Here is a 46,139-nt window from a genome sequence, read left to right on the forward strand (position 1 = left end):
CCGCCGCGTCGCCTCCGGCTCGCTCTGTCGCTTAACTGGGTTAGTCGCTTAGTGGCCTAGTCTCTCTTTTTTGTCTAGCATTCACTTTACAACTAGACTTTTTTCTTTTTTTATGCTAGATATTATTTTTCTAGCAATTGTATAGCAATTACTTTACACTAGGATTTGTATAGCAATCCACTTTACTTATTTACTTAACCCCAATACTTCTTTCTTTTTCCTTTCTTTTATCTTTTACTCTTTTATTTTTATGCCCACTCCTAAAGCCCAAGTCAACTTCAGAATTGATCCTAAATTACTGGAAGATATTCAAACTGCTGCCGCAAAACAAGACATCTCCTACACCCAGTGGATTCTCAACCAATGCAAAGTCGCCCTCGGTCTTAAAACTGATGTCTCACAGGCTGATTTGGTTAATTAATTTAGAAATCTTTTATTAAAATTACTTTCTAAACTGTAAAATTACACATTTCTAAAAATTCTTGCCTTATTTCCTCTGGCATCTGAGACATTATTAACCCCAAAACTTTAGCTTTAATCACAGGAGAGCATTGCTGCAAGATGGGTATAAAACGCTCTGCGCCATTAACAAGCAGCCTCGCTACTCCCCCAATTTCCGTCAAAGCCTCTTGTACAGGAAGTTTAACTAACTCTGGAAGATAGGTTTGTGCCAACATACCCTCCTCCTCGCTCAATTCTAAATTATTAGTCTTCCTTGTATATATGTTTATAAGGGAGGCTAATATTTTAAGAAACTGTCGGCCCCCTCCAAACTGCCCTGCGATTTGACTAATCCTTGACTGATTGCGTCCCGCGGCCTTGGCTAATTCTGCCTGCGTTAACTTTGCAATATCCTGCCCTGCCTCTGCCAATTTTCGGGCTGCTTCAAGAACGACGAAGCGCGACTGCTGGGTTTGGTTGCCTGCCTCCGGTGTTAATTCAAAGGCGTCCATTTTCTCAAAGATTGCGCCAGGGAATGCTTTTTTGATTAAGTCTAGTGGGTGACACGAGCAGTGGTAATAATAGAGTTTTTCCTCTGCCCTACGCGTAGCCCGGAGCCTGCCGACTTTCTGAATAATGTTTGACTCGACCTCATCATCAACCCAATTTTGAAAGTTGGCATCTGTAATGTCCTTGTTTTTTGGATCTATCTCTACTAAGCTTCCCATTAGACATTGATAAGTATCTTGCATTCCAGAAAGTGAGGGATATGGTGTTCCAAATGATGCAACTGCTTCTAATTGAGAATATTCATTGCTTCCCCGATCCCCAGAGAAATGGCAAATCTTGCCTGGATTTTTTTTCTTGTCAGATTTGACTTTCCAATCAATCGATGCATAACTATTGTTATGTTTTTCTGCAAGATATTTTTCAATTGCTTCAATGCGTTTATCACAGAAGTCAGAACGCGATTTATTCCCCAGTCCTAGCCCAGTTATATGAGTTATTGTTAAGTTTTTGTAGTTTGGGGGTTCCTCTTCAATTTCTAAAATCGATGCCGCACTTATATTTCTAATAATTGCTAATTTCTGGCGAGTGAGCGTGGCATCAAGATAAACACGGAACGCTGCATTTTCAAGTATTTTCTGTTCCCTCTCATTTCTAACCGTTAAAGCTATTTGGCCCTTGGTTATGCGAATACTCCCTGGAACGACACCAGCCCAAATTTGCAAAAATTGAAGAAGCCAGTTTTTACTAATTGAATCTTGAATATCTTCAACTGGTACTATCCCCTGATAGATAACACTTGCAGAATAAGACCTTTCTTCAATTGTTAGTTTTTCAACTTCCTGAAGTATGTCAAAAATATCTGAAGTCGGTTCGCCTAAAAATTCCCTAGTTTTAGCTAAGTCCCAGCCAAAATCAGGAGCCTCTATAATTCCTTGAAGTCGGTCTCCAATTTTTGTTTTAATAGATTCTAGCTGTTCATAAAGCTGTAAATTTTTGACACGTATTACTTTAAAAATATAAGCAAATTCTTGAGTATCAACTAATATTTTAGAAACGCCTTTAAGATTTACGCCAGCTTCATCGATAAATACTCCATATCGAGCATTTAAATCTTCTGGAAATGCTGTAAGTGTACTTCTAATTCTATTTTTTTCTAAGGCAGCCTTCCGTAGTGACTTAAATCCAAACTCGTCCCCAACGGAATTTTGACAACCATTTTCATCTTTGTTCTTAGCTCGAAATTCGCAGCGACAACAGATAGGATTACTGTCGAACTCTCCTTCGGATGAACTTGCTGTCAAACCTAAATTTTTATCTGCTAAAGCACGATGCTCTTTTGCGAAAGCACAATTGCCTGTAGGGCTATCTTGTTGCTTTTCTTTGCTCCAAATTCTAAACGGATTGCCTAAAGGAGTTTGTCTATTAAAATTAAATTGTATTTCTCCTGTGCTAAAGCGTACTGGCAATTCTGCAAAATTTTTCTCAATAGTTGCAGTAGTAATATTGCGACTTGAATCACTAAAATAAACTAACTTATCCTGATTTTTATTTTGACTTCCATCTTGACTTTCGTCTTGAATACTATCTATATCTAGAAATAGATTGTCAGGTTGTAACTCGCCTACATTATGACTTTTACCAGTTCCAGGATGCGATTTATCAAGTACGTCATCCCAACCTTTTAAAACTAATGCTTCCTGCCAAATTGATTTCTGTTGACCTTTTTTAAAGCGGATTCTTGGGCATCCCATTTCTAGCCATTCTTCAGGTGTAGGAAGTTTGCCAGGAATATATTGAATAAATTCTGGTTGAACATCAATTCGATTTCTAATTCTATGAATTAAAGCATTGTTGTTTTTAGGCTTTTTGAACGCCTTTTTAATTGATCCAACTAACTTTTCTATTTTTCTGAGTATCGAATCCTCGTTGTAATTTGATAAAATGCTTTCAAATTTTTCAGGAGATACTACTTCAATGTTTTGAATGTTTCCTTCAACCAAAAATTCATCAATATCACATTCTGCCTTTGTAATTTGCTCCCACCAGGCAACAGTAGTTTTATAATTTAGTTTTTGGGATAGAGCGATCGTATCCTTGACCCGTTGCAATGCCTGCTTGTTGATTACGTCACCGGCATCGGGGCAAACAATTATCTGTTTAGGTGATATCTGCTGAAGATAATCTTGAAAAGTCTGGGAAGAAGAGCAAAATCCCATTCCCGCCGCTCCAATTACAGCAACGTTAATGTTGCCTAAACGCCAGATTAACGATGCAGTAATGAATGAAGTCAAAGCCCCATCAACTAAAAACAAATATTCACAAGATTTTGCTTCAGGATGCGACCAAACAAATAAAGGCGATTCTCCATTAGGCAGATGCTGTCCTGCTCCTCCTTGCTTAGATGACGACAACCAGAGATGCTTCCCAAAGCTGCGATCGTCATTGGCGATTTGTCCCCCAGTGATTTGGCCTTGTGGGTCGATCGCCCAGACCACAAATCCTAAATGATGTTTTAATTCAGGTATGCCCCTGCTAGAGTCTGTTCCAGCTAAATTAGGACTTAGCCCTCTGATTAACTGGCCTGAGTTCCAAGTCCGGAGCCAACCCCTCTCAAGAGCAAAATTGATTTCACTCTCGTTTAAGCCCCGGCGCTCCAATTCCTCCCGATGCCGAGGAATAAATCTGAGATTTTCGTTGACCAACCTATATTGGCGATCGCGTTCTTCAATTGACAGCAATGGCAATTTGTGAATAATTCGCTTGGATTCTAATTTCCTTTGATAATTTTCTGGGCGCTCTTGCTGCTCTCCATCTGGAGCAAGAAGGCCGCCCATGCCATTTTTTAGAGGCTGAACGAATCTATAGCCAGGAGCAACATCATTTTGACTAAAAGCTCGTAAGCAGTTAAGCCAATGAGATTCGAGTTCTCCACAACCATGACTATGCCCGCAATTTTTGCAAGGCTCTCTCTTGGAAACATAAGTAATTTTCTGGCGGTTCATGCTGCCACCTCCCCGCCGTAAAAAATTCCCGTTTTGGGAATTTCCCCTAATTCCGTCCCTGGCGATCGCAATTTCTTTGAATTTTTGGGGAGATTGTCAAAAATGATAAACCTTACTAAACCTCCCTCCCAGAAAGGAATCTGAGGCTTTGAAAACCTCAAAAAACCTAATTTAAAATTAAAAATATTGCCAAAATTTACCCAGGTTTTTAGTGATCGCTCTAATTTAAATTCTGAGGATGTCGAAAAGATAAAATAAGACTTGAGCAAAACTCTTATCAGGCAAAGGTTCTGAGGGTTTAAGAGTTTGAGAAAATAAATAACAAATTTGTTTAAATGTTCACCTGTGAACCAGCAGTTCACGGAAGACTGATTCAGGGGTGAACTTTTTAGGATAAATATTTTTTTGCAATTTATCCCAGGAAGAGTGCCATGCAAAATAGCTGAAACGTTTACTGTGTAGTTGTTTGGTGTCATAGCGTTTATTGGAGGTTTCCGCTTGACCCTTTTTTTACGCTTTCAGACAAGTTACACTAGCAGTTAAGAAATAAAACGGGGCTTCTGCCCACATTTATTTTTTAAGGATGCCATTGTTACTCCGCTGCATCAAAGTATCGGGGAGCCTCCAATAAATTGGGACTCCAGAACTAAAACTCGCGCGAGCGAATTAAATTGCAGTGTTCTCGACATTGGACTCTGAAAGAAATAAAACGGGTCGTTAGTCCTTTTCCTAATTTTTTGAAGCCGCGCTCATGCAAAGATGGGCGTGGTTTTTTCATTTTGGAAAAGGTTTCAAATCTTACATTCAACGCAAGTAATGAATTGAATAATTCCTACCTAGTGCGCTATTTGCAAGTTTTGATCTATTACTAGGAAAGCATAAAAATAGGGTGCTTGAAAAAGATGTCTATAAAGCCTACAGCCCTTGCAGTGTAAGGGTTTCAAAATACCTATTTTTTAGCTTTATATTTTTGTTTTCTTTTATACTTTCTTCCTGAATAGTTTTTACTGAGTTAGAGACAGATAAATTATACTGTCCTTCAATACTTATGCTTCTAATATGCTTTTTATCACTAAGTAAGAAATGGTTCTTTAGCTCTCCTAAGCAAATATCTGGTTGATTCCCTTTTTTGTAGCCCTGTATGTAAATCTTTCCATCTTTAACTCTCATTGTGCGCCAAGAAGGTTTTGTCATTTCCTGAATCCATTGCCCATATTTTTTAAGGAATGGATGCCAATAGTTTTGGGAGAAGCGATCGCCAGAGTTATCAATGTCGGAAAGAATGAAGCAGCAAGCAAATAATCTGCATAGCTCTTGTGCAAATTTAGGTAGGTCGGGACAGTAGGGGTTAGTAGCGAAAGGGCCTTCTTTTCTTTTGAGAGCAGCTATTTTCCTACGCTCAATTTCTATAAAATTTCTTTTACTTTTGCCCTCCCAGTATTTATCTTTGTCTGAAATATCTTCAATGATGGTTACATGGATTAGTTCTCTATAAATTTCGGCAAACCAGTGTGCTGCACTAGGGTAAGGATTTGCTTCTTCCGTTATTAATCTAGTAATCCCTTGAAGAGTATGGCAGCGTTCACATAGCCTAAGATATGAAACTAATAGCTCTCCTTGCGGTTTGAGCGCTGCGGCTGTATTCCTGGGAAGGTTAATTTTATGTTTGCTATCCCACTCTAAATTAATTAGCCAATCGTAAGCATTGAGCCAAGTTAAGGCACGTCCTTGAACTATAAGCGCTAACGCTTCTTGTGGTATATCTAATGGTAATGTCATCCTGCATCCAGTCTCCCAAAAAAAATGGTTTACTGTTTTATATACGTAATTCTGAGTTAACATCGTAGCAGCGAAAAAAGACTAAATGTATTCTACCTCCACAAAACGTGGGGGTATTTATTTAGCTTACTTTCATTACCAGTTTTAATTTTCTTTGAACCTCTAATTCAGAATTTTAACAACGTAGAACTAATATTTTATCTGGAATTAGGCTCTTAATTATCTAGGATTAATATCTTCTTGAAAGTTGACTGACTCATCGCCCAGACTCCAGCATTTTAGCCAGAGATTCATAATCGAAGCATTTGAGAAAGCTGATTAACTCATGCATCTGTTGATATTTCTCCTCTGCATAATCGCTAGGCTCTAGCCCCAGCACTTCGCAAAATTTAAGATAATCGCTTCGCCAGTGGAAATTAGTCAAACCCGTAGCAAATGCTTCGACTGTTTGTAATGCCTCTGGCGAAATTTCTGGCTTTTCTGTTTTATAACTGCCTGGAGTTTCACTCATGTTATGCCTTTTCCTTTGACTTCCTTAATGAAACTTTTTTACCTTCAACCTCTTGAGATAGAAGCAGCCTTATAGCTTCTTCTAAAGCATCACTCTTGGTAATACGTCGAGCCGCGCAAAAAACCCCGAATTCTGTTGCTAGTTCGGTTGGGACGTGACCAGTCACTTGAGAGTAGTTAGGGTCGTCGCGTTTTGTGACCAACTTCTTTACATATAAACATCTTGAATTCATTTTCTCACGCAGTCTTCTAAAACGTGTGTTATATGAATTCGTGAAGTTTATAGTTATAGATTTCGCGAATTTGTGATATTGTAGCACTAAAGCGGAAAAACGTTCACAGCTTTAGTGGGGGAATGATGGGGCGGAAGACGAGCCTTGAGCGATATCGCAAGGGGATGACGATAAATATCCCTTGTGGGGGGGAATTTGGTGACGGAGAATTGTTGGGGATATTAGAGGTTCGACGCTTGTTATGCGTCTCTACCAGGGAAACGATAAATACTGATTTAAAAGCGATTGGGCTTTTTGGCCGGGATTTTCTCAATTGGGGAGAAGTGCGTCAAATTTTGAAAATGCGTTTATTTCTTAGCTTGCGCCCTGGCTACAACAGTCGAGAAATGTACTTATCACTTAATGATGAAGAACTCAACCAGATATTTGAGCATTTTGGAATAAATTTGAATGCTCATTTTGAAAGGATTCAGCAACTTCATCGCCGTACCAAACAGCAGAAAATTGCTTAGTCAAACCTTGAAATCAGGAGTTAAAAATGGTTGCCAGTAAAGGATTACAGCGCAATGGAAGAAGTGCAAAGACCACGCCAGGGAAGGCAGAGGCTGAAGAAATGCAGAATCTTACTACAGACATTGAAGCTCCCCACTCTGAAGTAAAGCCTCATCCTCACCCTGGAGTAGAACCTGAACCAGCTATGCCAACAGCTGAGGAATTGTTGAAGCAAGCTAAAGCTCAAACCAATGCCCATAAACAGGAATCTGTCGAGGAGCCTGATCAAGGTGAAGGATCAGAGTTTCCACCATCAGCGATCGCTCAGTCTGCGAAATCAGAAATAGAGACTGCGGTTGCAGAGCAAGCAGAAGCACTAGTAGAGGCAGAGAAGCAAGCAAGGCAGACCTATACAGAAGCTGGGATTACTAAAGGGTTGAAAGCGGCTGGAGTAATTCGCCAGGGGTTTCAAATTGGGTTGCTGACGGGACTAACAGAAGCGACGAAAACTGATGCCAAGGAACTGGTAGAGCAGTTGGAACTCCTTGATGTCCATATTGATGCAGAATCAACAGATTCAACAAAAAATCTGCTTGAGCAATTGGGGGTTTCCAAACCTAAACCAAAGGAGGCCGATGAAGAAATCCCTTTTCGGTCGGAAGCAATTGCCAAAAATGTAATACAGTCCCAAGGCAAATTCAACATTTTGAACAAGGGAGCAAAAAAATGACAGTTGCAGAGCAGGTGGGAATTTATCTAGGAGTCAGCAGTATTTCATTTTTAGCTAGTGGGTGCTTAGTACTAGCAGGTTTTACCAATCCAATTTCAGCAGTTCTAATCACAGCAGGGTTAGGAATAGGCTTATGGTCAGTGATCACAAAAGAGTAAATGAGGGCCGCCGTCAATTAGAAGGAATTTACTGGCGGCAGTTTGAATCCCCCCAAATCGTTAAAAATGCAATTCTGATTTTCTCACTAATTTCGGTTTTTTTAGGGGCAGTGGTAGCAGGAAGTTTAGTTATGGGGATTAGTAATGCAGCAGGAAACAACCAACCAAAAACTGATTGGCTATTCCCCGGTCTACGCTCAATCAGGGGATGATGCTCCGCCAGCGAGAATTAATTCAAGCCCCAAAACAGCAATTGGATTAACGCTGGGATTAATGCTTGGGCTAGCAGGGGTAGGCAGTTTATTGCTTACTTCATTTCAACAGAAAACAAATATGCAAGCGGAAATTGATCGGGCAGTAAGGGAGGCGATCGCTCAAAAGGAAAATCAAGTAGCATCCTGTGTCAACAAGGCTTTTGAGAGTAAATAAATTCAATTTAAATCCAGCAGGGAAAGTCCCAACTGGATGTGTCCCGCCGCAATACAGGACAAATTAATTATCCAATAATTAAAAGGAGAAAAGTAATGGCTCAGTTACCAACATTAAATAAATTTAGGAAACTAAATCGGACTCCAGAGGATTATACGCCAAGCAAGGTTCGGGAACTCGGAGTTCCAACAATTAAAATTTCTGAACAAGGAATGTGCGATCGCGAGGCTGAAGAATATCTGCGGCTGCGGCAGAATCAAGCGAATGAACTACGTTGTATCCAGGCAGATTTCAAGCTATTGAGTGAGTTTGATACAACTTATAAGACGGCTTACGGAACAGTTCAAACAGCTATAGATACAGCAACTCAAATTAAAAATACAGAAACGGCTTCTTATTTATTAGATGGTGCAGAAGCGAGGGCAACAATTGAGGGAGGTAAGGCTGCGCTGGAAAGAGCTAAAGTTCCTGTGGCTCAATTTCAACAGCAACTAGATTGGAGCAATTTACTAAATCAAATATCATCTTTAAATTTGCAATCTATCAAGGTCAAAGAAGATGTTGATCATCAAGAGAGAATGCATACTCTGAATGGATATTCCCTTCCGCAGTCAATACCACAGTTTGAGATGCCCCGATTTAAAGTCCCAGAATTCCTGAGTGTAAATGATGAGAGCTTTCAGGCAACTGAATAAACAAAGAATTGTTCATAGAGTCTGCGTTTTGGCAGGGCTGTTTAATCTTGGGCAATTGGTTGGGTTCTTAACTGCAAAACTTTTACAGGCATTGCTAGTAGCACAGGTAATAAACAGTTTAATGGCTGTTGTCATAATCCTGGTAATTATGAGTGCCCAGGCAGCTTACTGGTATTGGTGGTTAGTTTTGGAGTTTGAAATTAATTTTCAAAATCAAAATCTCAGAACTTACGGTTATGCTTTGCCAACAATGACCTCTGTGAGTTTTTTAATTAGTGTTTTGTTTTCTTAAGGAGAGTTTCCGATATCGGAAAGTTTTAATTGGGATTTTAGGATGGCAGCAGAATTTCTCAAACCTCAAATATTGGCAATTGCTTCTAGCCTGATGTTAGTGGGAGGGCTGTGTTCGCTTCGCTCTCCTCTCATGCCTGTGTTTGGGGTGATGGGGACTGCTGCGTCATCTTTTTATTTAGCTGCAAATCCAACCCCAAATAGGCGACTTATCTCAAAGCCCTGGAACGGTTGCTGGGGAGGGGTTAGAGGCTGATATTAGTGGATTAAATAACTCAACTGTTATTGAACTGGGCGGAAATGGCAGTTCAATAACAGATAATCCAACTGATATAGAACAGTTCAAACTCATGCTGGAGAGCAGTTATGACAGTTTAGGCGCTGAAAATTCAACTAGCCAAACATCGTTAAAAAGGCAGTGGAACAAGGATATAACAGCCAAGGAATTGGTATCGGATTGGCGAGACGAAATTATTAATTTATTTAGTAAAGGAATTAAAGAGCCATCATTAATAATTTACAAAATATGGAATAAGAAGCCTGCTAAAGGACTGTATATAAAAATAAGAAATGAGTTAAGATTACTATTAAAAGATTTAAGCTAATTAATTAACTATAATATTATTTATGGCTTATAGAGGTGATTATAAATCTTTAAGTAAATCTGAGGTTGATTCTCTTAATCAGGGGATTAGAGATTATTATCGTCGTTGTAGCGTAGACCAAAAGCGAGTAATTCGGGATACCTTAAAACAGACATTCACTGTAAGCGATCGCACAGTTAACTATTGGCTATCTCCTAATGGTAGATTAAAGCTTGTTAGCAATTCTAAGAGTATGTCTGATGAAAGAGCTAGATTTGCTCATTCATTAGTTAATCAGCCAACTCATCGAAAAGGAGTGCCGACTAAAAAACAAGAGTTTACAGATAGTATGGGTAAAAATTTAGAGGTTAAAAGGTTTCGGGAATATTTGAGTAATAAAAACATTTGGACTAATTTGAGTGGGAAGTTAGGCTTAGAACCTTTTGGATTGTATCTTCAATATTTGGCAGATAGTGATACAGAAGAGGAGGAACTATTTTAATGAGTAAATTTCATAAAAATGAAATTAGAATAGGTGGTTATGCTGATGCCTTGAGAATGATGGAAGAAAAAGGGGGAATGGTATTTCCCCCAAGAGCAGATGCTAAGAATGTTCAGCATACTACTCTCCAGATTGGCAATCGCTCAATTACTTTTTGGCCAGAAGGAAGCGAATCACGCTTAGAAGAGTTAAGACAGCTTGGTGAAGTTTTGGGCTTAGAGGAACATGATCCACTAAGCTATACTCCAGGGCGATTGGCTAGAAGATTTTTGGAAGAAGTGATTAGGGCTAATGACTTTAGTGTTGATCCCCATCCAAGAAAATATGCTCGGTATTGGGGCGATAAATACTTAAAAATGGCTCAAGATGGTAGCCATTGGCATTATATATATTATCAGCCAATATCTGAGCCTGTGTATGCCATTGAGCTAGATTTAAAGTCTGCCTACTTCACTAGTTTATTAAGTTTCGATAGTTTATTTTATCATCAAGATAAAGGCTTTCGTCCCGATGGCGGGGCGCTAGAGAGGTTTCGGCAACTTGCCCCAATCCTTAGTCAGTATAAAGATTTTCGGTTGCAGTTGTTGGGAATACTAGCCCAATATGAGAAGAGGTTTGAAAAGTTTGATGAAAATTTGCAGTTAGTTAGAAAAACTCAGCCAGATATTGCATGGGGTAGCGCCTTCAATGCTACACATAAAGCAATAAAAAATGTTTTTGACTCAATGCAACACTGTCATCAAATGTTAGGTAAGTATCTGTTGCGTTCACATACTGATTGTTTATTAATTCGTGCAGATACTCCAGAAGAAGTTGAGAATAGAGTAGTCAGTTATTTAAATCGGAAGAGTTTTACTTTAGCTTGCAAGAAACAGAAAGGCAAGCATAAGTTTGGATTAAGCAAGTTTTGGGATATAAACACTGGCATAATTGGCAGGCATCCAGTCGGTGGCAAAATAACTGTTGAGGAATTTCTGGAACGGGATGGCATTAGTGTGGAATTGTTTAGACAACCTGTTCCTGAAGAAATAGTCAAGCGCTGGAGTAAGTGGCTGGATAACTCAAGTGATTGAATTTACCTAAGTCACTTTGAAGCCACCCGTCATGAGCAAAGAACATGATTTTTCCCAGTACTGGAAATGGGAATTTTGCCTACTGCGATCGCAAGCGATCGCGGACTCTTCCTACAGCGCAACATTACCGCTAGCGAACTCGTGCTAGACGCAATTAAGTTCGCGTTGGGCAAATCAACAACCACCACACCCACGGACACACCCTCCCTGGAGTCTATAAAAGCAGAGATAGACATATAGATAGATAGCAAACTAGACGAACGCCTGGTGAATTATTCTTGGAGTCGCTACACCTAACAATAAACTCTCATGCCCCGCCAACCTCGCCAAATCAAACCGGATTACTGCTACCACATTACTACCCGTTGCAATAACCGTGAATTTAAATTGAGCCTGAGTGAATGCCGGGAAGTATTTCTCTACGCTATTAAAAAGCTTTCAACGATTACTGGATGAGTAGTGAGCGATCGCTTGGTATCGGGCGGGATGATCCAATGGAAAATTAGTTATTAAAAGGGGCGATCGCAAGATGACAATAATTCATCCCATTAGATACCGAATCAATTGCGTTGCACTATTGTCTGCAACTGTTGAACTCTGCGCTGGACTCTTCGCCAAAATCTACTTGACAACATATTTGTTTACCAAATTAATTGTCAGCAGATTTTGCAGAACTACAAGTAACTGATGACTGCTGCCAGCTTTTGTGGGGAGTGCCCGTAGATGCGTTGGCTGTAAGTACTATCTCACCTTTAGTATTAGTTCCCCACCCAGTAGCCTCAACAATTGGTGCTGCTGGTGTGGGGATAGGGGGATTCTCTTTAATAGTTTGCTGAGAGTTAATATCATTGCTTGGGCCCAGAGTTGCCCACTCTGGTCGAACTATATTGCTACTAAAAGCTTCTCTGGGGTTAGGAGGTAAGCCACCGCGTCCAGTAATGATAAAGCTGTTTTGAGCATAACCTGGACTGTAACAGCCCTGCCCTATCTGAGTGTCTACGGCTACCGTGGGCAGCTCAACTAAGCCACTGTTGGGGTCGATGCCAGGTGTGTTCAGTTCTACAGTCCCTTGTGTACCAAATTCTGAACTAGCGGTGATGTCACTCAAGGGAGTTGGACTTTCACGGAATTGAATACCATAAATGCCATTCGCTTTGATATCCACTCTCCCACCAATGCCAGTAAAAGCATTAGCAGTGATATCGCTGTTTTCACCAGGCACGGCAACGATGAAACCATTAGGAGCATTGATACTGATGTTACCTCCGTTTCCACCCTTCTGGTCTGTGCCTGCGGTGGTGGATATTTCACTCCCGCCACGCAATAGTAAAAGATCATCGACAGTTAAATTGATATTTCCACCATCACCAGAATTGCTTGCTGCTACAATAAATCCTTGGTTATCAAGTGTTGTGGAACCAGAACTAATATTAATATCTCCGGCTTTCCCTTGTCCCTCACTGCTGGTACTTACTCGTCCACCATTTGTTAAAGAGAAATCATTTGTGATCAGCTTAATATTACCACCATAGCCTATTGAACCTTTTTCGGTGTTAGCAAATAATCCGGTATCTGTTCCAGATAAGCTGATCTGGTCACGGATTTCTAAGTTAATATTTCCGGCTGGGGCATTCCCGGAGGTTGCAGTTAATAATTGTGCGCCATTATTAGCTATTAAGTTATTAGCATTGACCTGAATATTACCCCCTTTCCCAGTGTTATTATTAGAAGCTGATATTTTCACGCCATCATTAATGTTTAAGTTTTGAGTAAGAATTTGAATATTACCTGCGTCACCTGTACCTGTACTTTCTACTGTCAATTTGCCTTGACCCGCAACGTTAATAGTTTCTGGTGCTGCGAGAATTAAATCGCCACCTTTACCACTGGCAGAAGTGGAAGCGGAAATAGTGGAATTAGGGAAGAGGGTAATGTCTAAATCGGGCTGGTTTTGGTAAGGATTAAGTTTTAATGTGCCTGCGGGTGCTTCTCCTTGAGTTTCAGCAAAAACACCAACAATACCCGCTAGGTCTATTTTAGAGGCGTTTAAGGTGATACTGCCACCACCTTGGGTATTAGTGGCTGTTTTAGTCGCAGTTGCGGTGATGCGGGCAGTGTCAGATACGGTGAGGCTAGGAGTATTAACAATGATATCTCCGGCTTTACCTGCACCACTGGTTTCTACAGAAAGGATGGGGGAAAAGTCTTGCACACCAATACCAAGATTAACTTTACTGGGCGCGTTGATGGTGATTGTCCCACCATCACCGATGCCTGTGGTTGTAGCGAAGATTTTCCCACCATTGGCTACTGTTAAGGTAGGAGTATTGAGGGTAATGTCTCCGGCTTTTCCATCTGCTGTCGTGGAAGCTGAGATTTCTGAAGCATCTGTAAGGACTAAGTTATTGGCATTAATTTCAATATTGCCTGCTTTTCCTTGACTGCTAGTGTTACTTGTAATTTTACTAATATTATTGTTATTGAAGGTGACAGTACCAGGACTGGTGATAGTTATGTTTCCTGCGGGGTCGCTGCCTCTGGTGTCACTTTCAATGCGACTATTGTTGAAGGTGAGATTACCTGTACTGATAACAGTTACATTCCCTGATTGACTCACTCCTTCGACATCCAGGATAAAATCTCCTGCTAGATTTTGATTCCTGATAGTTATTTGTTTACTGGTAATAATGTCAGTATTTGTCAGCGATAAGTCCCCAAAACCCTTAATTTGAACATCTCCAGATTTGGAGTCAGAAGACAGAGTTAAAATTTTTAAATCTGTAATTTGATTTTTAGCCACTAAAGTAACGTTACCACCTTGTCCTGAAACTCTGGTTTTAGAAACAGAAAATGAAGAAAAAACTGGGAACTTATTAGTATATTCATCTCTGATGCCCTTGATATCGCCCTGTGCAGTCAGAGTAATGTCCCCACCATTTCCTGCTGTGCTTAAATATGAAAATGAGGAGGAGTCAAGGTCTTGAGTAGAGATATTGCCCTGTGCAGCCAGAGTAATATCCCCGCCATTTCCTCCTGTGTTTAAATATGAAAATAAAGATGAGTAGGAGAGGATGTCGCCAGTCGAGATATTGCCCTGTGCTGTCAGTGTTATCTCCCCACCATTTCCTGCTGTGCCAAGAGTTGAAACTATGTAGGAGGCAAGGCCGCCAGTCGAGATATTGCCCTGTGCAGTCAGAGTAATGTCCCCACCATTTCCTGCTGTGCCAACAGGTGAAACTAAAGATGAGCTGTTAAGGGATTGAGTAGAGATATTGCCCTGTGCAGTCAGAGTAATGTCCCCACCATTTGCGTCTGGATTTAAATTTGAAATTGAAAATGAGGAGGAGGAGGAGTCAAGGGATTGAGTAGAGATATTGCCCTGTGCAGTTAGAGTAATGTCCCCACCATTTCCTGCTATGCCATCAGGTGAAAATGAGGAGGAGTCAAGGGATTGAGTAGAGATATTGCCCTGTGCAGTTAGAGTAATATCCCCACCATTTCCTGCTATGCCATCAGGTGAAAATGAGGAGGAGCGGATGTCTTGAGTAGAGATATTGCCCTGTGCTGTCAGTGTTATCTCCCCACCATTTCCTGCTGTGCCAAGAGTTGAAAGTGAGTAGGATTCGAGGTTGCCAGTAGAGATATTGCCCTGTGCATTCAGTGTTATCTCCCCTCCATTTCCTATTATGCCATCGTATGAACTTAAGTAAGATTCAAAGTTGCCAGTCGAAATATTGCCCTCTAAGACATTCACTATTATTTCCCAGAAACTTCTTCCTAATGTGCCATCGTATGAACGTGAGTAAGATTGGAGGTTGCCAGTCGAGATATTGCCCTCTGTAGCAGTTAAATTTATATCTCCACCCCCTAGTATAAGGCTAGTATCAATATTACCTAACGTCAAACTCACTCCAAAAATGCCAATATCTCTACCATTGGTTTTGATGGCGTCGGAGGTTTGCATTTGAAAATTACCAATTCCATCTCCATCAACATCAGCATTAAAAGTAACTTTACCACTACCATTAGCTAAATTTAAACTATTACCACTTAAAGTCTTAATGGTAATATCATTTGTTGCCTGGAGAATAATATTAGTATTTCCAGACAGCCCTTCTAACGTGGATTTATAAATTGTCACCTGACTATTATCTGGTGTACTTTCAGCAATATTCAGATTTTTAGTATCTAGCAATAATGTATTTGCTTCTAAATTCCCTCTAACTATTAAATTTTCTGCACCTGTTAAATTAATTGTCCCATTCTGTGCTGTTAATATACCTGTATTGGAGACATTCGCTCCAAATAGAGTTATATTCTTCCCCTCCCCAACAGTTAAATTAGCTTGATTATTTATTTGGGCTTGCTGATTTTTTAAAGCATTAACGAATAACGCATTTGGTTGTATAGTTAGTAAATTACTTTTTGCTGGTTCAGTAGCACTAAATAACCCTTTCTCTCCCAACTTTATCTCATTCGCAGTTGTGGCAGTAAATGCCCCCCGAATATCTAACGAGGCATTCTTACCAAAAACAATCCCCGACGGATTAATCAGAAATAAATTAGCCGTACCGTTAGCGCGAATTAACCCATCAATGTTGGAGACTGACCCACCTGTAACTCTACTAATAATATTTTGAATATCTAAAGGATTATTAAAAGAAGCAATGCCACCAGTATTCACAGAAAACTCACCAAAGCTGTGAAACAAATTACCACCAGCTTGAGTTCCTCCAGTAATGTTAAAGGTGTTGCCCTCTCTTGTGACGCTAGTGTTATTAGGTAAAGTAGTATCTGGAGTAATTTGAGCGTTCGCATAATCAACGGTACAAAAGCTGACACCGAAGGCGATAGCTGCTAAACCACCCCAATGAGTAAAACCCAAACCTGACATTGCTTGCCTCCACTAATAGCAGCAGCCAACTTTAGTTAAGCATAAATCAAGTTACTAACTACTAAATAGCTAGTAATTAGGCTACTAAGTTTTCACCATCCCACTCTATATTCTTTGTGATTAGATACGTTGATCAATAAAAACTAAACGCCCTCGGACTACACCGTTTCAGTGGTGAGATATAAGGCGAAATAGCTAAATCTTTTTTCTTAACCGTAGTTTGCACGGGTCTATGAACTTGCGCCAGCCTCAGATACAGCAGCACCAACAAGCGCTTTGACTTCCTTGGGCTTTTTCTCGAATACCTGAATTCCCGCATCGATAATTTCAAAACCGTTAGAAGTTCGTTGACCAAGCTTGCCGGATACAGCCCCAGCCCAGTCTGCAAACTCAGCCATGTTGCTTTCAGCTTTCCGCCAGCTTTTGGCGTTAAGTTGAGCAGTGAAGACTATGCCGTTCTGATCAGTCAACTCGATTTGAACTTTTTTGTTTTCTGCTGGTGTGGCTGTTGGTAGTGAACCACTAAATTTAATTGTGACTTCGCTCTTGACTTCCATAGTTAACCTCCTGCTCCTGCTTGCCCACTAACTCTACCAGATGCACTGCTCCCGATCGGCATCGCCTCTAATCCGTTGTCCAATTTATCATTTTCTCAATGTTGGGAAAATCTGTAGTGAGAAATAAGCTCAAGTTTTCTCACTTGTATTAATCCTTAATGTCATGAACCCAAACCAATGGCAGTTTTTTAGTCTATGTGTGATCAGCCTTGGCAATTGGATTTTTGTATCAAGTCTTCCAGAGTAGCAACTCGTTCCCATAATCTTTGGTTTTGCAGCACAAGTTCCTCAAACCTTCTTAACAAAGCTGCAAACTGCTCTTGTGAATCACTTGGACTGAGGGTGGTATCGCTGTCTATACCGATATGTATTTCATTCGCCTCGGATAAGGGCGAATTATTCATGAAGTAGATATGTTTTTTGGCTTCAAGTTCATTCAATCGTTGCGTTAACTCTTCTATACGTTGTGCTAGATCAGGTATACTACCCGATATACGCGAAACGTCTGGTTCTGAATTACTCAGAAAAGAGTTTAGCGCTTGAATAACTAAATCTGTAGACGTAGTGCGTTCTGCTGCGGCTCTTTCTTGGAGTGCTGTAATTAGGTCTTCGGGGAGCTTGAAGTTGCTTTGCCTACGCATAGATATATAGCTGTGTATATATCAACTATACCATTTTATGTGGAAGGATGTAATTTAATTATGAGTCAACGTACCTACGAACTTAGAGAAGATTTCTGGTGTTATGCAAAAATTCATAGAGAATTAGGCCCCGGTGCAAGACTTTATGATTCGCTGGACACAATTACTATTACGAGTGGGAATCGAGTAATTTGGTGGTGGCGACCCGAAAAGCAGCACCAACAAATAAAACAGGAAACCGAAAGACTGTCGGAATTATTTGCCGAACTCACCAAAAAGCCTGAAGAATTCAGTTCGCAAAAAATGAGTCCAGAACGGTTGATGAAAGCCTTTGTCAAGCATTATCTGAAGTTAATTATTGATGACAAAACCAAATGGTATAGTGATCGTTTCTACTACCTTGTAAAGGTTCGTCAACAGCTGTTAGATATGGACGAATTAACCGAAGTCCAAAAACTAGACCAACAACACGGCTTTAATTACGATCTACTAGGCAACAATTCCCACAGGCATTTTTTATACTTAGCCGCCCAGCCGCAAGGTTACGCGATTGAATTAGATATCGAGTCTGCATATTTTACTGCCTTTCTAAAGCAGCGAACAATGTTCTTGAAAGAGCCTAAAACTGATGCTAAACCCGATGCTAAACCCTATTTCATCGACGATGGAGGTGCGATGGGTCGTCTACGAGAAATTAATCAGAAACTCCCCAAGTGGTTCAGATTTCGGATGTTAGAAATACTCGGCAGTCATGAAATAGAATACTACCAGCATGAGGCTGGCATATCTACATATTTTTGTGAAAAAAAGGTAGATCCTCGTGTGATTAACTACGGGATGGCATTTAATGCTGTCCACAAAGCCATATATACCGTTTACGAAACAATGGCAGAGGTAGCGAATTTGGTGCGGGATGACTTGTTGCGATCGCACACGGATAGTTTTCTCCTGAAAGCCACGATGTCTCGTACTGCTGAAACCCAAATGTTGACGACACTTGCCGAACGTGGTTTTGAGGTTTCCTGCAAAGGCATCGGCTGGGCGCATTTTTGGAATATTGACCAAGGCATTTTGGGCTTTGGTAAACCCAAAGGACATATCCAGGATTTAGAAGAGTTACGCAAACGCGATGGAGTCTGGATTAAACCAATGCCAAGAGAAATGTACGAGCGCTGGCAGCATTGGCTACCGGAAATCCCGGATGATATTCGCACCTCTGCAAAACATTATGAGTTCATTCCCAAAAAGTCTATCCCCAAGGTTTCTCCACAAAAACTCGCAGGCTATTGGCGAAATGAATGGTGAGTGTCATCAAGAGACACCTAGACGCAAACTGGCATTGGAGGAAGATATCACAGTCCAAGCACTGGTGTCTGAATCTCTGAATGATTTGTTTGCAAAGTATGGTAAAAAACCGCGCGTTGCTGAATCATGGGATGATTTTGCTCAATTTGGAACAAGTTTTCAATGGTTTCAACTGCCAATTCATCCCGCATCTATGCAACGCCCGATTCGTACTACTTTTCCGGATTGCCACGGTGAGGCAATTGCAGATAACCTATTGCAGACATCCCATTCCCAAAACGGGAATGACTTCCTAACGTAAGAACAAGCGTTTGAGCGATTGATGTGTTGTAAAAACGCTAAAAAAAGAATGTCTCCGTATCAGGCTTCTGGCGATCGCCCTCCCGGAAAGTGACAGGAGAGGGATAATCCAATTTTGCATTGAGAGCATTTTCTAATTTTTGGACTACAACTAACTCGACTGATTCTGGATCTTTTTTCATGTCCCCACCCAGGCTGCGGTATTTGAAATTGCAAATTATCATGAGCGGCGGTTGCAGCATCCTAAATCCTGGACACACCCTGCAAGAAGCGACTACATGGACGTGATCGCAATTCTGGGACTCTCAAGATTTAGACGATTTCCGACGTGGAGTCCGGCAACGAGGCGAGGCAGTTTTCGAGTTCACCTGGCGGAGCTTCGAGCCAACAGACCCCACCAGAACTAATGATCTAAACTTCACAACTCGTTACAGACTTTTTGATGGCGGCGATGGGCAAATGTATCAAATTTGCGAGAATCTCGGAATGGAAAAAATCTTAAACCGTTGACAACCGTTCAACCCATTATTAGTAAGGTTTTTCTAATAATGGTATACATTAAAAACAGGTAAGCATGATTGACAATTACAAAGAGTTGTATTCACAAACAGACTCTAGATTTTACACACAAAAAAACCACCAAGCGCTTGCAGCATCTACAGGTGAAGGGTTTTGAAGGTAAGAATTAATAGTTTTAGCAAGGAAAAATCTGACTATTTTTTTAGTTTCTTAATCCAGTAATTACCAAAATTAAGATTCGACAAATCTGAAAATTTGATCTACAGTATCGTTATGTAAATTTAACGGATATGACCAAACAAGTAACCAAGCAATTAGAAAAACCGCCTCGCTTTGTTAGGATGAGCAGATTACTTTGGGGTGAGGCTAAGGTGAGTTTTAGCTCGTTAATAACTCCATCAGGACACAAGATGCTCAAAGAAAAGGCAGCCGATCTGCAACTATCTAAAAGTGACCTAATTGAGTATCTGTCCCGCTCCTTGGATGATCCAGAAGTTGAGGGTGCGATCAGAAGGCAGATTACTTCGATGCGGCCAAAGTAAAACCGCCATTTAGTCAGTTTCTCACGCTGTCACCTGGCGGCATTGTTTTTTTGTAATTTATTGCGAGTTCTCACTCGCCACTTAACAATGATAAATGATAAGCCTTTCAGCGACTACCGTTGCAGTGGTATCGCTCGTGAATTAATTATTGCAAATTTCTCGCCTGTTAGCAATTCCCGTTTTGGGAAAAAATTGAGATTGGTTGTGGGAGGTGCAGCATGGTAACAGCAGTTGCACTCCAAAGCCAAACTCAGCCTAAAAAACAATTCTTCATGGCTACTCCAGAAGGATTGAAGCAGGATTATAAGAAGAAAATCTTAACCACAGAAGGTTACGTCTACTACCTGATCAAAGCTAAAAAAGCAACAGGCTGGAGATGGCGCGTCAACGTCAAGGAGTTTTGTGCTGAGTGGGAAATACCAGAACGTTCTTTCTACCGGGCTTTATCAAAGCTGAGAGTTAAGAATTTAATTTTCTGGCGACCTGGTGACAACACCATAATTCTTTGGTGGGATAAAGAAGTTACCAAAATCGCTAATGTTTATTCCAACGATTCAGCCAACCGCCCAAACCCAGACACAGTAATGGCTCCGCCAGATGTGGCAGAGCCTTTGCAAGATGTGGCAGAGCCTCTGCAAGATGTGGCAGAACCTCTGCAAGATATGGCAGAGCAAAACGCCCAAACCCTTACTGTGGCTAAATCCTGCAACGCCTCATATTCATTACATATTGATCCAGAGAAACATACAGATTTAAAAGAGGAAGTGTGTGTGTTTTCTGAAAAACTTTTGGATCAAGATCCGGAATGTGGCCAGCAAACTATTCATCATCATGACGATGAAATAAATCAAGATCCCATTCCTGGATCTCGCACTACGTTGTTAGATGACGCAAAGACCTTGCAACCAACGGACACCACTATTCCTCAGACTCTAGGTTCTGCCCCATCGATCCGCAAAGAGGATGAACCCAATCAAGAGGCCACTCCTAAGCTTCGCACTACTTTGTCAAGTGAAGCAGAGTCTTTGCAAGTAGCCAACACAACCAGTCCTGAAGGTCGAAGTTCCGCCGCGCCGATTCGCAAAACTTCACAAAAACAGGAATGGATTTGCCCTGGCTCCAAAGAGGAGAAAAACGAGTTTCTGATATTTAAGGGTGGATTACTCGTAGCTGCAAAGCAATGCCAGCTGGTGGAGGCCAGAACCGCAGCCTTAAGCTGGGCGAATCATAACCTGGAGGCTGCGAATCTGCTCTGGGAAGATTGGCAGAAGCTCAAAGTACAGGATGCTAATCAGAATACTGCGATTGAGACTGTCCCCGAATTTAAGAAGATGGACAAGCAGGAACACGTTGCAGTGCTTGACAAATTTATCAATCTTACCGCAGAGGAATTTCTGAAACTTTGCTGGTGGCACGAGCATTGGCTGATATTCGCGTCCCGTCGAGTGGGGCAAGAACTCATTCCTGGACTAACACCCGAAATAATCAAACAAATTAAACAGGCGCTCAAATGACACAACAATTAGATTTCGCGGGTATTAATAACCAGTTGCCCCCACAAAATATTGAGGCAGAAGAAGCGATTTTGGGTGGCATCCTCTTAGACCCTGACGCGACACAAATGTTAGCGGATACTTTAGTTACAGAGGCATTTTATATTCAAGCCCACCGGGATATCTACCACGCTGCATTGCAACTTAGCTTACAGCATAAGCATATAGATTTGCTCACTGTTACAAGTTGGTTGAGTGACCATAATTTATTAGAAAGAGTTGGTGGCAGAAACAAGTTAGCAATCTTAGTTGACCGCACTGTATCGGCAGTCAATATTGATGGTTTGGCTGAAATGGTTATGGACAAATACCATGCCCGAAGTTTAATATCTGCTGCCAATCAAATCTTGAAACTAGCCTACGACGAATCAGTGCCAATAGCTGAACGTTTGGATCTAGCTGAACAGAAAATATTTTCTATTCGCAATCATTCCCAAGCTGATAAGTCAGTGCGGATGAATCGGGATATTAGCGTCATCAATTTTGAAGAGATACGGCGTAAATCTGAAGGAGAGGAAGAGCCAGCGATCGCTACTGGATTTTATGATCTGGATGCACTTATTGGTGGGGGATTCCAGCCAGGACAATTGATTGTTCTTGGAGGTCGCCCAAGTATGGGTAAGAGCAGTTTAGCGAGTCAGTTAGCACTTAGCATTGCTGCGGATCAGAATGCTCCAACTATGATTTTTTGTTTGGAAATGTCGGGCGAAGAAATAAATAAAAGGTTTTTATCATCGGAATCAAGGATTGAAATGGTTTACTTGACAACGGGAAGACTGTCAAATACTCAATGGGAACCATTAGCACGAGCAGTTGCGGATATACATGACCCAATACTGATGATCGATGATTCAACTGGCTCAACTCCACTTCAAATCCGCTCTAAACTTCGTAAAGCCATAGCACAATATGGGCAGGTAAAGCTAGTTGTTATTGACTATTTACAGCTGATGGTTGATAGCAGCAGTAATAGATTAACCCAGATGATAGGCGCTGTTACGAGGGAGCTTAAGCTGCTAGCGCGAGAGTGTAATGTGCCAATTATGTTACTTTCCCAACTAAATCGGGGGGTGGAAGAGAGGAATAACAAACGACCCATGCTTTCTGATCTTCGGGATAGTGGCCGGATAGAAGAAGACGCTGACATGGTTTTGGGAGTTTACCGGGATGAGTACTACAATCCAGATACTCCCGATCGCGGCATTGCTGAACTGGTTGTTATGAAGAATCGCAACGGAGCTACTGGCACAATCAAGCTGTTGTTTGAGCCACATTTTACGAGGTTCAAGAATTTAAAACGTTAGTAGTCTAAATTCCAATTTTGCAACTTACAGCATGGCGATCGCGAGAATCTTAACTCCAGACTTTGGATCACAATTCCTCCTCGTCCTCATACCAATAGTTACCCCAGCGTTTCCAAAATAACTAACACATACCAGAGGTATTTTTATGTCAGATATTTTAGATTTTGGAGGCAACTTGCCTCCCCAAGATATTGAAGCTGAAGAAGCAGTCTTGGGTGGCATTTTGTTAATCCCTGAAGTGATGGAGACGGTCGCAAAAATCTTAGACCCAGAGGCATTTTATCTCGATGCACACAAATATATTTATACCGCAGCGATACGGCTCCACTCGGCACACAAGCCAACAAACTTACTTAATATTACAGAATCACTTAGTAAGAATGGGATGCTGGCAAGGATTGGTGGTAATGCTAAATTAGCAAAGCTTATAGACCGCACAATATCAGCAGCCAGCATTCATGACTTTGCTGAAGTAGTTCAGCAAAAATATCTCAGCAGAAGATTAATATCTAGCGGCAATGAAATTGTCCAGTTAGGCTATGACGAGTCAAAGCCTTTAGTCGAGCGGTTAAATGCAGCGGAGGAGAAAATATTTTCTATTCGCCACCAAAATCAAATTGTTCCTGAACCAGAGTTCGCTGGCAATCTAAGCTCTAAATCTCTTGAAAAAATAAAACAATTTAATCAAGGAATTGATATGCCAGCTTACCCTACTGGATTTTATGAGTTAGATTCAATGATTCATGGTGGGCTTAAACGTGGTAGTTTAATCGTTGTTGGAAGTCGTCCGAGCATAGGAAAATCGGCTTTCGCCCGTCAGATAGCATTCGTTATTTCTGCGTGTTATAAATTGCCAACTATAGTTTTTAGTTTGGGAATGTCCAAGGAAGATATAAATATGCGCTTGTTGGCATTTGAATCTTGCATTCAAGCGGGCTTATTGAATACAGGTAGGGTTTCACAAACTCAATGGGTGCCATTAGAGCGCTCAATACGAATTATTAGTGAGTTACCACTACTCATTGATGATTCGCCTTGTCTAACTCCACTAGAAATCCGCTCTAAGATTCGCAAGGTGATTGCAAAGCATGGCTCACTAGGGTTAGTTGTTATTGACGATTTACAATTGATGGTTGATGGCAGTGATAATCGACTTCCACAACCGATCGGACAAATCATAAAACAATTGAAGTCATTGGCGAAAGAGTATAATATACCAATTGTTTTACTTTCACAACTAAACCCAAATCTTGAATCCCGGACTAATAAACGTCCCATGCTCTCTGATTTGCCGGATACCTACAGCATGGAGCGAGACGTTGACCTTGTGTTGGGGCTTTATCGAGATGAATATTACAACCCTGATACACCAGATATAGGTATTGCAGAAGTCAGTATTTTAAAAAACCGCAACGGCTTTATAGGCAGAATTAAGTTGGAGTTTAAGGCAGATTGGAATAGGTTCGATAATTTAAAGTATTAGGAGATGTAATAAATATCTCCTACCGTTGCTGGTGTAGGGTGCGCGATGGCGTACCCCACCTGCCATAGGCGATCGCTCTTGTTTTCATCGAGAGTTAGGGTTAGGCGATTGCCTAAAAATATTCTCTTCACCCCGTCCGACCCGACGGGGTTTATCCTTTCATATCTGCATAAGACTAAAATTCCCAAAACGGGAATGATTTTTTTCGCGTCTGTTCCTGGTGCGGGGTGTGGGATGGCGATTGCTAAAACGATAACTTTCCCAAAACGGGAATTTCACCGAAACGGCTATACCTGCTGTGCTATGGCTGGCGATCGCTAAAACGAAAATTTTCCCAGGTTGGGAAAGCTAGTTACACTCCCTTACTACTGCGATCGCAATCTATTAAATACGGACATGACTAATATCTGATCGTTTTCAAACCCTCCACACCTACAACTTCTTGAAGTACCTGGCGATCGCCAACAGTGTGCTTTAATCCCGTTTATCACAGCAGGCGATCCTAACTTAGAAACCACTGCCGAGGCAATACGTATTTTAGATCGCAATGGTGCAGACTTCATCGAGTTGGGCGTTCCCTACTCCGATCCTCTAGCAGATGGGCCTGTGATTCAAGCCGCAGCAACCCGCGCTTTGCAAAAAGGCACAAAATTAGAGCAAGTGCTAGAGATGTTACAGGTGGTGAGTCCTAACCTAAAAGTGCCGATAATTCTATTTACTTACTACAATCCCATTTTGCACCGGGGTATTAAGTCGTTTTTGGCGCAAATTGCCAATGCTGGAGTGAAAGGGTTGGTAGTACCAGACTTACCCTGTGCCTAAAAAAGATGTTGAGCGTGTATTAGCTCTTAATGACTATTCTCTATTTCGCGCTGCTTTGGAAGGATTTATCTCTGTAGATGAGCAGGGTAAAGTCACCCCAGGAGGATTCCTACACAACTACATTCATGGTTTAGTTGGTGGGGCGCAGATAGATGCAAGCACAAGACCCGTAAAGTTTAAGGGCTTGGGTACTATGAGCAATATACCAAGTTCGCCTTATGACCCAGTGTTTTGGTTGCATCATGCCAACGTTGACCGCCTCTGGGCTCAATGGCAAGAGAACGGTCATAAAGGTAGCAATTTTTATCCTGCTGATGGTCAGCCTTACGGGTACAACCTTAAAGACCTAATGTGGCCTTGGGACGGCGGTATGTCTACCCCCAAAGCTACAGCGTTAGGAGATTTAATATCCCTATTACCAAATTTTGACTCTAACGATTTGGTGCGCCCTATAGACGTTTTGAATCACAGAGAATTGGGCTATACCTACGAAACCCGTGAACAGGAAACGCGAAAAGAATTTTATCTGTGGAATAAGTTCTAAAAAGTTAGAACGAAAGTAAAAAATACTTGAACATAAAGGATTTTCAACTGTGGTAAGCATCCAAGACATCAACGCTATCATTTCAACTACGCCTGTACTACCTGACCTATTAGGCAGGTTTGGAAAATTCGGCGGTAAGTACGTCCCCGAAACCTTAATGCCTGCATTAACTGAGTTAGAAGCGGCATTTAATCAATATTGCAATGAGCCGAGTTTCCAAGCACAACTGCAAAACTTACTGCGTTACTGCAAGATGATGATGGGCAAATCATCGAAGCCCATTCAATTAGTGCCGGATTAGACTATCCCGGCGTTGGGCCTGAGCATAGTTATTTAAAGGATCTTGGTCGCGCCGAATATTACAGTGTTACCGATAAACAGGCGTTAGATGCATTCCAAAGGCTTTCGCAACTCGAAGCGATTATCCCAGCCTTAGAAACTGCTCATGCGATCGCATATCTCGAAACCCTTATCTCGAAACCCTTTGTCCTCAATTAGAAGGCAACCCCCGGATCGTCATCAACTGTTCCGGCAGAGGTTACAAAGATGTGCAAACCGTCGCCAAAGTCCTGATTCTTTAATTTTCTGTTCTTGTCATTAGTCAAACGACAAATATGATAGCTGTAACTAAAACTCCGCTTGACAATATCCCCGTCACTTCTGAGTTATACAACTGGCCAGCTTTATTGCAACAGTTGTTTGCTCGGCAATCTTTGACGGTTTCCCAAGCTGCGGATTTGATGCAAGGTTGGCTCACAGATGCCATTCCCGATGTCCTCTCAGGAGCGATTTTAGCCGCAATCCAAGCTAAAGGCGTATCCGCACAAGAATTAGTCGGGATGGCTAGCGTCTTACAATCCCAATCCCCACCCCTTGTACAGACGCGATTAATCGCATCTCCATCCAGCAAGACTTGTTCGGCTGATGTACTGGAAGCTTTGGGTATAAATCTCAACGCTACTCCAGAAAAAGTGCAAGCCGCAGTGGGTGAAGTCGGAATCACCTTTTTGTTCGCTCCAGGTTGGCATCCTGCACTTAAAGCGATCGCTACTTTGCGAAAAACTTTGAAAGTGCGGACTGTTTTTAACTTGCTCGGCCCGCTAGTAAATCCCATGCGATCGACAGGGCAAATTATTGGTGTCAACGACCCACTTTTATTAGAGGAGATTGTTCAAGCTTTATTCCAATTGGGATGTCAGCAAGCGATCGCAGTCCACGGACGGGAACGTTTAGATGAAGCTGGTTTGGCAGATGTCACTGACTTAGCTGTACTCCAAAATAAAAAAGTCCGTTCCCTAACGCTTAATCCTCAAGAACTTGGTTTGAGTTTTGCACCAACTGCGGCGTTATGCGGTGGAGAAGTCCAAGAAAATGCCGAAATCTTGAAGGCAGTTTTGCAAGGTAAAGGTACTCAAGCGCAGCAAGATGTAGTCGCTTTAAATACAGCCCTTGCACTGCAAGTTGGTGAAGCCATTCATGGGGAAACTGATGTTTTAGCAGGTTGTGTTAAGGGTATTACCCTTGCTAAGGAAATTCTACAAAGCGGCGCAGCTTGGACAAAACTAGAACAACTTGCTGAATTTTTGCGCTTTTTTAGGCTGATTGGCACTCAGCCCAATACTATCGACAATCTAAATGAGGTTTAAATCATGACTAAGAAAATCAGTAGCGCCTTTGGCAAAGGCGTACTATCTCCTATTTTACTCATTTTAGTGTCTGGGTCGCTTTGTTTGGCTGTGATTGATAAAGAAAATCGACCTGCCTACTTTGATATGGTCAAGGTTGCAGTAGGGTATTCCTTTGGTGCAATGAGTTTGCAAAACGGAGATTCTAGCAATCAAGATGAAGAGGATATCAAAGAGGCTGATGAAGAGGGCTGAAGCACAATTCTAGTTGTAGTTAATTCTGGTAAAGAATGTATTCCCCTATTTGGGAATGACCAACACGAGTCTCTGCCAGTGACACCATCCGTCACCCTCCCGCAGCGATCGCACGGTAACTGGATTCATCCAGTTCCCAATTGGGGAATCTCCTACTGCAAATTTTTACTGCATTTCTCTACTGTATTTTTTCCTGAGTTAGAGTAAATGCAGTATTATTTTACAGTAAATAAGGCAGTAATATGACCGTTATTAGTTTTACGAACCTCAAGGGTGGCGTGGGCAAATCAAGTACCTGTGCCCATTTCGTCTACTGGTTGTCTGCCATCAAAAAAAAGAAAGTCTCAGTAGTGGATTCGGATGGGCAAGGCAGCACACACATGTGGTTGTCAGGAATAGATTTAAATATTCCTTGTCATCGCATTACAGATCCCGACACACTGGCTGAAGAAATTCCTCAATTAGAGCAAGAAGTGGATTACTTGGTTGTTGACAACGCAGGTAATCTGGGGGAGGCTACCAGATGTACGCTGCTCTGCACAAAACTTACAATAATTCCAGTAACCCCCTCTGGCTTGGACTTAGTTTCAGCCGCCGCCGCAGTCAAAATAGTACGTCAAATTCAGAAAGCCAGAAACGGATTACCTAAAGCAGGTATTTTTATTAATCGTGGCATTAAAAATACCAAGCTCCTCCGAGAAGCTGAAGAACTGCTGAGTCAGCTTGAAGGTGTGACTGCCTTTAAGCAAATAATTTACCAGCGTCAGGCGATTGCCGATGCCTTTTTTCAAAAAACTACAGTTTTTGGAATGAAAAGCGCACAAGACGGAGCATCTGATTACCAAAAATTATTCACCGAGATTTTGAGGTTGGCGAAATGACCAAGCAAGATCGAAATGTTCTGACTGAATTAGCATCACAATTTTCTGTTGATGACCTAGTGTCAGAAATTACTGAAAAACCAAAACCTCGTCAAAAGCAGCAGTCATCGCCAAAGATATCTAAAAAGCAAAGCCAAAAAACAGAAGATAATCTAAATTTACTGGAGAAATTAAAGCAACAGCAGCCTACAGAAACAACTCGTATCACCTTGGATTTAGACCCAGAAACTTACGAGCAGTTAAACCAACTTGCAGAACACACGGGGATGACCAAAGCCAAGCTGCTCAGGGCTTTGATTCAAGAGACAGCAAAATTACTGCAAAAATAACAGTATAAAAATGCAGTAATTATGATCCAAATGCATTAAATTTTGCAGTAAAAAATTACTGCTGATTTAGCGGCGATCGCCCAAGCTAAAACCTGTTAACAAGTTTCAATAGCCAATGAAACTCTAAGTATCGAATTGTGGGAATAATTACAATAACGATACTTATTAATAACCTTTATGCCTCAGCTTCAAACCAACAACACGGCACTTAGTACCCAACAGTCAGCACAGATGAAAACTACAAGACTGTTAAAAGTGCTAAAAATAATGTTCAAGAGTGAAAACTGGACTGGTCAGAAGTTAAACAACGAAGTCAATGTTAAGGGCAGTGGTGTTTACAGGTTTGAGCATGGAACTATAGCCTACCTTGGGCAACCTGATGGCCCCAAGACTGAGTATCTTTGGGAAATGACTGTAGATCGGGCATGGGCTAGGGCGTTAATTGAGGCATACAATCAGGCCCAAGAATCTGAGGCTTTAGTTAGAACTCAGCCTGAAGTCTACCCAAAAGATTGGAATGGTTTACGTTTACGTTCCCCGGCTGAAGTTGCGATTGCTGAGGCTTTTCAAAAAAAAGGGGTGCTGTTTTTTGTTAATGCTGGCTGTCGGCTACACAATCACTCAAAACAGTATGAAACTAGAGAAGTTGACTTTCTAGTTTTTTACCAAGGTAAAGTCAGGATTTTAGAAGTTGATGGCATCACATACCATCAAAACCCATTAGCTGACTACAAGCGAGACAGGTTATTTGATAGAGAGGGTATTAGAACTAGCCGATTTAGCGCACAGGAATGTTTTGGAAATTCCAACGCGGTTGTTGAGGAGTTTTTAGAGTTGTTTAAATTTTAAAGCGATCGGCCTCCGGTTTTTGCTCCAAGATAAAAGGCGATGCCTACGGCGGTAAACTACGCCCCTAACGCCCCAAAATCTCCAACTGTGCAGATGCAACCCGCTTTCTCTCCTCTCCTCGTCGGTCATAACGTGCAGTTATGGCAGGATTTGAGTGGCCAGCTAAACTTTGCACAGTTGCAATATCTGTACCAGATGTAAGCAGGTCTGAAACAAATGTACGCCGCATATCATGAGGCGAGAAATGTTCTAGATTCGCTTCTAACCCTCGTTTTTGCAAGATAAACAGAACCGCCTGGGGTGTGAGACGTTGCTGAACTACACGACCAGATTTATTAACTTGACACAGCAGCGCTCCAGGAGTGCGGGTTCTAATTTCAATCCAATCATTGACCAGAGCGATCGCACCTGGGGATAAATAAACAGTCCGATCAACTCGACCTTTACCCGATCTAATTTTTATTTCACCGTCATCTTTAAAATCTTTTAAGTTAAGCTTAACCACCTCAGCCCGACGTAAGCCAGCACCGCGAAGAATGGCGATTAGTGCAGCGTCTCTAAATCCGGCGGGGGTGCGATCGCTAAAACAAGTCTTCATCAGCGAATCAATTTCATCTTGACTTAACGCCCGTCCCCTCAATTCAATACTTGCTTTGACGCTGGTGATATCAACAGCCCTGGCGTAATCAACGGGTGACATCAACTCTAACCGCAGTGCTTCCTTCAAAACTCGCCGCAGCGCACACAAAACACGGTTAACTGTCGCAGGTTCGTAATTTTTGATAAGTGCTGCTCGAATGGCGGCGGTGTGTTTGTAGCGTAATTCTGCCCAATTGAGAGTTAGATAATCTGCCTCGCCATTAGTTAGGAGTTGAGCAATTAGAGAGAGCGATCGCTTCATCGTCGGTTCTGAACCCGGCGAAAGTGAAGAAAGGTAAACTGAGGCTGGGTGTTCCGTCAGAGGTGGCGGAATCCTCAAAACCAATGATGAAACGGTACTAGTAGACATCACTTATCAAAATGGGCGTTCTAGGAAACCATGTTTTGCACAATAATGTTTTGATAAGTAATCCACAATCGTACTCGCACACGGATGTTTCGTACTCAGTGTATGGATGTATGCAATATCTGGGGACAAGCCGTTACGCGTCTTGGCTCTCTCCCCCGCTTTCCTTTCCCTAAGAATAGGGGCAACCGTTTGCTTAGAGCGGCTTACATTCTAAGAGAACTCAGGATGGGGGGCGATCGCTTCGACAAAGCTAACGAACGTCTTGATAAAATTGCAGCAAAAGTCAAAGACGAAGACTAAATTATTTCTGCTTGAGTAGTGCGATCGCGCGATTTCCCCCAGAACTAATCCCCCCAAACTGCCATAAACTCTTGCCACTCCTCCTCAGTCTCCGGTGCTTTGTCTTTGGTCAGTCCCACTATTCGCGCTAGCTTACGGGCTTGGTCTAAGCTTTCGCCAAGCTCGGCGTCACCGTGCCAAAACGGGAAAATCGTACGCTAAGGCTGAACGTCTTTGTCTGTCTAGATTTGAGGTAATAATTTTCAGTATATTTCCTGAATGCAGTAACTTAACCCCTATTGGCTTGACTATGGCGAAAGATTGATAAAGAACTCTTCAAGCTGTATATCAATTACTTCAAAAGGATCGTTTCCAGATTCACGCAAGTTCAACATATCAAATATTTCTTCGTCTGATAAGATAACAATCAACTTTTCCTGCTCAACCCATGCTCTTCGCCTTGCTTTTATCGCATTCTCAGATGGTTTTTTCCGCGTTAACAGAAGTCCAAACGCTCTCATTGCTTTCGGAAACAAATACTGTTGTAAAGATTCAACTTCTCTTTGAGTAATTGCATCTGAGTAATTTTTAAACTCAGCAACTACGAAGCGAGAACGACACTCACTTCGCAGCATATCCCACGCCTCAGAACCCTGACGAATCGGATAGATAGCATCACGTATATCAAGATTATCTTCTGATCTAGATTGAATATATGGTGATGCAAGTGGTGGAATAAATAGATAAGAAAGTATTTTTACACTAAGTTCTTCATATTTTCTCCAGGTCGTGAGTCCTGGAACAAGATTAACCAACTGCTGCCTCAGCAAAGCAGCTTGCGAAGACTGAGCTAACCCTGAAAAGATTTCAGCTTTTAATGCTTGATCTGCTATTGATAAGTGAGTAAACTTTTCTGCAACGTCAGGGTATTTACAAAGTAACTGTTCTAGTTTCACGCGATCCCAAATTTGGAAAGGAAACTGATAAATGAGTTTATCCAGAAGTTTTGGTGGAACCGGATTAGATGTAACTAATAGGGACAATGAGGCGTTCTCGACATCACGATATCGATTAATATCACCAACTATTCTACGCAGTACCGATAAAGGCAAGTGATTATGTTTTCGATAGTGCTTAACTTCAACTATAACTACTTGTCCTTCAGGTGATCGTGCAATAAAGTCTGCACTATCTATCCCATGACCCTGAGTAACTAAAAATCCCTCTCGCTTCAAAAGTAAAGCTACAAGTAATTCAAACTGTCCCAAATCTAAAGAACTAAACTCCATATCGTTTGCATACTTGTTTGATTGCTTAGATTATCCACTGAAACCTCACCCCCGTTTCTTTGACTCCAGTATCTCCTGCTGCCGCCGCTCTCTAACAGAAGTCTCATTTACAATAACGTTCTTGGAAACGTTTGAATTATTATTTTTCAAGAGAAAAATAATATTATGAGTATTGGCACAGTTCACACGTTCCAAGGTGGTCAGAAATCAGTGATAATTTTCTCGACTCGCCAATGTCAATCAACTGATAGTCTCTGGTTTATTAATTGCCGACTTAATTTACTTAATGTGACTGTCAGCAGGGCGAGAGAACTGTTTATCCTGGTGGGGAATTTGGCACGAATCTCTGAAGGGGGGTATACCAGATAGTTAGTAGAATATATTGAGCAATTTGGAGAGATGCGATAATTTTTATTGGAGTTTATAGTTAAGTTTCTGCGAGATTATCTATTCAACTGAATGGGTACTCTCAAATAAGGAAGAGAATCACACCATTTAACAACGTGCATCGTAATCATCTCTCCAATCCCCACCCATATATAGATTACCATACTCCAATGATTTGTCATGATTTGTTGTTGAAGACATTCTATTAGAGGAAGAGTAGCTAAGTTGATTCTGCCATGTCATACGCACTTCATATTCCATTTCCCTGCTGTCATCCCAGGATAAAACCTTAATTTCTTTAAGAAAAGAATCTATCTCTTGCTTATGAGTTGCTAATAACCTCTCATCCCGATGACTTGGGTGGCTTAAAAAGTTAAATATAATATCGGAAATTTGTATAAGTTGCTCAAACTGTGACTGATTTAACCTAGAGACTCGGTTGTTAACTTGTAAGACATATTCATTATTAGAAATATTAATTAGTTTTCCGACTTCACCATTCGTAGTAAATGCGTAATAATTATCAACTTTGGCTGAATCTGAGTTCATAAGATTTCCTTGAACAGGTCAGATGATGAAGGCACTGGTGAGCGGCAAAACTTTTCCAGTGCAGTGCCTATAGAAATTACGTCAACTATTGTCGAAGTTGACTTACCAACCAAAAGCTTTTTTAATACCATAAGCCGCAAGTCCGACAACAACACCAGCAGCTACAACCGGAGCAGCACCAATACCAACTGCAATACCGGCTGCTGGAGCAAGTAAACCCATACCACCTACTGTTGCAGCAACACCACCTCCAGTTAACGCACCTCCAACTGCAAACGCTGCTGCTTCTGTTGGGTTATTGTTATTACTCATTATTAATTCCTAAATGCTTCTGTATTTATTTTGTATATTAGTAGCTTTTTTATCCAATCGCATTTTTACTGTACTGAGGATGAAATTTGTATGAAGAAATGAAAATTTGGCGACATCGGGTTAAAAGCAATCACTCTTGCGGGAAATAGATTTTAACCAAAGGGGGCAGGGAACAAGCAACCAGTAAAAGATTAGCAATCGATACTGAATACTGTTGGCGAACTTAATAATTCATCCAACAGTGTCTAGGCTATATTTACCCCCAAAGGCAGCCTTCAGAGAAGTTATCAAATTAACCATAACTAAAAGCTGTTGGCTATATCCACAGCTATTTCTAAGATTTAAGAACTCGTGGCTCGGAGTCGGCGGTAACGCGGAGTGGCTCTTACGGGCAGAGAGATTACTGGTTGGGCCAACTAGATCCTGCAAGCCCGCAAGAGCCACCGCCTCATCGAGTGAAGCGGCAACGAGTTCGTCGGTTCAACACGGCTACTGACGGGTCTACTCCAAAAATCGCATTTAATTCTTGTGATTAAACCTGACCTTGAAATTATCTTCAGTACAGTATTGTCTGCCTAGACACAATAAGACTACTTGATACAAAAATGAGTATTGCGGGTAGCAATAGGGAGTATTTGGCACGGTGACGCCAGCTCTATCAACTGGTGTTCTAGGTTGGAATTGTAGCCTTGGGCTATCAGCTTTGCATACTCGGTATCGGTCATGCCGAGGTCGTGGGTTTCAGTCATGGTGGGGGCTGCGATCGCTCTGTTCAATTAAAGTACTTTTGCTGCCACTTTACCTAATGCTGTCTCAACACGGCTGGTAAATTCTGATGGGCGATGCCTGCGGTGCTTGAAGGTTTTGTTCGTCTCCTGATGGGTTAAATTTAGTTTTTACCTCTTGGGTTGCAACATTCATATTCTTTACTATCTATTGCTTCTGTATTTTTTACTTAAAAATGAGAGGTAGGTATGTTTATGACGAGCGAAGTGATTGCTAAATATTTAAAATTAAATATTATTTATTATATCTAGACATTGCCTTTGCAAATTTATTAATTCTAATAATTGTGATTCTAAAGTTTTAAATACATCACTTGGCTGATTTATTTTAGCTATTTTTATAATTACGGCTTCTTCTGCATTTATTTTTTTATAGATATCACAAATTAAATCATTTTTAAATTTATGATATTTTTTAATTTCTTTTTTTTGTGCTAAAAACAATGGAAGCTCAGGTATGGCTGTTATAATATTTAACCAACTAACAGGATGATATATATTTATATGTGAACTAAGAGTATACTTATTAAAACCAAGCAAAGCCTCTGTTTTTTTTAAATAAATATCTTCATATATACTAATCTTTGCAATCTCTATTAAAGCTGTTTTTGCATTGTTCATATCATTAAGTAAATAATGACAAATTGCTAGTCCTACGTGAGCATAAAAAAGCCGTTCACCCTTTTCAATATAAGTAGCTTTAGTAAAACCAGCCCTGGCATCGTTAATAAGAGCAAACTTTTGTTCATCCGAAGAACTAGAATTACACGCTTGGAGAAGTGTTTTCCAAGCAGCATTAAATTCTACCTGCGTCAAAAGGTCAAGTTTACTTTCAATAGATTCTATTAGCTTTAAAGCTTTAGCTAGTCTTATGGAAATGTCAATAAATCCTTTAGAAGCTCCAAAAATTACCGTTAATGAAATAGGTTCACTCATATAAATAATTATCTAGTTTGTTGCAATGTTTACTTAATTATCTGGGGTGCGATCGCTATCCTTTCAATTCATGTACACGTTGCTACTCTTGTTGTGTCATGGCGAAAAGCCAAAGGGGCTGTCCCGTTCCGAATGGACAGTAATGACCCTTTCGGTACACCATTGCATTGACTGCACGAAGCCCCTAATCTGTCTTATTTTGACTGGAATTTATCTGAAATTTGTTTAACAGAACTTTTGCCATCTCTATCTTGGCTTCCTGTAAAGGATCTATAAAATCTGTACCAGAAGCTGATGTACTATTTCTATTCGACTCGGCAATGCTATCTAACATTTGCATAGCCATGCCTACAAAATTCATTCTTTCCAAAATTTCTGTGTAGTTATTTGCCTGCTGCATACTTGATTTATAAACGAATAAGAAGGTTGCACCAATAAACTCGGTGAGTACACCAGCTATTCCTCCTATACCCGCTACAATCCAGTTATCTTTTGGATGTTGATAGCCTAATACTACGCCGTAAAGTATGAGACTAAACCCCAAAGACATAACGGCTATACTCAACCAAAAAATCCAACGTATCTGACTCAAATTTCGATTAAAATAGCTTTCTAGTGTGATTTGTGCCATATCCCATACAGGTTTAGCTTTCCCTGGTTCTTCTATATGCTTTGCCTGAGCAAATAAATATGCTTTCTCTTCCAGCTTGGAACCAATTTGCTCAGTCTGAAAATATAGATAAATTCCTACGCATAGCATTATGTAAGGAAGAATGAGAAAAATATTGGTTATAAAAGAGCCTAAAACTTGGTTTGAAATCTCCCAAACTGATGAAGACTGTTGACGGGTGGCAACAATAAGAATGCTTATGAAGATTGTGAGTAAGCCAAACAATCTCTTCTGTCTAAGACGCTGAAGGGATAAGTTCTCTTTCGGATTATCTTGATTCATAATTCTCCTGCCTTCTCAGATTTCCAAATCAGTATCCATCACTAGGAGCCATATCATTTGCATAGCGCGTTGTCAGCCAGGGCATCTGCTCAAAGTCGCGGATGCCGTCTATGATGCGGTAATACTTGGGGTTCCCTTGAAATAGCCAGTAGGTCATTGTTTGGTAGGTTTCCTTGATTGTGTTTGGTGGGGAGCGATCGCACTTGATATGATTAATTTCCTTCATTAATAATCAAATTTTCGTAGTCGTGCTAATCCTCCCCCTGTTGTGCAATCTGCCATTCCATATAAGGATTCTGAATAAAATTCAGTGTTTATAATGAGCCAGTCAGCAGTATACAACTTACCTTTAGCTGCAAATTGTCCAGTAGTATTGGTAATGCGATTATTTCTAAAGCTTAGAGAATGTTCAATCGTACCAGAGATTTCTTTATAATCATTTTTTAGATTTTGTATTTTTCTTAGGGCAAATTTTAAAACCGAATTATTTTTACTTACCGCACAAGCATAGTTAGTTTTCATATTAAAAGAAATAATCAATTTATCATCAGTCATTAAATACATTACTTTTTCTTTATCTGTATCCGATATTTGCGCTCTGACTGGCAAAAGAATAGTCAGGAATATAATACAAGTTATACTTGAAATAATTCTTAGTTTTTTCATATTAAAAATTGTGATTTATAGGTTAAATTTGAGAACTATCGCCTCCGACACACACTTTACGCTATCGCACCCTTCACATTTCCTCGCTTGTATGTGGTTTAAACCACTCATAGCAAATCAACTTAATGTCTTTTTGCTGGATAATTTCTACTGGTTTTATGTCTTGGTCATCTGCAAGTTCCTCATATTGGTCAGTATCTACAAAATATTCATCTAATTCAGAAATGAGTAAAGTAACATTTTTATGTTGTTTGAACATCTCCCAAATCGCCTTAATGTCTCGCTCATAGCTACGGGAATTAACTGTGGTGATTACCTTTAATACCCGTTCCTTGGTTTCTTCATCAATTGGTTCACTTTGAAATAAATCAGGTTGGGTGAGGGCATGATGAATGTTTTGCAGGAGCTTTGGCATTTGTGGTTTAATGCCTTTAGCTGTTTGCTGTTGTTGGAAAGAGTTAAACAGATTGCCTATGGCTCTTTCTAAAACAGGGAAAATGCGGTTATCAAACTGGACTGGTGGTAATTCATCAGGTTTGGGAAAGTCTGATTGTTGGCATTTAAGCCAGTTAAAAATGGTGCGTTTGTCACTAATCAACCTATTAGGGTCTAGGGAGATAGCATTATCAATGCGTGGGTAAAAATGCCAAAAGTGCTTGTCTTGTACCTGAAAAGCAAAGAATATTCCCCCATCAGGAACGTTGGGATGGGGTATGGGTTTATTCCAGGTGCTATGAATTCCAAATGGGATATCATCAATTAGTTCCTTACTGGCTTGTTGTAAAAACTCTAGTAACGGTAATCTCATCTCATCTAGGGATACCAAATCAGATGCTTGTTCTAGTTCCTCTAAAATGGCTTGTTTTTCTGCATCGCTGTCAGCCATCTTAAGTTTGTACAGTTCATCTAATGATTTACCAGAAATAGTTTCACCTAGTACGCTACCGTCTAACCCTACTTCCCGGTCAATAGTGGCAATGCGTTCTTGTAATCTTCTAACTAGCCCTAATAATTTCTCTAGTCCCTGTTCTGGAAAGCAATTGTAGATAAACAACTCGTCATAATCAGTGCCTAAGCGGTCAATTCGTCCTGCCCGTTGAATCATGCGTACTGGGTTCCAATGCAGGTCATAGTTAACTAACACTCCAGCATCTTGCAGGTTTTGACCTTCTGATAGTACATCTGTACACACAAGAATATCAATTGGGTTTTGTTGCAGTAGAGTTAATTCCTCATCACTATCAGTTTGAACATTAGCTTTAGGTGCAAACCGTTTAACTTTCTCTTCCCGTTGTTTACCAGGGGTTGCACCAGTCAATAACTCAATCACAGGGGCTTGAGTGTTAACCGTCATTTGGGATAACCAAGCTGCATCTGTAATTAATTGTTTATATAAATACTCAGCCGTATCTTTAAAGTAGCTAAATACTAAAATCTTTTTACCTTGCAGTTGAGTTTTGAGCAGTTCTTTAAATGCCGCTAACTTGCGGTCATAGTCTGTGTTAGCTGCGGCTGAGGATTCAATTTTTTCTAAGGTGATAATAATATTGTTTAAAATTGCTAAGTCAGCTTGAATCTGCTGTTTGAGTTGATTTAGATCATAGTCTTTAGAGTCAACTTCACCTAATGACTCAATAATGGCATTAACTGATTTACCTTCTTCTTCATCTTCAGCAGCTAATACTAACTTACGAAAGTTTTTACTATCTAATAGCTTCCCTTGTTGGGTGAGAATTTCATAAAAATTAGTCTGAAAGTCTCGCTGGTTGCGAATACTATTTTTAAAAGCAAGTAGTGAACTTTCAAATCGTTTAAAATAAAGGGCTTTTTGGAGGGCAACTAGGGCATCATTACGCTTGACTTCATTTTCTTCCCCTTTATCCTTGCGCTTTTTGAAAGCTTTAATATTATAAGCAGGTAGGTTAAGCTTGTCAATTTGAGTGGCTATCCCCGTATACAGCCCAGCAAAGCTATCTTCAAAGTTATAGGTGAACTGTTCTAACTGGCGTTTAGGAAAGTGAATCAATTTACCATTAATGCGAATTTCTTCACCTGCTTGTTGCCTTCTAATCACGTCCTGGCGGCTGCGTCTCACCATTGTTTGCATGAGGAGTTCTGTAATTTCTACCCCACCTTTAGCTAAGGCTTTAAAATAAGTCTTGAGGTTAGAAATACCCCATTCTCGATAATAAGTTTCACCGCCACGGGTAATTAGTAAAATTTGATGATAAAGGTCAAATATACTGTTATTAATAGGGGTAGCGGTTAGTAACACCACCCGTTTATTACGTTTACCACTGCTGACTAGCTTTAATAAATTGCGGTAGCGATTGGTGGCACTGTTGCGGAAATTGTGGGATTCATCCACCACCACGATGTCATAACGCGCGTAATCTTGAACATTAAAGCTTTGACGGCTGATTTCTTCATGTGAGATAATATCAGCTTTAATGCCAAATTCATCTAGTTTTTTGTCCCACACTAATTTTTTAAGTTGAGCCGGACAAACTACCAAAGCACGAGGCACAAATCTCGGTTTTCTCAGTTTAATTAGGTAATAGTCCAGCAGCCGCAAACCAATAAAGGTTTTCCCCAAACCCACAGCATCAGCAATAACACAGCCATCATGTCTTTCTATGAGTCTGACTGCTCTTTCAAATCCCTCTTGTTGAAAACTGGCTAGTTCTAATGAGGTGCGATCGCTCTCGCCAATGATGGTATCTTCCTTAAATAGTTCGTATAGTGCCTTGAGAAATACTTGATAGGGGGTGTAAGCTTTACTGCCAAATTTGGAGGCGTTGAGGGCATCAATTAACTTGGTTTTGTAATCAACATCAACACTAGGGTCATTCCAAAATCCTGCAAACCAGTTATGTCTGAGGTCGTGAGCGATCGCACCAATTTTGTTGACAACGTTTAACTCGGTATTCCCTTCTAAGCCGGCTGGGGTGAAGTTTGAAGACCCGACGATGCTGTAATTATTGAAGATATAGGCTTTGGCATGAAGAAACTGATTTTTATCTCCATGCGCTCCAAACAGTCTCACCTCAACGTCATGCCTTTGCAGATAGGCAATCATGCGCTCTATCTCATTCTGGTATTTAGAATTTAGCGGTTGGTTTTCTAACTCCTCTTGAATGTTTTTCTTAAAGTAACGGATTAAGTCAATGCGATCGCTTTCTGCTGGTCTAATGGTGGGGTCACGTCCAATGAGTAACCGCAGGCTGGTTAGTTGGTTCATGGCAGCTTCTAGGCGTACCCATGCCTCGATGCGGAAAAATCCGGTGGCGATGTCGAGGACAATTTGGTGTTCGTCCTCAATTAGGGTTTTGAGGATGTTTTGGAGTTTGTAGCGGGAGTTGTCGATGTAATCTGGTAGAGGCATTTTAGTAGTTAGTAATATTAATTATTCATTAAAATACTGCTCTTAGTCCGCCAATTATTCCAACAATAATTAATGCTAATACTAAGCAGCCACAACCAATCTCTAATCGGTTTGATTCTTCTGTAACTTTAAGTATTGTTCCTTCTGGGTACAGAATATTAAAACAAATCATTACAGAAGCAACGGATAAGACCCAAATTTGAAGAGTATTAAAATCTTTAGAATTTGGATCATCTTGAAATTGGCTATCGAATCCGAATGTCAGAGCTATTAATGTAGTATAAATTTTACTAACTGTTTGCCTATCATTTGGCAAACCGAATCTAACAACAGCGTTGGGACAAATTAGCCCGACAATCCAAGATAAAGTAAATAAAATTTCAAATTTCTCTGTTAATGTTCTAGGTTCAGAATCATCTATCACGAGGCAAAACCAAGATATTAGCCCCCATATTGCTAATTTAATTAAATTGAGAAATGGATTTGATTTAACATTCTCTGTACTAGTGTTGATTGCTTCAGATTCATTATCTTTTATAGGTATAGTTTTTACTTCAATAGTCGAATATTTTTGCTCATCAACAACTTTTTCTAATTCAGGCTCAATTATTTTTTTTTGATTATTGCCTTGAAAATTTATATTAACAGACACACTTACATTGACATCTTGACCATCAATATTGGTAGATGTTTCATATGTTTGTGAAATAGAATTAACTAAATTATCTGATGTCAAATTTTCAGTAGAGTTATTTAGAGAACTTGAGTTTTGCTTATTTTCTTGTTCATTCATAATTATTCCCCCCTAATAATCTTCATTTCCTCAGCCGTCAACCCATACAGATGAGCTACCCTATCATCAATCTCTGCTTCCCATTTCTGTACATCTTGACCTTTGGCATCAACGCATTTTTGAACTAAGGCTTTTATGGTTAAGCGGTTGGGTTCGGAAGCGGTGGGAATGGGAATTTGAAATAGGTTTTCTTTGTAGGCTTGTAGATATCCGTTTTGTAAATCAGTACAAATTTGCTGAATAAACCACCATCCTGATGAGGAATTGAGTATTGCTGTAACATATTCATCAGAACCAGTAATCATGTACAGTGCATCATTATGATGAATTTGGTTTCTGTCAAATGCAAAATTAGCCTGATTCATAAAGCGTCCTAATATAATTTTTGGTGCTTGGAATTCTTGCCAGTAATTAGCAGCACACCTTTGCATTGCATACCACTCATATCTAACTCCTGTTTCTGCTTGATTACGTGCAGATAATTTATCTCTAAACTGAGCTAGATGATTGTAAAGTGCTGGATATCTTGTTTTAAATTCTCTTTCTGCTCTTGTAGAAGCTCCTGTAATAGAATTATCTTCATGTAGGGGGAAATGCCAAGGGATAAATAACAACCACAAATCAGGATTTTGAACACACCAGCGCTTAACATCTTTACCTCGACAATATGGCCTCATTACCTCAGCTGATGATTCATGTTCAGCAATCAACCTATCCCGTGTTGCTCTATCTACAACAAATGCTTCATTTAAACCTGTCAAAATTCCTCTATAAAACCTACCATTTACATACTCGCCCAATGGTGTACCTGCACTTCTTAACTTATCCAGCAACCGCAACACAGATGGAGACTCTAACCGCCAGCCATCAGATCCTAATTCTTTCTGAGGCATATAAAAACTTTGATTTTTATACACCGAGGTAAACTCATCAACAGACTTACCAACTTCCCAATTCAGCACACGAGCTTGGTGATCGTTTGGCTTATTCTTACTAACCAAAATAATGCTGGGGTATGCGATCGCTTCAAATACTGGTGCATCACCAAAATCAATCAACACCTGCACTTGTGACTTTTCACCTAAAAATTGACGCAGTTTTTCACCATAGCCTGCACGGAAGTATTTGTTAGACGTGATGTAAGACAAATGCCCTCCAGACTTGAGCAGCCTAAACCCACGCTCATAAAAGTAAACAAAGAGGTCAGATACCCCGGTGTAACATTCATATTCTGCTTGAAGGGCTGGCTTGAGTTCTTTAATCTGCTCTTGTCTCACATAAGGCGGATTACCAATCACAATATCAAACCCACCCTGCTGCTGAAATACCTCATTAAAATGCAGATGCCATTGGAAGAAGTTAAGCGATCGCATCCCCTTTTCTACTTCAGCCGCAATCCTGCTTAATTCCTGCAACTTGGCACTGATAACTTGTTGCTTCTGAGTTTGGGCGCGGCTAGCTTTGCCCTTCAAACGTCTAATATCCTGCTCCAAATTGCGCTGCTCAATCTGCCAATACTGAAGACGGTCAGCGATCGCAACTCGAAACACGTTCTTCTCAGCTTCTAAAATTTTTCCTCTAAGAATCTTGCGCTCCTCTGCATGAGCCTCAAAATACTCATGTCGCAAGTTTATTAAGGGCTGAATGGCTGATTGCACAGGGGTGACATTCAGCATTGTCTGCTGTTGTTTGGTAGGGTCAGGAATTAACTGCTCACCTTGAATAGTAGAAATGAGGGAATCTCCACGCATTAGCTTGTAATCAAGGTTGGGCAGTGGTTCCACATCATCAACATCAGGAATATCCACCACCAGCGACAACCACATTCGCAGCTTGGCAATTTCCACCGCTTCGGGCTTAATGTCTACACCATAGAGATTATTAGCAATAATGTCTCGCTTCCATTGACTGATAGTCAGACTACCCCGTTGTACGGGTCTACCGTCTGTTCGATGAGCGATCGCTTGCTTGAGTGACAAAATTACTTGCATCATCCCCATTGGGAATGCACCAGAACCCACAGCAGGGTCACAAATTCTCACAGAGTTTAGTGCAAGCTTTAGCTTCTTAGCCTGCTCTTTGGTCAACAGTTGGTTAATATCCTGTCCAGGTAGTTCGAGGTCATATTCTGTAAGTTGCTTGACTGCTTCCAAGTCCATACCTGTTTGGTCTGCTAGGTAGCGGCTTAGAGATTCCACACACATGAACTGGACAATACCTCTGGGAGTGTAGAAAGTGCCACTTTGCCCTCGTTCCTCAGAGGCCAGCATATTCTCAAATACTTTACCCAGCATCTCAGGGTCAACGGCGACATCTTCATCACCCTGGACATTTTCTGAAACGGTGAAGTTATAGCTATTAAAGAACTTTAAAATACCTTTGTCGCCACTGGGGTCAAAAAGAGAGTTAGGCAATTCAATTTGAGGGGGTGTTTCAACTCCGGCAGAGTCAACTATGTCTTCGCCATAATCCCGGTCAAACAGTCCGCCATTGAGATAAGGAATTTTACCCCAAGGGGAATCCATATTTGGACGTGGTTTGTTGAGCATTTCAAAAAACAACGGCTCTAGCACCTGATTATAAAAATCTGTGTCTTCTAGGTCTGAGCGTAGTTTGTTGTATTGATTTTTCAGAAAATTGCGATCGCCTGCCAAAAATTCCTTTTTCTGCAAAAAGTAAAGGAACATAACTCGCCCCAAAAGGCGTTGAGAGAACTGATGCAGCCGATTGGAGTCACTAAAGTAGGAATGCTGGTTGTGAGATTTAATAACCCGTTGCAGTTCCTCAAAGATTTCTCGATAACCCTGATAGAACTCTTTAGTCAGCTTCTCTACATCAAAGGCTTCACACTGTACCTTATACAGTTCTTGGGGAGAAAGATTTCGGGCAGCGATCGCATCTAGACGGTCACGGTCGTAGTTGGTGGGATTAGCCCTGTCAATTAGTAATTTGCGGATACTAACTTTTAAATTCAGGTCAGCATCAAAGGTTTTGCGGGGATTGACCAACATCAATTGGTCATAGTTTTTTGTACCCAACAGGAGAAAATTAGAGGGTCGTCTACAAAGACTTTGAGCCAGCGATCGCATTCTGTTGCTAGCGACACTAGGAGATAGCCACTCGTTTTCTTGAAGTTGAAACAGTAATACTTGCAGCGACTCATTACCATGCTGATGATCGGCAATCATGTATGCGTTCCAAATGGCTTCTGCGCTCCGAGCAGGTAGCTCCAAGTCATCAATAGCTAATTGTTGAGCAGAAGCGTTGTAGCCAATTTTCTGAAATAAAGATGCTACGTTTTCTGGATTCTCTATGTGCCTGACATCATCTAATTGGAGTAGTCGCCCCTTCATTCCCGTATTTCCCTTGACTAAAAAATTACTTCTCCCAAACCCTTGCTGTGTATCGACCGTAATTAATCTGAATAAAGCAGCTTAAATCTGCGATGGGCGAAACCCAACGCTCACATCAAAACTGAGCAAACAATTAATTCGGTAAATACTTAGCCAATAAATCCTGACCCTGACTCCCCATCTCATCAAGCTTCTGCTCAATAAGCTTTATCGCCATCGGCGACGGTTTAGAGCGTCCATTTTCCCAACGATTAATCGTCGTATATGTTACGCCGAGAGTTGCTGCAAACTGTTCTTGTGTAAGCCCAGCCAAAAGCCGCAAATCATAGATGATCTGCCCCACCTCTGGCTGGTTGATAGCCAAGGGTTTTTTGATAGTCATTTAACTTCTAAACTTGATTCACTAGCTTAAGTAGCTGGTGCTATGTTATTTGTTAAATATTAGTCATGCTAAATCTGTCCAGCCACCGTGTATACACTGAAAGATATTTTTCTAGTAAAATTTATTACTTGAATGAAGGTGAGTTTTTTAAGTGATGTTGAACTTGAATTCAAGCGTTCGCATTCAGCGTCTCGTAGAGAGGAAACGAAAGCAACGCGTAAGCGATCGGCAAAGTAGGGAAAATTTTACTGCAAAATTTTACTGCATTTTATCTGGAGTTAGAGTAGATGCAGGAAATTTTGCTTTGCAGTTGGCAGCTTGCAAAAGAGACTTAATGGGAAAAGTCAGTTACTAGATGAAGATTAATTCTATCAGTCGGAAGATGGTTTAAATGGTTTAAACCCTTTGCGAGGCACATGCTCCCATTTAATGCCTTCTGGATCTCGCTCTGAAGTCCATTGAGCGAATTCTTTGCTAGACAATTTTCTAGCTTTTTGATTGATAGTGATTGGGGAGTATGAATTGTAACTAAGCCTGCCGTCGGGTAAAGGCCGCCTCAGCCTATCTCCTAATTGCTTTGCTGTAAGTATTTCAGGCAGATCAGGTTTCTGCTTAACTTTGGTATTTTTAATCTTTGTGTCTAATTTTTTGGGTGTTGTTATAGCTTCAACTTTAGGTTGAGGTTGAGCATTAGTTTGCTGATTAGTTTTAGTTTGCTCTTCTAGATTTTCTATTCTTAGGGACAGGGCTTCGACAGTTTTTTGTAATTCCGAGATTACTTGAAGCTCGTCAGCAATGCGATCGCGGACAAGCTCAATCAAATCAGCCTGTGAGACGTCAGTTTTAAGACCGAGGGCGACTTTGCATTGGTTGAGAATCCACTGGGTGTAGGAGATGTCTTGTTTTGCGGCAGCAGTTTGAATATCTTCCAGTAATTTAGGATCAATTCTGAAGTTGACTTGGGCTTTAGGAGTGGGCATAAAAATAAAAGAGTAAAAGATAAAAGAAAGGAAAAAGAAAGAAGTATTGGGGTTAAGTAAATAAGTAAAGTGGATTGCTATACAAATCCTAGTGTAAAGTAATTGCTATACAATTGCTAGAAAAATAATATCTAGCATAAAAAAAGAAAAAAGTCTAGTTGTAAAGTGAATGCTAGACAAAAAAGAGAGACTAGGCCACTAAGCGACTAACCCAGTTAAGCGACAGAGCGAGCCGGAGGCGACGCGGCGG

At 40.8% G+C, this 46,139-nt stretch carries 55 protein-coding genes and 2 pseudogenes; 33 read left to right on the forward strand and 24 right to left on the reverse strand.

The features are described 5' to 3' along the window. Window positions 1-250: 250 nt before the first annotated feature. Window positions 251-421, forward strand: coding sequence for a hypothetical protein (locus H6G96_RS32825; RefSeq protein ID WP_190917475.1), 171 nt, complete (start codon window positions 251-253; stop codon window positions 419-421). A 28-nt stretch (window positions 422-449) separates the two neighbouring features. Here H6G96_RS32825 and H6G96_RS32830 read toward each other — a convergent pair whose 3' ends face one another. The 5 genes from H6G96_RS32830 to H6G96_RS32850 all read right to left on the reverse strand — a co-directional run bounded on the left by H6G96_RS32830 (window position 450) and on the right by H6G96_RS32850 (window position 6,475). After that, window positions 450-3,953 carry a hypothetical protein gene (locus H6G96_RS32830; protein WP_190917477.1) on the reverse strand — a complete coding sequence of 1,168 codons (3,504 nt, stop codon included), beginning with the start codon at window positions 3,951-3,953 and terminating at the stop codon, window positions 450-452. Continuing rightward, window positions 3,950-4,114 (reverse strand): hypothetical protein, encoded by a 165-nt coding sequence (locus H6G96_RS32835; protein ID WP_190917479.1) that lies wholly within the window; start codon window positions 4,112-4,114, stop codon window positions 3,950-3,952. Before H6G96_RS32835 ends, H6G96_RS32830 begins: the two co-directional genes overlap by 4 nt. Before the next feature lie 754 nt (window positions 4,115-4,868). Then, entirely contained in the window at window positions 4,869-5,732 is an 864-nt protein-coding gene (locus H6G96_RS32840; RefSeq protein WP_190917481.1) for a hypothetical protein, read from the reverse strand. Between the two features lie 256 nt (window positions 5,733-5,988). Continuing rightward, the gene (locus H6G96_RS32845) at window positions 5,989-6,243 is read right to left on the reverse strand and encodes a hypothetical protein (RefSeq protein WP_190917483.1); all 255 of its coding nucleotides are present in this window, start codon (window positions 6,241-6,243) and stop codon (window positions 5,989-5,991) included. 1 nt (window position 6,244) lies between these two features. Further along, complete coding sequence (locus H6G96_RS32850) at window positions 6,245-6,475, reverse strand: hypothetical protein (protein ID WP_190917485.1); 231 nt, start codon at window positions 6,473-6,475, stop codon at window positions 6,245-6,247. Window positions 6,476-6,597: 122 nt separating this feature from the next. On the opposite strand from H6G96_RS32850, the gene H6G96_RS32855 reads away from it, so the two are divergent. The 12 genes from H6G96_RS32855 to H6G96_RS32910 all read left to right on the forward strand — a co-directional run bounded on the left by H6G96_RS32855 (window position 6,598) and on the right by H6G96_RS32910 (window position 11,885). Continuing rightward, window positions 6,598-6,987 carry a hypothetical protein gene (locus H6G96_RS32855; protein WP_190917488.1) on the forward strand — a complete coding sequence of 130 codons (390 nt, stop codon included), beginning with the start codon at window positions 6,598-6,600 and terminating at the stop codon, window positions 6,985-6,987. 26 nt (window positions 6,988-7,013) lie between these two features. Then, window positions 7,014-7,697 (forward strand): hypothetical protein, encoded by a 684-nt coding sequence (locus H6G96_RS32860; protein WP_190917489.1) that lies wholly within the window; start codon window positions 7,014-7,016, stop codon window positions 7,695-7,697. Beyond that, a complete protein-coding gene (locus tag H6G96_RS32865; RefSeq protein ID WP_190917491.1) occupies window positions 7,694-7,855 on the forward strand; it encodes a hypothetical protein in 162 nt (53 codons plus the stop codon). The genes H6G96_RS32860 and H6G96_RS32865 overlap by 4 nt, the downstream gene beginning before the upstream one ends. A 144-nt stretch (window positions 7,856-7,999) precedes the next feature. Next, the gene (locus H6G96_RS32870) at window positions 8,000-8,284 is read left to right on the forward strand and encodes a hypothetical protein (protein WP_190917493.1); all 285 of its coding nucleotides are present in this window, start codon (window positions 8,000-8,002) and stop codon (window positions 8,282-8,284) included. A gap of 95 nt (window positions 8,285-8,379) precedes the next feature. Next, window positions 8,380-8,979, forward strand: coding sequence for a hypothetical protein (locus H6G96_RS32875; RefSeq protein WP_190917495.1), 600 nt, complete (start codon window positions 8,380-8,382; stop codon window positions 8,977-8,979). 121 nt (window positions 8,980-9,100) lie between these two features. Next, on the forward strand, window positions 9,101-9,271 hold the full coding sequence (locus tag H6G96_RS40950; RefSeq protein ID WP_206757685.1) for a hypothetical protein: 171 nt from the start codon (window positions 9,101-9,103) through the stop codon (window positions 9,269-9,271). A gap of 42 nt (window positions 9,272-9,313) precedes the next feature. Then, window positions 9,314-9,526, forward strand: coding sequence for a hypothetical protein (locus H6G96_RS32885; RefSeq protein ID WP_190917499.1), 213 nt, complete (start codon window positions 9,314-9,316; stop codon window positions 9,524-9,526). Window positions 9,527-9,620: 94 nt separating this feature from the next. Then, window positions 9,621-9,875, forward strand: coding sequence for a hypothetical protein (locus H6G96_RS32890; protein ID WP_190917501.1), 255 nt, complete (start codon window positions 9,621-9,623; stop codon window positions 9,873-9,875). A gap of 22 nt (window positions 9,876-9,897) precedes the next feature. After that, on the forward strand, window positions 9,898-10,356 hold the full coding sequence (locus H6G96_RS32895) for a hypothetical protein (RefSeq protein ID WP_190917503.1): 459 nt from the start codon (window positions 9,898-9,900) through the stop codon (window positions 10,354-10,356). Beyond that, window positions 10,356-11,429, forward strand: a complete 1,074-nt coding sequence (locus H6G96_RS32900; protein WP_190917505.1) for a hypothetical protein — start codon at window positions 10,356-10,358, stop codon at window positions 11,427-11,429. Before H6G96_RS32895 ends, H6G96_RS32900 begins: the two co-directional genes overlap by 1 nt. 66 nt (window positions 11,430-11,495) lie before the next feature. Continuing rightward, complete coding sequence (locus H6G96_RS32905) at window positions 11,496-11,669, forward strand: hypothetical protein (RefSeq protein ID WP_190917507.1); 174 nt, start codon at window positions 11,496-11,498, stop codon at window positions 11,667-11,669. Between the two features lie 69 nt (window positions 11,670-11,738). After that, window positions 11,739-11,885 carry a hypothetical protein gene (locus H6G96_RS32910; protein ID WP_242063493.1) on the forward strand — a complete coding sequence of 49 codons (147 nt, stop codon included), beginning with the start codon at window positions 11,739-11,741 and terminating at the stop codon, window positions 11,883-11,885. A 193-nt stretch (window positions 11,886-12,078) separates the two neighbouring features. On the opposite strand, the gene H6G96_RS32915 is transcribed toward H6G96_RS32910, so the two are convergent. The 3 genes from H6G96_RS32915 to H6G96_RS32925 form a co-directional block, all read right to left on the reverse strand. Further along, window positions 12,079-16,323 carry a filamentous hemagglutinin N-terminal domain-containing protein gene (locus H6G96_RS32915; protein WP_190917509.1) on the reverse strand — a complete coding sequence of 1,415 codons (4,245 nt, stop codon included), beginning with the start codon at window positions 16,321-16,323 and terminating at the stop codon, window positions 12,079-12,081. 230 nt (window positions 16,324-16,553) lie between these two features. Further along, on the reverse strand, window positions 16,554-16,880 hold the full coding sequence (locus H6G96_RS32920) for a hypothetical protein (RefSeq protein WP_190917511.1): 327 nt from the start codon (window positions 16,878-16,880) through the stop codon (window positions 16,554-16,556). A gap of 203 nt (window positions 16,881-17,083) precedes the next feature. Next, window positions 17,084-17,521: a hypothetical protein gene (locus H6G96_RS32925; RefSeq protein ID WP_190917513.1), complete on the reverse strand. Its 438-nt coding sequence runs from the start codon at window positions 17,519-17,521 to the stop codon at window positions 17,084-17,086. Between the two features lie 60 nt (window positions 17,522-17,581). Here H6G96_RS32925 and H6G96_RS32930 point away from each other — a divergent pair, with 60 nt between their 5' ends. Then, window positions 17,582-18,826, forward strand: coding sequence for a hypothetical protein (locus tag H6G96_RS32930; protein WP_190917515.1), 1,245 nt, complete (start codon window positions 17,582-17,584; stop codon window positions 18,824-18,826). After that, window positions 18,816-19,127 carry a ribbon-helix-helix domain-containing protein gene (locus tag H6G96_RS32935; protein ID WP_190917517.1) on the forward strand — a complete coding sequence of 104 codons (312 nt, stop codon included), beginning with the start codon at window positions 18,816-18,818 and terminating at the stop codon, window positions 19,125-19,127. The genes H6G96_RS32930 and H6G96_RS32935 overlap by 11 nt, the downstream gene beginning before the upstream one ends. 37 nt (window positions 19,128-19,164) lie before the next feature. Here H6G96_RS32935 and H6G96_RS32940 read toward each other — a convergent pair whose 3' ends face one another. Beyond that, window positions 19,165-19,308 (reverse strand): hypothetical protein, encoded by a 144-nt coding sequence (locus H6G96_RS32940; RefSeq protein WP_190917519.1) that lies wholly within the window; start codon window positions 19,306-19,308, stop codon window positions 19,165-19,167. Between the two features lie 627 nt (window positions 19,309-19,935). On the opposite strand from H6G96_RS32940, the gene H6G96_RS32945 reads away from it, so the two are divergent. The 5 genes from H6G96_RS32945 (at window position 19,936) to dnaB (H6G96_RS32965) (ending at window position 24,527) form a co-directional block, all read left to right on the forward strand. Next, window positions 19,936-20,187 carry a hypothetical protein gene (locus H6G96_RS32945; RefSeq protein ID WP_190917521.1) on the forward strand — a complete coding sequence of 84 codons (252 nt, stop codon included), beginning with the start codon at window positions 19,936-19,938 and terminating at the stop codon, window positions 20,185-20,187. An 87-nt stretch (window positions 20,188-20,274) separates the two neighbouring features. Continuing rightward, a complete protein-coding gene (locus H6G96_RS32950; protein WP_190917522.1) occupies window positions 20,275-20,412 on the forward strand; it encodes a hypothetical protein in 138 nt (45 codons plus the stop codon). Next, window positions 20,406-21,701, forward strand: coding sequence for a hypothetical protein (locus H6G96_RS32955; RefSeq protein WP_190917524.1), 1,296 nt, complete (start codon window positions 20,406-20,408; stop codon window positions 21,699-21,701). Before H6G96_RS32950 ends, H6G96_RS32955 begins: the two co-directional genes overlap by 7 nt. Further along, the gene (gene dnaB, locus H6G96_RS32960) at window positions 21,698-23,044 is read left to right on the forward strand and encodes a replicative DNA helicase (protein WP_190917527.1); all 1,347 of its coding nucleotides are present in this window, start codon (window positions 21,698-21,700) and stop codon (window positions 23,042-23,044) included. Before H6G96_RS32955 ends, dnaB (H6G96_RS32960) begins: the two co-directional genes overlap by 4 nt. A 145-nt stretch (window positions 23,045-23,189) precedes the next feature. Further along, entirely contained in the window at window positions 23,190-24,527 is a 1,338-nt protein-coding gene (gene dnaB, locus H6G96_RS32965) for a replicative DNA helicase (RefSeq protein WP_190917529.1), read from the forward strand. Here dnaB (H6G96_RS32965) and H6G96_RS42565 read toward each other — a convergent pair. Next, entirely contained in the window at window positions 24,524-24,658 is a 135-nt protein-coding gene (locus H6G96_RS42565; RefSeq protein WP_277933007.1) for a hypothetical protein, read from the reverse strand. The two genes, dnaB (H6G96_RS32965) and H6G96_RS42565, sit on opposite strands and share 4 nt — an antisense overlap. 64 nt (window positions 24,659-24,722) lie before the next feature. On the opposite strand from H6G96_RS42565, the gene H6G96_RS42570 reads away from it, so the two are divergent. Continuing rightward, the gene (locus H6G96_RS42570; protein WP_277933008.1) at window positions 24,723-24,848 is read left to right on the forward strand and encodes a hypothetical protein; all 126 of its coding nucleotides are present in this window, start codon (window positions 24,723-24,725) and stop codon (window positions 24,846-24,848) included. A 44-nt stretch (window positions 24,849-24,892) separates the two neighbouring features. Here H6G96_RS42570 and H6G96_RS42965 read toward each other — a convergent pair whose 3' ends face one another. Next, window positions 24,893-25,090 carry a hypothetical protein gene (locus H6G96_RS42965; protein WP_190917531.1) on the reverse strand — a complete coding sequence of 66 codons (198 nt, stop codon included), beginning with the start codon at window positions 25,088-25,090 and terminating at the stop codon, window positions 24,893-24,895. On the opposite strand from H6G96_RS42965, the pseudogene trpA reads away from it, so the two are divergent. From trpA to H6G96_RS33010, 9 genes and pseudogenes are all read left to right on the forward strand, one after another. Next, a pseudogene (gene trpA, locus H6G96_RS32975) lies at window positions 25,005-25,340 on the forward strand (tryptophan synthase subunit alpha); the annotation flags it as partial. The gene H6G96_RS42965 and the pseudogene trpA overlap by 86 nt on opposite strands. 1 nt (window position 25,341) lies before the next feature. Further along, on the forward strand, window positions 25,342-25,893 hold the full coding sequence (locus H6G96_RS32980; RefSeq protein ID WP_347242305.1) for a tyrosinase family protein: 552 nt from the start codon (window positions 25,342-25,344) through the stop codon (window positions 25,891-25,893). A gap of 233 nt (window positions 25,894-26,126) precedes the next feature. Continuing rightward, window positions 26,127-26,474, forward strand: a pseudogene (locus tag H6G96_RS32985) (tryptophan synthase subunit beta); the annotation flags it as partial. A gap of 33 nt (window positions 26,475-26,507) precedes the next feature. Further along, window positions 26,508-27,539, forward strand: coding sequence for an anthranilate phosphoribosyltransferase (gene trpD / locus H6G96_RS32990; protein ID WP_190917533.1), 1,032 nt, complete (start codon window positions 26,508-26,510; stop codon window positions 27,537-27,539). Window positions 27,540-27,542: 3 nt separating this feature from the next. Next, window positions 27,543-27,773: a hypothetical protein gene (locus H6G96_RS32995; protein WP_190917535.1), complete on the forward strand. Its 231-nt coding sequence runs from the start codon at window positions 27,543-27,545 to the stop codon at window positions 27,771-27,773. A 78-nt stretch (window positions 27,774-27,851) separates the two neighbouring features. After that, window positions 27,852-27,980, forward strand: coding sequence for a hypothetical protein (locus H6G96_RS42575; protein WP_277933009.1), 129 nt, complete (start codon window positions 27,852-27,854; stop codon window positions 27,978-27,980). A 35-nt stretch (window positions 27,981-28,015) separates the two neighbouring features. Then, a complete protein-coding gene (locus H6G96_RS33000; RefSeq protein ID WP_190917537.1) occupies window positions 28,016-28,654 on the forward strand; it encodes an AAA family ATPase in 639 nt (212 codons plus the stop codon). Further along, complete coding sequence (locus tag H6G96_RS33005) at window positions 28,651-28,983, forward strand: ribbon-helix-helix domain-containing protein (protein ID WP_190917539.1); 333 nt, start codon at window positions 28,651-28,653, stop codon at window positions 28,981-28,983. The genes H6G96_RS33000 and H6G96_RS33005 overlap by 4 nt, the downstream gene beginning before the upstream one ends. Before the next feature lie 177 nt (window positions 28,984-29,160). Then, complete coding sequence (locus H6G96_RS33010) at window positions 29,161-29,832, forward strand: DUF559 domain-containing protein (protein WP_190917541.1); 672 nt, start codon at window positions 29,161-29,163, stop codon at window positions 29,830-29,832. 64 nt (window positions 29,833-29,896) lie between these two features. Here H6G96_RS33010 and H6G96_RS33015 read toward each other — a convergent pair whose 3' ends face one another. Next, window positions 29,897-30,841 carry a tyrosine-type recombinase/integrase gene (locus tag H6G96_RS33015; RefSeq protein ID WP_190917543.1) on the reverse strand — a complete coding sequence of 315 codons (945 nt, stop codon included), beginning with the start codon at window positions 30,839-30,841 and terminating at the stop codon, window positions 29,897-29,899. An 84-nt stretch (window positions 30,842-30,925) separates the two neighbouring features. On the opposite strand from H6G96_RS33015, the gene H6G96_RS33020 reads away from it, so the two are divergent. Further along, window positions 30,926-31,141, forward strand: coding sequence for a hypothetical protein (locus tag H6G96_RS33020; protein WP_190917545.1), 216 nt, complete (start codon window positions 30,926-30,928; stop codon window positions 31,139-31,141). Window positions 31,142-31,428: 287 nt separating this feature from the next. Here the strand turns inward: H6G96_RS33020 and H6G96_RS33025 are convergent, their stop codons facing one another. Then, window positions 31,429-32,409 carry a restriction endonuclease gene (locus tag H6G96_RS33025; protein ID WP_190917548.1) on the reverse strand — a complete coding sequence of 327 codons (981 nt, stop codon included), beginning with the start codon at window positions 32,407-32,409 and terminating at the stop codon, window positions 31,429-31,431. A 165-nt stretch (window positions 32,410-32,574) separates the two neighbouring features. On the opposite strand from H6G96_RS33025, the gene H6G96_RS33030 reads away from it, so the two are divergent. After that, window positions 32,575-32,778 (forward strand): AAA domain-containing protein, encoded by a 204-nt coding sequence (locus H6G96_RS33030; RefSeq protein WP_242063494.1) that lies wholly within the window; start codon window positions 32,575-32,577, stop codon window positions 32,776-32,778. 126 nt (window positions 32,779-32,904) lie between these two features. Here the strand turns inward: H6G96_RS33030 and H6G96_RS33035 are convergent, their stop codons facing one another. Together H6G96_RS33035 and H6G96_RS33040 are read right to left on the reverse strand one after the other, a co-directional pair. After that, a complete protein-coding gene (locus H6G96_RS33035; protein WP_190917550.1) occupies window positions 32,905-33,345 on the reverse strand; it encodes a hypothetical protein in 441 nt (146 codons plus the stop codon). Window positions 33,346-33,447: 102 nt separating this feature from the next. Continuing rightward, window positions 33,448-33,657, reverse strand: a complete 210-nt coding sequence (locus tag H6G96_RS33040) for a hypothetical protein (protein ID WP_190917552.1) — start codon at window positions 33,655-33,657, stop codon at window positions 33,448-33,450. A gap of 643 nt (window positions 33,658-34,300) precedes the next feature. Here H6G96_RS33040 and H6G96_RS33045 point away from each other — a divergent pair. Then, complete coding sequence (locus tag H6G96_RS33045) at window positions 34,301-34,486, forward strand: hypothetical protein (RefSeq protein WP_190917554.1); 186 nt, start codon at window positions 34,301-34,303, stop codon at window positions 34,484-34,486. A gap of 184 nt (window positions 34,487-34,670) precedes the next feature. Here H6G96_RS33045 and H6G96_RS33050 read toward each other — a convergent pair whose 3' ends face one another. From H6G96_RS33050 to H6G96_RS33090, 9 genes are all read right to left on the reverse strand, one after another. Continuing rightward, window positions 34,671-35,378 carry a hypothetical protein gene (locus H6G96_RS33050; protein ID WP_190917556.1) on the reverse strand — a complete coding sequence of 236 codons (708 nt, stop codon included), beginning with the start codon at window positions 35,376-35,378 and terminating at the stop codon, window positions 34,671-34,673. Between the two features lie 184 nt (window positions 35,379-35,562). Next, window positions 35,563-36,330 (reverse strand): hypothetical protein, encoded by a 768-nt coding sequence (locus H6G96_RS33055; protein ID WP_190917558.1) that lies wholly within the window; start codon window positions 36,328-36,330, stop codon window positions 35,563-35,565. A gap of 28 nt (window positions 36,331-36,358) precedes the next feature. Continuing rightward, entirely contained in the window at window positions 36,359-36,556 is a 198-nt protein-coding gene (locus H6G96_RS33060; protein ID WP_199339818.1) for a hypothetical protein, read from the reverse strand. Further along, window positions 36,556-36,996: a hypothetical protein gene (locus H6G96_RS33065; RefSeq protein ID WP_190917560.1), complete on the reverse strand. Its 441-nt coding sequence runs from the start codon at window positions 36,994-36,996 to the stop codon at window positions 36,556-36,558. The genes H6G96_RS33060 and H6G96_RS33065 overlap by 1 nt, the downstream gene beginning before the upstream one ends. A 73-nt stretch (window positions 36,997-37,069) precedes the next feature. Then, a complete protein-coding gene (locus H6G96_RS33070; RefSeq protein ID WP_190917562.1) occupies window positions 37,070-40,381 on the reverse strand; it encodes a helicase-related protein in 3,312 nt (1,103 codons plus the stop codon). 28 nt (window positions 40,382-40,409) lie between these two features. After that, window positions 40,410-41,174 carry a hypothetical protein gene (locus H6G96_RS33075; RefSeq protein ID WP_190917564.1) on the reverse strand — a complete coding sequence of 255 codons (765 nt, stop codon included), beginning with the start codon at window positions 41,172-41,174 and terminating at the stop codon, window positions 40,410-40,412. Window positions 41,175-41,176: 2 nt separating this feature from the next. Then, a complete protein-coding gene (locus H6G96_RS33080) occupies window positions 41,177-44,527 on the reverse strand; it encodes an Eco57I restriction-modification methylase domain-containing protein (RefSeq protein WP_190917566.1) in 3,351 nt (1,116 codons plus the stop codon). Window positions 44,528-44,660: 133 nt separating this feature from the next. Beyond that, window positions 44,661-44,909 (reverse strand): helix-turn-helix transcriptional regulator, encoded by a 249-nt coding sequence (locus H6G96_RS33085; protein WP_190917569.1) that lies wholly within the window; start codon window positions 44,907-44,909, stop codon window positions 44,661-44,663. Window positions 44,910-45,280: 371 nt separating this feature from the next. After that, entirely contained in the window at window positions 45,281-45,889 is a 609-nt protein-coding gene (locus H6G96_RS33090) for a hypothetical protein (RefSeq protein ID WP_190917571.1), read from the reverse strand. Between the last annotated feature and the right edge of the window lie 250 nt (window positions 45,890-46,139).

The organism is Nostoc sp. FACHB-892 (assembly GCF_014698795.1).
GTDB lineage: Bacteria > Cyanobacteriota > Cyanobacteriia > Cyanobacteriales > Nostocaceae > Nostoc.

Coding starts and splice junctions, on each gene's coding strand:
- H6G96_RS32910 (WP_242063493.1), top strand. CDS start 11,739: ATGCCCCGCCAACCTCGCCAAATCAAACCGGATTACTGCTACCACATT.
- dnaB (WP_190917529.1), top strand. CDS start 23,190: ATGTCAGATATTTTAGATTTTGGAGGCAACTTGCCTCCCCAAGATATT.
- H6G96_RS33020 (WP_190917545.1), top strand. CDS start 30,926: ATGTTTCGTACTCAGTGTATGGATGTATGCAATATCTGGGGACAAGCC.
- H6G96_RS32860 (WP_190917489.1), top strand. CDS start 7,014: ATGGTTGCCAGTAAAGGATTACAGCGCAATGGAAGAAGTGCAAAGACC.
- trpD (WP_190917533.1), top strand. CDS start 26,508: ATGATAGCTGTAACTAAAACTCCGCTTGACAATATCCCCGTCACTTCT.
- H6G96_RS33035 (WP_190917550.1), bottom strand. CDS start 33,345: ATGAACTCAGATTCAGCCAAAGTTGATAATTATTACGCATTTACTACG.
- H6G96_RS33015 (WP_190917543.1), bottom strand. CDS start 30,841: ATGTCTACTAGTACCGTTTCATCATTGGTTTTGAGGATTCCGCCACCT.
- H6G96_RS32955 (WP_190917524.1), top strand. CDS start 20,406: ATGGTAACAGCAGTTGCACTCCAAAGCCAAACTCAGCCTAAAAAACAA.
- H6G96_RS32905 (WP_190917507.1), top strand. CDS start 11,496: ATGGGAATTTTGCCTACTGCGATCGCAAGCGATCGCGGACTCTTCCTA.
- H6G96_RS32925 (WP_190917513.1), bottom strand. CDS start 17,521: ATGCGTAGGCAAAGCAACTTCAAGCTCCCCGAAGACCTAATTACAGCA.
- H6G96_RS32950 (WP_190917522.1), top strand. CDS start 20,275: ATGATAAATGATAAGCCTTTCAGCGACTACCGTTGCAGTGGTATCGCT.
- H6G96_RS33080 (WP_190917566.1), bottom strand. CDS start 44,527: ATGAAGGGGCGACTACTCCAATTAGATGATGTCAGGCACATAGAGAAT.
- H6G96_RS33055 (WP_190917558.1), bottom strand. CDS start 36,330: ATGAATCAAGATAATCCGAAAGAGAACTTATCCCTTCAGCGTCTTAGA.
- H6G96_RS32995 (WP_190917535.1), top strand. CDS start 27,543: ATGACTAAGAAAATCAGTAGCGCCTTTGGCAAAGGCGTACTATCTCCT.
- H6G96_RS32935 (WP_190917517.1), top strand. CDS start 18,816: ATGAATGGTGAGTGTCATCAAGAGACACCTAGACGCAAACTGGCATTG.
- dnaB (WP_190917527.1), top strand. CDS start 21,698: ATGACACAACAATTAGATTTCGCGGGTATTAATAACCAGTTGCCCCCA.
- H6G96_RS32830 (WP_190917477.1), bottom strand. CDS start 3,953: ATGAACCGCCAGAAAATTACTTATGTTTCCAAGAGAGAGCCTTGCAAA.
- H6G96_RS33060 (WP_199339818.1), bottom strand. CDS start 36,556: ATGAAGGAAATTAATCATATCAAGTGCGATCGCTCCCCACCAAACACA.
- H6G96_RS32845 (WP_190917483.1), bottom strand. CDS start 6,243: ATGAGTGAAACTCCAGGCAGTTATAAAACAGAAAAGCCAGAAATTTCG.
- H6G96_RS32945 (WP_190917521.1), top strand. CDS start 19,936: ATGACCAAACAAGTAACCAAGCAATTAGAAAAACCGCCTCGCTTTGTT.
- H6G96_RS42570 (WP_277933008.1), top strand. CDS start 24,723: ATGATTTTTTTCGCGTCTGTTCCTGGTGCGGGGTGTGGGATGGCGATT.
- H6G96_RS32895 (WP_190917503.1), top strand. CDS start 9,898: ATGGCTTATAGAGGTGATTATAAATCTTTAAGTAAATCTGAGGTTGAT.
- H6G96_RS32930 (WP_190917515.1), top strand. CDS start 17,582: ATGAGTCAACGTACCTACGAACTTAGAGAAGATTTCTGGTGTTATGCA.
- H6G96_RS33025 (WP_190917548.1), bottom strand. CDS start 32,409: ATGGAGTTTAGTTCTTTAGATTTGGGACAGTTTGAATTACTTGTAGCT.
- H6G96_RS32875 (WP_190917495.1), top strand. CDS start 8,380: ATGGCTCAGTTACCAACATTAAATAAATTTAGGAAACTAAATCGGACT.
- H6G96_RS32855 (WP_190917488.1), top strand. CDS start 6,598: ATGATGGGGCGGAAGACGAGCCTTGAGCGATATCGCAAGGGGATGACG.
- H6G96_RS32890 (WP_190917501.1), top strand. CDS start 9,621: ATGCTGGAGAGCAGTTATGACAGTTTAGGCGCTGAAAATTCAACTAGC.
- H6G96_RS32920 (WP_190917511.1), bottom strand. CDS start 16,880: ATGGAAGTCAAGAGCGAAGTCACAATTAAATTTAGTGGTTCACTACCA.
- H6G96_RS33010 (WP_190917541.1), top strand. CDS start 29,161: ATGCCTCAGCTTCAAACCAACAACACGGCACTTAGTACCCAACAGTCA.
- H6G96_RS32900 (WP_190917505.1), top strand. CDS start 10,356: ATGAGTAAATTTCATAAAAATGAAATTAGAATAGGTGGTTATGCTGAT.
- H6G96_RS32865 (WP_190917491.1), top strand. CDS start 7,694: ATGACAGTTGCAGAGCAGGTGGGAATTTATCTAGGAGTCAGCAGTATT.
- H6G96_RS32915 (WP_190917509.1), bottom strand. CDS start 16,323: ATGTCAGGTTTGGGTTTTACTCATTGGGGTGGTTTAGCAGCTATCGCC.
- H6G96_RS33090 (WP_190917571.1), bottom strand. CDS start 45,889: ATGCCCACTCCTAAAGCCCAAGTCAACTTCAGAATTGATCCTAAATTA.
- H6G96_RS33050 (WP_190917556.1), bottom strand. CDS start 35,378: ATGAGTGAACCTATTTCATTAACGGTAATTTTTGGAGCTTCTAAAGGA.
- H6G96_RS32825 (WP_190917475.1), top strand. CDS start 251: ATGCCCACTCCTAAAGCCCAAGTCAACTTCAGAATTGATCCTAAATTA.
- H6G96_RS33065 (WP_190917560.1), bottom strand. CDS start 36,996: ATGAAAAAACTAAGAATTATTTCAAGTATAACTTGTATTATATTCCTG.
- H6G96_RS32885 (WP_190917499.1), top strand. CDS start 9,314: ATGGCAGCAGAATTTCTCAAACCTCAAATATTGGCAATTGCTTCTAGC.
- H6G96_RS32850 (WP_190917485.1), bottom strand. CDS start 6,475: ATGAATTCAAGATGTTTATATGTAAAGAAGTTGGTCACAAAACGCGAC.
- H6G96_RS33075 (WP_190917564.1), bottom strand. CDS start 41,174: ATGAATGAACAAGAAAATAAGCAAAACTCAAGTTCTCTAAATAACTCT.
- H6G96_RS33000 (WP_190917537.1), top strand. CDS start 28,016: ATGACCGTTATTAGTTTTACGAACCTCAAGGGTGGCGTGGGCAAATCA.
- H6G96_RS33030 (WP_242063494.1), top strand. CDS start 32,575: ATGAGTATTGGCACAGTTCACACGTTCCAAGGTGGTCAGAAATCAGTG.
- H6G96_RS32940 (WP_190917519.1), bottom strand. CDS start 19,308: ATGAAAAAAGATCCAGAATCAGTCGAGTTAGTTGTAGTCCAAAAATTA.
- H6G96_RS42965 (WP_190917531.1), bottom strand. CDS start 25,090: ATGAAGTCTGCACCATTGCGATCTAAAATACGTATTGCCTCGGCAGTG.
- H6G96_RS33085 (WP_190917569.1), bottom strand. CDS start 44,909: ATGACTATCAAAAAACCCTTGGCTATCAACCAGCCAGAGGTGGGGCAG.
- H6G96_RS33005 (WP_190917539.1), top strand. CDS start 28,651: ATGACCAAGCAAGATCGAAATGTTCTGACTGAATTAGCATCACAATTT.
- H6G96_RS32840 (WP_190917481.1), bottom strand. CDS start 5,732: ATGACATTACCATTAGATATACCACAAGAAGCGTTAGCGCTTATAGTT.
- H6G96_RS33040 (WP_190917552.1), bottom strand. CDS start 33,657: ATGAGTAATAACAATAACCCAACAGAAGCAGCAGCGTTTGCAGTTGGA.
- H6G96_RS32870 (WP_190917493.1), top strand. CDS start 8,000: ATGCAGCAGGAAACAACCAACCAAAAACTGATTGGCTATTCCCCGGTC.
- H6G96_RS40950 (WP_206757685.1), top strand. CDS start 9,101: ATGGCTGTTGTCATAATCCTGGTAATTATGAGTGCCCAGGCAGCTTAC.
- H6G96_RS33070 (WP_190917562.1), bottom strand. CDS start 40,381: ATGCCTCTACCAGATTACATCGACAACTCCCGCTACAAACTCCAAAAC.